This is a genomic window from Klebsiella sp. JB_Kp031 (assembly GCF_040064295.1).
Taxonomy (GTDB): domain Bacteria; phylum Pseudomonadota; class Gammaproteobacteria; order Enterobacterales; family Enterobacteriaceae; genus Klebsiella; species Klebsiella quasipneumoniae.
In genome coordinates, this window is sequence record NZ_JBEAJW010000001.1 from 285386 (window position 1) to 340895 (window position 55510).

58 protein-coding genes (2 of these 58 cut by a window edge) are annotated in these 55510 nt (G+C 59.5%); 26 read left to right on the forward strand and 32 right to left on the reverse strand.

Annotated elements, in window-relative coordinates:
- Both phoR and phoB read right to left on the reverse strand, forming a co-directional pair.
- Positions 1 to 652: the 5' portion of a phosphate regulon sensor histidine kinase PhoR gene (phoR, locus tag ABLV64_RS01325; RefSeq protein WP_017898936.1), read on the reverse strand. The gene continues 644 nt to the left of window position 1, outside the view; the window shows 652 of its 1296 coding nt (coding positions 1-652); the start codon lies at positions 650 to 652; the stop codon falls past the left edge of the window.
- 21 nt (positions 653 to 673) lie between these two features.
- Positions 674 to 1363, reverse strand: a complete 690-nt coding sequence (gene phoB / locus ABLV64_RS01330) for a phosphate response regulator transcription factor PhoB (RefSeq protein WP_004204861.1) — start codon at positions 1361 to 1363, stop codon at positions 674 to 676.
- Between the two features lie 182 nt (positions 1364 to 1545).
- On the opposite strand from phoB, the gene sbcD reads away from it, so the two are divergent.
- Positions 1546 to 2751: an exonuclease subunit SbcD gene (gene sbcD, locus ABLV64_RS01335; RefSeq protein ID WP_064183759.1), complete on the forward strand. Its 1206-nt coding sequence runs from the start codon at positions 1546 to 1548 to the stop codon at positions 2749 to 2751.
- Positions 2748 to 5891, forward strand: a complete 3144-nt coding sequence (gene sbcC / locus ABLV64_RS01340; RefSeq protein WP_217325087.1) for an exonuclease subunit SbcC — start codon at positions 2748 to 2750, stop codon at positions 5889 to 5891. The genes sbcD and sbcC overlap by 4 nt, the downstream gene beginning before the upstream one ends.
- A 201-nt stretch (positions 5892 to 6092) precedes the next feature.
- On the opposite strand, the gene mak is transcribed toward sbcC, so the two are convergent.
- Positions 6093 to 7007, reverse strand: coding sequence for a fructokinase (gene mak / locus ABLV64_RS01345; RefSeq protein ID WP_048294239.1), 915 nt, complete (start codon positions 7005 to 7007; stop codon positions 6093 to 6095).
- A 91-nt stretch (positions 7008 to 7098) separates the two neighbouring features.
- On the opposite strand from mak, the gene rdgC reads away from it, so the two are divergent.
- Positions 7099 to 8010 carry a recombination-associated protein RdgC gene (rdgC, locus tag ABLV64_RS01350; protein WP_217325088.1) on the forward strand — a complete coding sequence of 304 codons (912 nt, stop codon included), beginning with the start codon at positions 7099 to 7101 and terminating at the stop codon, positions 8008 to 8010.
- Positions 8011 to 8092: 82 nt separating this feature from the next.
- Here the strand turns inward: rdgC and ppnP are convergent, their stop codons facing one another.
- From ppnP to aroL, 4 genes are all read right to left on the reverse strand, one after another.
- Positions 8093 to 8377: a pyrimidine/purine nucleoside phosphorylase gene (gene ppnP / locus ABLV64_RS01355; RefSeq protein WP_004204865.1), complete on the reverse strand. Its 285-nt coding sequence runs from the start codon at positions 8375 to 8377 to the stop codon at positions 8093 to 8095.
- Between the two features lie 77 nt (positions 8378 to 8454).
- Positions 8455 to 9135, reverse strand: coding sequence for an AroM family protein (locus ABLV64_RS01360; protein ID WP_072096489.1), 681 nt, complete (start codon positions 9133 to 9135; stop codon positions 8455 to 8457).
- A 249-nt stretch (positions 9136 to 9384) separates the two neighbouring features.
- Positions 9385 to 9576: a YaiA family protein gene (locus ABLV64_RS01365; RefSeq protein ID WP_002890278.1), complete on the reverse strand. Its 192-nt coding sequence runs from the start codon at positions 9574 to 9576 to the stop codon at positions 9385 to 9387.
- Between the two features lie 71 nt (positions 9577 to 9647).
- Positions 9648 to 10181, reverse strand: coding sequence for a shikimate kinase AroL (gene aroL, locus ABLV64_RS01370; protein WP_023319827.1), 534 nt, complete (start codon positions 10179 to 10181; stop codon positions 9648 to 9650).
- A gap of 329 nt (positions 10182 to 10510) precedes the next feature.
- Between aroL and ABLV64_RS01375 the strand changes: the two genes are divergently transcribed.
- Complete coding sequence (locus ABLV64_RS01375) at positions 10511 to 11212, forward strand: DUF2076 domain-containing protein (protein WP_023319826.1); 702 nt, start codon at positions 10511 to 10513, stop codon at positions 11210 to 11212.
- Here ABLV64_RS01375 and ABLV64_RS01380 read toward each other — a convergent pair.
- On the reverse strand, positions 11209 to 11667 hold the full coding sequence (locus ABLV64_RS01380) for a YaiI/YqxD family protein (protein WP_004204870.1): 459 nt from the start codon (positions 11665 to 11667) through the stop codon (positions 11209 to 11211). The genes ABLV64_RS01375 and ABLV64_RS01380 overlap by 4 nt on opposite strands.
- Before the next feature lie 116 nt (positions 11668 to 11783).
- On the opposite strand from ABLV64_RS01380, the gene proC reads away from it, so the two are divergent.
- A complete protein-coding gene (gene proC / locus ABLV64_RS01385) occupies positions 11784 to 12593 on the forward strand; it encodes a pyrroline-5-carboxylate reductase (RefSeq protein WP_004204871.1) in 810 nt (269 codons plus the stop codon).
- 67 nt (positions 12594 to 12660) lie between these two features.
- On the opposite strand, the gene ABLV64_RS01390 is transcribed toward proC, so the two are convergent.
- The 5 genes from ABLV64_RS01390 to ABLV64_RS01410 form a co-directional block, all read right to left on the reverse strand.
- The gene (locus tag ABLV64_RS01390; protein ID WP_004204873.1) at positions 12661 to 12978 is read right to left on the reverse strand and encodes a PsiF family protein; all 318 of its coding nucleotides are present in this window, start codon (positions 12976 to 12978) and stop codon (positions 12661 to 12663) included.
- 91 nt (positions 12979 to 13069) lie between these two features.
- The gene (gene phoA, locus ABLV64_RS01395; RefSeq protein WP_025999123.1) at positions 13070 to 14500 is read right to left on the reverse strand and encodes an alkaline phosphatase; all 1431 of its coding nucleotides are present in this window, start codon (positions 14498 to 14500) and stop codon (positions 13070 to 13072) included.
- A gap of 89 nt (positions 14501 to 14589) precedes the next feature.
- Positions 14590 to 14850, reverse strand: a complete 261-nt coding sequence (gene iraP, locus ABLV64_RS01400; protein ID WP_004204875.1) for an anti-adapter protein IraP — start codon at positions 14848 to 14850, stop codon at positions 14590 to 14592.
- Positions 14851 to 15151: 301 nt separating this feature from the next.
- On the reverse strand, positions 15152 to 16351 hold the full coding sequence (locus ABLV64_RS01405; protein WP_004204877.1) for a multidrug efflux MFS transporter: 1200 nt from the start codon (positions 16349 to 16351) through the stop codon (positions 15152 to 15154).
- 169 nt (positions 16352 to 16520) lie between these two features.
- The gene (locus tag ABLV64_RS01410) at positions 16521 to 17204 is read right to left on the reverse strand and encodes an extensin family protein (protein WP_048323135.1); all 684 of its coding nucleotides are present in this window, start codon (positions 17202 to 17204) and stop codon (positions 16521 to 16523) included.
- Between the two features lie 99 nt (positions 17205 to 17303).
- Here ABLV64_RS01410 and ddlA point away from each other — a divergent pair, with 99 nt between their 5' ends.
- The gene (gene ddlA, locus ABLV64_RS01415) at positions 17304 to 18401 is read left to right on the forward strand and encodes a D-alanine--D-alanine ligase (RefSeq protein ID WP_004151348.1); all 1098 of its coding nucleotides are present in this window, start codon (positions 17304 to 17306) and stop codon (positions 18399 to 18401) included.
- 32 nt (positions 18402 to 18433) lie between these two features.
- Here the strand turns inward: ddlA and ABLV64_RS01420 are convergent, their stop codons facing one another.
- Positions 18434 to 18637: a DUF2754 family protein gene (locus tag ABLV64_RS01420; RefSeq protein WP_004204881.1), complete on the reverse strand. Its 204-nt coding sequence runs from the start codon at positions 18635 to 18637 to the stop codon at positions 18434 to 18436.
- A 252-nt stretch (positions 18638 to 18889) separates the two neighbouring features.
- On the opposite strand from ABLV64_RS01420, the gene ABLV64_RS01425 reads away from it, so the two are divergent.
- On the forward strand, positions 18890 to 19192 hold the full coding sequence (locus ABLV64_RS01425) for a YaiY family protein (protein ID WP_017898944.1): 303 nt from the start codon (positions 18890 to 18892) through the stop codon (positions 19190 to 19192).
- Here the strand turns inward: ABLV64_RS01425 and ABLV64_RS01430 are convergent.
- The 3 genes from ABLV64_RS01430 to ABLV64_RS01440 all read right to left on the reverse strand — a co-directional run bounded on the left by ABLV64_RS01430 (position 19189) and on the right by ABLV64_RS01440 (position 22164).
- Positions 19189 to 20295, reverse strand: a complete 1107-nt coding sequence (locus tag ABLV64_RS01430) for a DUF1615 domain-containing protein (RefSeq protein ID WP_017898945.1) — start codon at positions 20293 to 20295, stop codon at positions 19189 to 19191. The genes ABLV64_RS01425 and ABLV64_RS01430 overlap by 4 nt on opposite strands.
- 18 nt (positions 20296 to 20313) lie before the next feature.
- Entirely contained in the window at positions 20314 to 21534 is a 1221-nt protein-coding gene (gene sbmA / locus ABLV64_RS01435) for a peptide antibiotic transporter SbmA (RefSeq protein WP_004204884.1), read from the reverse strand.
- 117 nt (positions 21535 to 21651) lie between these two features.
- Positions 21652 to 22164 carry an isochorismatase family protein gene (locus tag ABLV64_RS01440; RefSeq protein WP_072096510.1) on the reverse strand — a complete coding sequence of 171 codons (513 nt, stop codon included), beginning with the start codon at positions 22162 to 22164 and terminating at the stop codon, positions 21652 to 21654.
- Positions 22165 to 22383: 219 nt separating this feature from the next.
- Here ABLV64_RS01440 and ampH point away from each other — a divergent pair, with 219 nt between their 5' ends.
- The 4 genes from ampH to ABLV64_RS01460 all read left to right on the forward strand — a co-directional run bounded on the left by ampH (position 22384) and on the right by ABLV64_RS01460 (position 27267).
- Positions 22384 to 23544 carry a D-alanyl-D-alanine-carboxypeptidase/endopeptidase AmpH gene (gene ampH, locus ABLV64_RS01445; RefSeq protein ID WP_004204886.1) on the forward strand — a complete coding sequence of 387 codons (1161 nt, stop codon included), beginning with the start codon at positions 22384 to 22386 and terminating at the stop codon, positions 23542 to 23544.
- 106 nt (positions 23545 to 23650) lie between these two features.
- Complete coding sequence (hemB, locus tag ABLV64_RS01450) at positions 23651 to 24625, forward strand: porphobilinogen synthase (protein ID WP_004204887.1); 975 nt, start codon at positions 23651 to 23653, stop codon at positions 24623 to 24625.
- A gap of 256 nt (positions 24626 to 24881) precedes the next feature.
- Positions 24882 to 25373 carry a transposase gene (locus tag ABLV64_RS01455; protein WP_004204888.1) on the forward strand — a complete coding sequence of 164 codons (492 nt, stop codon included), beginning with the start codon at positions 24882 to 24884 and terminating at the stop codon, positions 25371 to 25373.
- A 178-nt stretch (positions 25374 to 25551) separates the two neighbouring features.
- Positions 25552 to 27267 carry a GNAT family N-acyltransferase gene (locus ABLV64_RS01460; RefSeq protein ID WP_032455618.1) on the forward strand — a complete coding sequence of 572 codons (1716 nt, stop codon included), beginning with the start codon at positions 25552 to 25554 and terminating at the stop codon, positions 27265 to 27267.
- A gap of 70 nt (positions 27268 to 27337) precedes the next feature.
- On the opposite strand, the gene tauD is transcribed toward ABLV64_RS01460, so the two are convergent.
- From tauD to ABLV64_RS01495, 7 genes are all read right to left on the reverse strand, one after another.
- Positions 27338 to 28189, reverse strand: a complete 852-nt coding sequence (gene tauD / locus ABLV64_RS01465; protein ID WP_017898949.1) for a taurine dioxygenase — start codon at positions 28187 to 28189, stop codon at positions 27338 to 27340.
- Positions 28186 to 29013: a taurine ABC transporter permease TauC gene (tauC, locus tag ABLV64_RS01470; RefSeq protein WP_008805332.1), complete on the reverse strand. Its 828-nt coding sequence runs from the start codon at positions 29011 to 29013 to the stop codon at positions 28186 to 28188. Before tauC ends, tauD begins: the two co-directional genes overlap by 4 nt.
- Positions 29010 to 29777, reverse strand: coding sequence for a taurine ABC transporter ATP-binding subunit (gene tauB / locus ABLV64_RS01475; RefSeq protein WP_042939276.1), 768 nt, complete (start codon positions 29775 to 29777; stop codon positions 29010 to 29012). Before tauB ends, tauC begins: the two co-directional genes overlap by 4 nt.
- An 11-nt stretch (positions 29778 to 29788) precedes the next feature.
- A complete protein-coding gene (gene tauA, locus ABLV64_RS01480) occupies positions 29789 to 30751 on the reverse strand; it encodes a taurine ABC transporter substrate-binding protein (RefSeq protein WP_205608708.1) in 963 nt (320 codons plus the stop codon).
- A gap of 240 nt (positions 30752 to 30991) precedes the next feature.
- The gene (gene mmuM / locus ABLV64_RS01485) at positions 30992 to 31924 is read right to left on the reverse strand and encodes a homocysteine S-methyltransferase (RefSeq protein WP_109938168.1); all 933 of its coding nucleotides are present in this window, start codon (positions 31922 to 31924) and stop codon (positions 30992 to 30994) included.
- On the reverse strand, positions 31911 to 33320 hold the full coding sequence (gene mmuP / locus ABLV64_RS01490) for an S-methylmethionine permease (protein WP_004204899.1): 1410 nt from the start codon (positions 33318 to 33320) through the stop codon (positions 31911 to 31913). The genes mmuM and mmuP overlap by 14 nt, the downstream gene beginning before the upstream one ends.
- A gap of 82 nt (positions 33321 to 33402) precedes the next feature.
- Positions 33403 to 33531, reverse strand: a complete 129-nt coding sequence (locus ABLV64_RS01495; RefSeq protein ID WP_161992934.1) for a hypothetical protein — start codon at positions 33529 to 33531, stop codon at positions 33403 to 33405.
- Positions 33532 to 33593: 62 nt separating this feature from the next.
- Between ABLV64_RS01495 and eat the strand changes: the two genes are divergently transcribed.
- From eat to eutC, 3 genes are read left to right on the forward strand one after another with little or no spacing between them, the layout of a single operon-like run.
- Positions 33594 to 34973 carry an ethanolamine permease gene (gene eat, locus ABLV64_RS01500; protein ID WP_042939282.1) on the forward strand — a complete coding sequence of 460 codons (1380 nt, stop codon included), beginning with the start codon at positions 33594 to 33596 and terminating at the stop codon, positions 34971 to 34973.
- A gap of 9 nt (positions 34974 to 34982) precedes the next feature.
- Entirely contained in the window at positions 34983 to 36371 is a 1389-nt protein-coding gene (locus tag ABLV64_RS01505; RefSeq protein WP_042939284.1) for an ethanolamine ammonia-lyase subunit EutB, read from the forward strand.
- Positions 36368 to 37144, forward strand: coding sequence for an ethanolamine ammonia-lyase subunit EutC (gene eutC, locus ABLV64_RS01510; RefSeq protein ID WP_023319821.1), 777 nt, complete (start codon positions 36368 to 36370; stop codon positions 37142 to 37144). Before ABLV64_RS01505 ends, eutC begins: the two co-directional genes overlap by 4 nt.
- 426 nt (positions 37145 to 37570) lie before the next feature.
- Here the strand turns inward: eutC and ABLV64_RS01515 are convergent, their stop codons facing one another.
- On the reverse strand, positions 37571 to 37714 hold the full coding sequence (locus ABLV64_RS01515; RefSeq protein WP_032426080.1) for a hypothetical protein: 144 nt from the start codon (positions 37712 to 37714) through the stop codon (positions 37571 to 37573).
- On the opposite strand from ABLV64_RS01515, the gene ABLV64_RS01520 reads away from it, so the two are divergent.
- Genes ABLV64_RS01520 through ABLV64_RS01540 form a run of 5 tightly spaced genes read left to right on the forward strand, consistent with a single transcriptional unit; the run spans position 37707 to position 42238 of the window.
- Positions 37707 to 38813 (forward strand): ABC transporter substrate-binding protein, encoded by a 1107-nt coding sequence (locus ABLV64_RS01520; protein WP_004147267.1) that lies wholly within the window; start codon positions 37707 to 37709, stop codon positions 38811 to 38813. The two genes, ABLV64_RS01515 and ABLV64_RS01520, sit on opposite strands and share 8 nt — an antisense overlap.
- A 19-nt stretch (positions 38814 to 38832) precedes the next feature.
- The gene (locus ABLV64_RS01525) at positions 38833 to 39732 is read left to right on the forward strand and encodes a branched-chain amino acid ABC transporter permease (protein ID WP_004204905.1); all 900 of its coding nucleotides are present in this window, start codon (positions 38833 to 38835) and stop codon (positions 39730 to 39732) included.
- Positions 39732 to 40781, forward strand: a complete 1050-nt coding sequence (locus ABLV64_RS01530) for a branched-chain amino acid ABC transporter permease (RefSeq protein ID WP_002890127.1) — start codon at positions 39732 to 39734, stop codon at positions 40779 to 40781. The genes ABLV64_RS01525 and ABLV64_RS01530 overlap by 1 nt, the downstream gene beginning before the upstream one ends.
- The gene (locus ABLV64_RS01535) at positions 40768 to 41550 is read left to right on the forward strand and encodes an ABC transporter ATP-binding protein (protein WP_080935953.1); all 783 of its coding nucleotides are present in this window, start codon (positions 40768 to 40770) and stop codon (positions 41548 to 41550) included. Before ABLV64_RS01530 ends, ABLV64_RS01535 begins: the two co-directional genes overlap by 14 nt.
- Positions 41543 to 42238 carry an ABC transporter ATP-binding protein gene (locus ABLV64_RS01540; RefSeq protein ID WP_004204908.1) on the forward strand — a complete coding sequence of 232 codons (696 nt, stop codon included), beginning with the start codon at positions 41543 to 41545 and terminating at the stop codon, positions 42236 to 42238. Before ABLV64_RS01535 ends, ABLV64_RS01540 begins: the two co-directional genes overlap by 8 nt.
- A 116-nt stretch (positions 42239 to 42354) precedes the next feature.
- On the opposite strand, the gene ABLV64_RS01545 is transcribed toward ABLV64_RS01540, so the two are convergent.
- Positions 42355 to 42525 (reverse strand): hypothetical protein, encoded by a 171-nt coding sequence (locus ABLV64_RS01545; RefSeq protein WP_002890108.1) that lies wholly within the window; start codon positions 42523 to 42525, stop codon positions 42355 to 42357.
- A gap of 334 nt (positions 42526 to 42859) precedes the next feature.
- Here ABLV64_RS01545 and ABLV64_RS01550 point away from each other — a divergent pair, with 334 nt between their 5' ends.
- From ABLV64_RS01550 to ABLV64_RS01565, 4 genes are read left to right on the forward strand one after another with little or no spacing between them, the layout of a single operon-like run.
- A complete protein-coding gene (locus ABLV64_RS01550; protein WP_002890106.1) occupies positions 42860 to 43669 on the forward strand; it encodes an ABC transporter substrate-binding protein in 810 nt (269 codons plus the stop codon).
- Position 43670: 1 nt separating this feature from the next.
- Entirely contained in the window at positions 43671 to 44489 is an 819-nt protein-coding gene (locus ABLV64_RS01555; RefSeq protein ID WP_004204909.1) for an amino acid ABC transporter ATP-binding protein, read from the forward strand.
- Complete coding sequence (locus ABLV64_RS01560) at positions 44486 to 45238, forward strand: amino acid ABC transporter permease (protein ID WP_004204911.1); 753 nt, start codon at positions 44486 to 44488, stop codon at positions 45236 to 45238. Before ABLV64_RS01555 ends, ABLV64_RS01560 begins: the two co-directional genes overlap by 4 nt.
- The gene (locus tag ABLV64_RS01565) at positions 45228 to 45917 is read left to right on the forward strand and encodes an amino acid ABC transporter permease (RefSeq protein WP_004204913.1); all 690 of its coding nucleotides are present in this window, start codon (positions 45228 to 45230) and stop codon (positions 45915 to 45917) included. Before ABLV64_RS01560 ends, ABLV64_RS01565 begins: the two co-directional genes overlap by 11 nt.
- A 3-nt stretch (positions 45918 to 45920) precedes the next feature.
- On the opposite strand, the gene ABLV64_RS01570 is transcribed toward ABLV64_RS01565, so the two are convergent.
- From ABLV64_RS01570 to ABLV64_RS01595, 6 genes are all read right to left on the reverse strand, one after another.
- The gene (locus ABLV64_RS01570) at positions 45921 to 46631 is read right to left on the reverse strand and encodes a fimbria/pilus periplasmic chaperone (RefSeq protein ID WP_023319819.1); all 711 of its coding nucleotides are present in this window, start codon (positions 46629 to 46631) and stop codon (positions 45921 to 45923) included.
- On the reverse strand, positions 46600 to 48243 hold the full coding sequence (gene ecpD, locus ABLV64_RS01575; RefSeq protein WP_004204915.1) for a fimbrial adhesin EcpD: 1644 nt from the start codon (positions 48241 to 48243) through the stop codon (positions 46600 to 46602). The genes ABLV64_RS01570 and ecpD overlap by 32 nt, the downstream gene beginning before the upstream one ends.
- The gene (locus ABLV64_RS01580) at positions 48233 to 50758 is read right to left on the reverse strand and encodes a CS1-pili formation C-terminal domain-containing protein (RefSeq protein ID WP_348843133.1); all 2526 of its coding nucleotides are present in this window, start codon (positions 50756 to 50758) and stop codon (positions 48233 to 48235) included. The genes ecpD and ABLV64_RS01580 overlap by 11 nt, the downstream gene beginning before the upstream one ends.
- Before the next feature lie 25 nt (positions 50759 to 50783).
- Positions 50784 to 51452 carry a hypothetical protein gene (locus tag ABLV64_RS01585; protein ID WP_017900976.1) on the reverse strand — a complete coding sequence of 223 codons (669 nt, stop codon included), beginning with the start codon at positions 51450 to 51452 and terminating at the stop codon, positions 50784 to 50786.
- A gap of 57 nt (positions 51453 to 51509) precedes the next feature.
- Positions 51510 to 52097, reverse strand: coding sequence for a common pilus major fimbrillin subunit EcpA (ecpA, locus tag ABLV64_RS01590; RefSeq protein ID WP_004204919.1), 588 nt, complete (start codon positions 52095 to 52097; stop codon positions 51510 to 51512).
- Between the two features lie 73 nt (positions 52098 to 52170).
- Entirely contained in the window at positions 52171 to 52713 is a 543-nt protein-coding gene (locus tag ABLV64_RS01595) for a helix-turn-helix transcriptional regulator (protein ID WP_004144585.1), read from the reverse strand.
- An 838-nt stretch (positions 52714 to 53551) separates the two neighbouring features.
- Here ABLV64_RS01595 and phnC point away from each other — a divergent pair.
- From phnC to phnE, 3 genes are all read left to right on the forward strand, one after another.
- Positions 53552 to 54394, forward strand: a complete 843-nt coding sequence (gene phnC / locus ABLV64_RS01600; protein ID WP_042939290.1) for a phosphonate ABC transporter ATP-binding protein — start codon at positions 53552 to 53554, stop codon at positions 54392 to 54394.
- Positions 54395 to 54416: 22 nt separating this feature from the next.
- Complete coding sequence (gene phnD, locus ABLV64_RS01605) at positions 54417 to 55355, forward strand: phosphonate ABC transporter substrate-binding protein (RefSeq protein WP_049004154.1); 939 nt, start codon at positions 54417 to 54419, stop codon at positions 55353 to 55355.
- Between the two features lie 66 nt (positions 55356 to 55421).
- Positions 55422 to 55510 carry the beginning of a phosphonate ABC transporter, permease protein PhnE gene (phnE, locus tag ABLV64_RS01610; protein ID WP_017900974.1) on the forward strand. Its footprint extends 784 nt past the window's final position, so the window shows 89 of its 873 coding nt (coding positions 1-89); the start codon lies at positions 55422 to 55424; its stop codon lies beyond the right edge, outside the window.

Here is a 55510-nt window from a genome sequence, read left to right on the forward strand (position 1 = left end):
GGGTGCGCAGCTCATGGCTGACGTTAGCGAAGAAGTTACGCCGCGCCCCTTCCAGTTGATGCATCTGCGTCACGTCGCGCGCCACCATTAGCCACTGCTTGTCGCTGTAGGGCATCACGCGAATTTCCAGATGACGGGCATTATTCAGCACCAGATTGAGCGGTTTTGAAAAATCACGCTGTTTCAGGTAGGTGGCGAATTCAGGATAGCGCAGAAGGTTAAGAATGTTTTGCCCACTGTCGTCCGGCCAGCGCAGGTTTAAAATCTGCTGCGCCAGGCCATTACACCAGAAAATGGCTCCCTCCTCCGTGGTCAGGACCACCGCGTCCGGCAACGATTCCGCTCCACTGCGGAAGCGTTTAATCAGGCTTCCCAGCTCACGTCGACGCTTTTTATTACGCATCTGCATCTGGTGCAGACCATACAGCAGCGGCTCCCAGCTGCCGCGGCCGGGCGGAGGGGTCATGCTCCGGTCCACCCACAGCCACCACGACAGGCGCATCAAATTCCAGAAATGCCAGATCAGCAAACCGGTCACTGCCGCCAGTAAAAACCACGGCAAATGACCCACAAACGCCCCCAGAATCAGGGCCGGAATACACGCTAAAAAGAGCTCCAGCGCCAGCCTTTTCCATGACAGCCGTTCCAGCACGGGTCACACTCCTGTCAAAATTCAGAAACGGGCGGAGAAACGATACCCCGTGCCGCGAACCGTTTGCACCATCCGATCATGGCCACTGTGTTCCAGCGCTTTGCGCAGGCGACGAATATGGACGTCCACCGTGCGGTCTTCCACATAGACGTTGGTTCCCCAAACGTGGTTCAGCAGCTGCTCGCGGCTGTACACCCGCTCCGGATGGGTCATAAAGAAATGCAATAATTTAAATTCCGTTGGCCCCATGTCCAGCGGACTTTCGCCGGTCATCACCCGGTGCGATGAGGGATCGAGGCTCAGCCCCTGCATTTCAATCACCTCTTCCACCGCCATCGGCGAAATACGGCGCATCACCGCTTTGATTCTCGCCACCAGCTCCTTCGGTGAGAAAGGCTTGGTAATGTAGTCGTCCGCCCCGGTCTCCAGGCCGCGAACGCGATCCTCTTCTTCTCCGCGCGCGGTCAGCATCACCACCGGAATATCCCGGGTCATCGCCTCGCGCTTGAGCAGCTTAATAAACTGCAGCCCAGAACCGCCCGGCAGCATCCAGTCAAGGAGAATCAAATCAGGCCAGGGTTCATTGAGTTGATTCACCGCGCTGTCATAATCTTCCGCTTCGACAGGCTGAAAGCCATTTTGCTCCAGAACAAAGCAGACCATTTCGCGGATTGGAGCTTCATCTTCAACGACCAGAATTCTTCTCGCCATTATTTACCCTGTGTTTTTTAGCCATCAGTATAGAAGTGCGGCGTCATTATGCGTCACTTTTGTGACAGATTTATGAAAAAAATGACCGTCTGATGATCGGGTATTTTGAAGCATGACGCGGACTTACCCCTCTCCGACAAATGGTATACTGCCGCTCATGCTTTTTTCGCTAGGGAAGATTTATGCGCATCCTTCACACCTCCGACTGGCACCTGGGCCAGAATTTTTACAGCAAAAGCCGTGCGGCCGAACATGACGCCTTCCTGACCTGGCTGCTGGCCCGCGCGCAGGAGCATGAAGTCGACGCCATCATCGTAGCCGGCGATATTTTTGATACCGGATCGCCGCCGAGCTACGCTCGCGAACTGTATAACCGCTTTGTCGTCCAGTTGCAGCAGACCGGCTGTCGCCTGGTGGTGCTGGCGGGCAACCACGATTCGGTGGCGATGCTCAATGAATCCCGCGATATCCTCGCCTTTTTACACACCACCGTCGTGGCGAACGCCGGCTGCCCGCCCATTGAGCTGCCGCGGCGCGACGGCACCCCTGGGGCTATCTTCTGCCCGGTGCCGTTTTTACGCCCGCGCGAGCTGGTCATCAGCCAGGCCGGCCACTCCGGTCGGGAAAAACAGCAGCAACTGCTGCACGCCATCAGCGACTATTATCAGGAACAGTATCATCAGGCCTGCGCGCTGCGCGGCGATCGCCCGCTGCCCGTCATTGCCAGCGGCCATCTGACCACCGTCGGCGCCAGCAAAAGCGATGCCGTTCGCGACATTTATATCGGCACGCTGGATGCCTTCCCGGCGCAGCACTTCCCCCCTGCCGACTACATTGCGCTGGGCCATATTCACCGGGCGCAGGTGGTCGGCGGCTGCGAGCACATCCGCTACAGCGGCTCGCCGCTGCCGCTGAGCTTTGATGAAACCGGCAAAGCGAAATCGGTGCATCTGGTGAGCTTTAGCGATGGGCGACTCAGCGCCGTGGAAACCCTCGAGGTGCCCGTCACCCAGCCGCTGGCGGTCATCAAAGGCGATCTGGCCGCCATCACCGCCCAGCTGGAGCAGTGGCGCGGCGTTGAACAGGACCCGCCGGTGTGGCTGGATATCGAAATCACCACCGAGGAGTACCTGCACGATATTCAGCGTCAAATTCAGGCGCTGACGGAGGATCTGCCGGTGGAAGTATTGCTGGTGCGCCGCAGCCGCGAGCAGCGCGAGAAAATACTGCTCAACGCCCAGCGGGAGACCCTCAGCGAACTGAAGGTGGAAGAGGTGTTCGAGCGCCGGCTGGCGCTGACCGAGATTGACGATGAGAAGCGCGCCCGGCTGCACGAGCTGTTCGCCCATACGCTGCATACGCTCACCGCGGAGGACGAAAACGCATGAAAATCCTCAGTCTGCGTCTGAAAAACCTTAACTCCCTGAAAGGGGAATGGAAGATAGACTTTACCGCCGAGCCGTTCGCCAGCAACGGCCTGTTCGCCATTACCGGCGCCACCGGCGCCGGGAAAACCACCCTGCTCGACGCCATTTGCCTGGCGCTCTATCATGAGACGCCGCGCCTGAATAAAGTCTCCCAGTCGCAAAACGACCTGATGACCCGCGATACCGCCGAGTGTCTGGCGGAGGTGGAGTTTGAAGTGAAGGGCATCGCCTACCGCGCCTTCTGGAGCCAGAACCGGGCGCGTAACCAGCCGGATGGCAACCTGCAGGCGCCCCGCGTCGAGCTGGCGCGCTGCGCCGACGGCAAAATCCTCGCCGATAAGGTCTCGGATAAGCTGGAGCAAACCGCGACGCTCACCGGCCTCGACTATGGCCGCTTCACCCGCTCGATGCTGCTCTCCCAGGGACAATTTGCCGCCTTCCTGAACGCGAAGCCGAGCGATCGCGCGGAGCTGCTGGAGGAGCTGACCGGCACGGAAATCTACGGTCAGATTTCGGCGATGGTCTATGAGCAGCACAAAGCCGCTCGCCATACGCTGGAGAAGTTCGAAGCCCAGGCGGCGGGCATCGTCCTGCTGACGGAGGCCCAGCAGCAGGCGCTGCAGGAAAGTTTGCAGGTGCTTACTGACGAAGAGAAAGGCCTGCTGGCGCAGCAGCAAAACCAGCAGCAGCAGCTCCAGTGGCTAACGCGCCGCGACGAGCTGGCGCAGCAGCAGCAGCAGGCGGTCAGCGGCCAGGAGCAGGCCCGCCAGGCGCTGACCGACGCCGCGCCGGCGCTGGCGAAGCTTGAGCTGGCCCAGCCCGCCGCCCAGCTGCGCCCCCTGTGGGAGCGCCATCAGGAGCACGCGGCAGGCCTGGAGCAAACCCGCCAGCGAATCAATGAAGTAAATGCTCGCTTACTTGCCAGCACGGCGCTGCGCGCGCGCATCCGCCGCAGCGCCCTGCACGCCCAGCAGCAGCGGCAGGCTGAACTGACCGATCTGGCGCAGTGGCTGGCGGCCCATGAGCGATTCCGCTTGTGGGGCCAGGAGATTGCCGGCTGGCGGGCGCAATTTTCGCAGCTAACGCGGGATAAACAGCAGCTGACGGCCCAGACCAGCCGCCTGGCCGCGCTGCGCCAGAAGCTGACCGCGCTGCCAGCCAGTCCTCTGTCGCTGAGCGCCGATGACGTTGCGGCGGCGATAGCGCAGCAAACCCAGTCGCGACCGCTGCGCCAGCGGCTGCTCTCCCTGCATGAACAGCATCAGCTGCTGCGCAAGCGTCTGCGCCAGAACGCCGAAAGCGTACAGCAGGCGCAGGCGGAGCAGGCAAAACTCAACGCTACCCTGGCGCAACGCCGGGCGCAGTACAAAGAAAAAAACCAGCACTATCTCGACCTGAAAGCGCTCTGCCAGCGGGAAGAAACAATTAAAGATCTGGAAGATTACCGCGCCCGGCTTGAGGCGGGTAAGCCCTGCCCGCTGTGCGGCTCCTGTGAACATCCGGCGATTGAGCAATACGCTTCGCTAACAGTCACGGATAATCAGCGCCGCCGCGATGCGCTGGAAAAAGAGGTCGCCGCGCTAAAAGAAGAAGGTCTGCTGATCCTCGGGCAGGTCAACGCCCTGACGCAGCAGCTCCAGCGTGAGACCGAAGCGGCCGGGCGGCTCGCTGAGGAAGAGCAAGCGCTCACTAAAGCGTGGCAGGAAACCTGCGCCTCTCTGCAGGTCACGCGGGATATTGCGCAAGAGATAAACGACTGGATCCAGGAGCAGGAGCGCTACGAGCAGCAGCTCTACCAGCTCAGCCAGCGCCTGATGCTGCAGAGCCAGCTCAACGATCAGGAGGCGCTGGAGCGCCAGGCTCTGCAGCAGCTGACGGCCACGCGCCAGGGGCTGGAGAGCGCCCTGCAGGCCCTGACGCTGACCCTACCGGAAGAAGGGACAGAATCCGCCTGGCTGAACGCTCGCGAAAGCGAATTTGCCCAGTGGCAGGCGCAACAGACCCGGCATGGCGCCATTCAGGAGCAGATTGCCGCCCTGCAGCCGCTGCTCGAGACGCTGCCAGCCAGCGACGAGGCAGAGGCTGAAGCTGAAGCGGAACCGGCGATCCCCGACAACTGGCGCGCGATCCACGAAGAGTGCCTGGCGCTGCACAGCCAGCTTGTCGCCCAGCAGCAGCTGGAGACCGAAGAGAAGGCGCGCCTGGACCAGTCGCAGGCGCAATTTACCGCCGCCCTGGCCGCCAGCCGCTTTAACGATCGGCAGGCGTTCCTCGCCGCGCTGCTGGACGAGGAGACCGCCCAGCGGCTAACGCAGTTAAAACAGACGCTGGAGCAGCAGCTTCAGCAGGCGACGGCGCTCTGCGAGCAGGCGACCCGGCAGCAGCAGGCGCACCTGGCGCTGCGTCCGCAAGGGACGGACGCGGACATCCCCGCCCTGCAAACTCAGCTGCACACCCTGGCCCAGCGGCTGCGGGACAACACCACCCGCCAGGGCGAGATCCGCCAACAGCTCAGGCAGGACGCAGAGAGCCGTCAGCATCAGCAGGCGCTGGGGCGGCAGATTGCAGAGGCGGCGCAGCTGGCGGATGACTGGGGCTATCTCAACTCGCTGATCGGCTCCAGCACCGGCGATCGGTTCCGCAAATTCGCCCAGGGGCTGACGCTGGATAATCTGGTCTGGCTGGCAAACCAGCAGCTTAACCGCCTGCACGGGCGCTATCTGCTGCAGCGCAAAGCCAGCGAAGCGCTGGAGCTGGAGGTGGTCGATACCTGGCAGGCCGACGCCGTGCGCGACACCCGCACCCTCTCCGGCGGCGAAAGTTTCCTCGTCAGCCTGGCGCTGGCCCTGGCGCTGTCAGACCTGGTGAGCCATAAGACGCGGATTGACTCTCTGTTTCTTGATGAAGGCTTCGGCACCCTCGACAGCGAAACGCTGGACACGGCGCTGGACGCGCTGGATGCCCTCAACGCCAGCGGCAAGATTATCGGGGTGATCAGCCACGTGGAGGCGATGAAAGATCGCATTCCGGTGCAGATCAAAGTGAAGAAGATAAATGGCCTGGGCTACAGTCGGCTGGATAGAGCGTTTGCGGTGGAGTGAGGTCTGAGTCATTACGATGTTCCCTCACCCTAACCCTCTCCGGGGGGAGAGGGAACCGTCCGGCGCTGGTTTTCCGTTTCGTACGCTGTTGCGATTACCCCTCTCCCCGCAAGAGACCGGGGGTTCCTGCCACACCCCCAACCACCGACGCCGCCTTTCCCCCTCTCCCTCCGGAAGAGGGCCGGGGTGAGGGGGAGTGGTTCAGTTCCCCTGTAGCGGCCACAGCCATGCCGCGCCGCGTACTCCGCTGGAGTCGCCGTGCATCGCTTTACGGATCGGCGTTTCACACTCGCCGCCAAAGACCCACTGTTTCACCAGGTCCGGCACCGTCTGATACAGCCGCTCGACGTTGCTCATCCCGCCGCCCAGCACGATGACGTCCGGATCGAGGATGTTGACCACGTGGGCGAGCGATTTCGCCAGCCGCTGTTCATAGCGGCTCAGCGCCAGTTCGGCTTTTTCGTCACCTTCACCCACCAGGCGCATAATCTCGCTGCCGCTTAACCCCTTGCCGCTCAGCCGCTGATAGTCAGTGGCAAAGCCGGTGCCGGAGATAAAGGTTTCGATACACCCCTGTTTACCGCAGTAGCAAGGCACTTCCGCACGGTAGCGCAGCTCATCGTCGTTCATCCACGGCAATGGGTTATGTCCCCACTCGCCGGCGTTACCGTTGCCGCCGATATGCGCCCGCCCGTTGAGCGCTACGCCCGCGCCGCAGCCGGTGCCGATAATCACCGCGAACACCGTTTGCGCCCCCGCCGCCGCGCCGTCCACCGCTTCCGACACTGCCAGACAGTTGGCGTCGTTAGCCAGCCGGACTTCACGGTCAAGGCGCAGGCTGAGGTCCTTATCGAAAGGCTGACCGTTGAGCCAGGTCGAGTTGGCGTTTTTCACTACCCCGGTATAGGGCGAAATCGAGCCCGGGATCCCCATCCCCACGGTGCCACGCTGTCCGGTCGCCTGCTCGGCCATCGCCACCAGGGTAGCGATAGTCTCGATGGTTTGCCGGTAATCCTCCCGCGGCGTGGGTAACCGATGGCGAAACAGCTGCTCTCCCTGGTCGCTCAGGGCTATCACTTCGGTTTTTGTACCACCTAAATCAATACCAATACGCACGCTCAGCTCCTCACCCCGATTAACAATGCAAGCATAGCGACAATTCGCTATCATGCCCGCCTGATTTAACGACAAAGCCGTGGAAATTATCATGCTGTGGTTCAAAAATTTAATGGTTTACCGTCTCAGCCGCGATATCGAATTGCGCGCCGAGGAGATGGAAAAACAGCTGGCCGAGCTGACATTTACCCCTTGTGGCAGCCAGGATATGGCGAAAACCGGTTGGGTATCGCCGATGGGATCGCACAGCGACGCGCTGACGCATACGGCGAACGGCCAGATCATTATCTGCGCGCGTAAAGAAGAAAAGATCCTGCCGTCGCCGGTGATCAAGCAGGCGCTGGAGGCGAAGATCCAGAAGCTCGAAGCCGATCAGGGGCGCAAGCTGAAGAAGACTGAGAAAGATTCCCTGAAAGATGAAGTGCTGCACTCGCTGCTGCCGCGCGCCTTCAGCCGCTTCAGCCAGACGATGATGTGGATCGACACCGTCAACGGCCTGATCATGGTGGACTGCGCCAGCGCGAAAAAAGCGGAAGATACCCTGGCCCTGCTGCGTAAAACCCTCGGCTCGCTGCCGGTGGTGCCGCTGACCCTGGAGAATCCGATCGAGCTGACGCTGACCGAGTGGGTCCGCTCCGGCACCGTAGCGCAGGGCTTCCAGCTGATGGACGAAGCCGAGCTGAAAGCGATGCTGGAAGATGGCGGCGTGATCCGCGCCAAGAAGCAGGATCTGGTCAGCGACGAAATCGCTGTGCACATTGAGGCCGGGAAGGTAGTCACCAAGCTGGCGCTGGACTGGCAGCAGCGTATTCAGTTTGTGATCTGCGACGACGCGTCAATTAAGCGCCTCAAGTTCTGCGATGAATTACGCGACCAAAACGAAGATATCGATCGGGAAGATTTCGCCCAGCGCTTTGACGCCGACTTTATCTTAATGACCGGCGAACTGGCTGCCCTGATCCAAAGCCTGGTGGAAGGGCTCGGCGGCGAAGCGCAGCGCTAAGCGCAGCGCTAAGCGCAGCTTTCTTTCCTGCCTGACAGGAAAAAAATACAACCCGGCGGCAAGCGCCGGGCGTTACGCTGACTTACAGATAGCGGCACAGATAGGAGGTTGGCTCAGCCACCTGCAGATGGAATTCGCTGTTGCCTGGCACATTGAAGGCTTCGCCGGCGGCGTAAACTTTCCACTCAGTCTCACCCGGCAGCAGGACATTCAGCGCCCCGCTGACCACCGTCATCTCTTCCGGCTGCGCCGTACCAAAGGTGTATTCTCCTTCCGCCATCACGCCAACGCTGGCGCGACCGGTACTGCTGCTGGTGAAGCCAATGGATTTCACTTTTCCGTCAAAGTATTCATTGCTTTGAAGCATAAACAAGCCCTTCTGATCGTCGTTGAAAGGCTCAATATAGGGGGCGCTCCTTGCCCCTGTCACGTGAAATTAACACATTAGACTAATAGTTCTGCCGCCAGTCGGGAAACCAGCACATTCGACAGCAAAACCGGGACATCAAGGGCTTTTTGTAACACATCGCGATGATGCTGATAGTAACCGAGACAGTCGAGGACCAGCACGTCGGCCCCCTGCTCCAGCAGCGCTTTACCGGCGGTTAACAGCTCACTGTCGCTACCGGTAAACGGGTTGGCCAACGCGTAGTACGGTGACTTCTCCAGTGAATGCCACTTTTGTCGCTGCATGGGCATGATCTCTTCCACCGGCACGATCACCCCGACCTGGTGCCCATCGACGATCGACGCCACCAGCGGCGGAATGATCCGCTGCGGCTCGAGGAGGATCGCGTGGTGGGTGGTAAAACCGGTCAGCTGTTCGGAGCTGAGCAGCAGGATCACATCAAAATGCTGTCGATCCAGCATGGCGATCACGCTGCGAACATCACGTTCAATTTTTTGTCGCGACACCATCACCAGCTGGTTATCGCTGAGCAAGGTCAACAGACCCTGTTCGCCGTCACCCACGGCGTACTCTGCCATCACGTCGTCACGCGTCATCTCGCCCAGCAGGCTGATGTGAGCGATCTGTTCTTCCCTGATATGTTCGGTCAGGAGCGGTAATACTCCCGCCAGCGGCACAACGCCGATGGTCAAAATTGCCATCGTTGCACTACTCATATCATGTACCTTTTCACTACCACTGCTTCAACACAGGCTTACCACACACAGCATTCGCCCCCCTGGTGAGTAAAAATCAACCGTCGAGAAGCGTAGCAGCTCCACGCCGCGGTTGAATGTAAAGATTACCGGGCGGCGGCGGCGTTCCTGAAAAATCCGTGTGTTAGAAATTCATTAGTACGACTGATAAATAAAAAATGTGAGATACGCCCGATATTGCCCGCAGGACAGGCAATCCGGGCTCAGGGGTTAAGACTTGTCGGGATCTTCATAACGCCGCTTGGCATCCACGGCTTCCTGCTCGGTAGGATGTTCGCTGATTAGCGAATCGGGCTCAGGATAGTCCGCGCGGAGTTGATACCAGGTCACCGTCTGACCCTGAGGACCTTTCTCTACCGCAACCACGCGCGCTTCTCTCGGATATGGGGGTCTGTTTGGCATAGTTCTTCCTTCTTCCGGTATCAGAACTATCAAGTATAGGCGCCCCTCGCCGCCTTAATGTAAGTAAATTCTTAACTTACCGGAGCTGCCGTCGCGCCGCACAGCATGGTCATAATTTGCTCCACCACCCGATCCGGGGAGGCTGTAGCATCGACAATATGATGGGCAGCATCACGGTATAACGCTTCACGCTGCGCCAGCACCTCGCCCACTTCCTCACGCACCGGTTTCCCGGTGAGCGTCGGCCGTTGTTCGGCTTTCGGGTAGGCTTCCAGACGGTCAATCAGCGCCGACACCGACGCCTGAAGATAAATCACCACGCCGTTCTCCCGCATAAACTGACGGTTACATTCCGCGAGGATGATGCCGCCGCCGGTGGCGATCACCGTATTCGGCAGGGTCACGGCCTTTAGCGACAGGGTCTCCAGCTCGCGAAAGCGCGCCCACCCTTCCGCCTGCACGATCTCCGCCACCGTCCGCTGCTCATGGGCCTGCAGCCGATGATCGGTATCGGAGAACTGAAAATGTCGCGCTCGCGCCAGCGCATGGCCAACGGTGGTTTTACCGCAGCCGCGTGGCCCGATGAGAAAGATTGGCTGTGTCATAACCGAAGACCCCCTGGTTCCGTCTGTCGCAAAAAAAGGAAAACGAAAGAACGTATTTTCGCTGTCTGTTCCGCAACGTAGTCGTAAAGAAAACGTTACACAACTTCTTTACACCCCATCACCGCAGTGAGACAAAGGGCTCTTAATGTAAACTTATCATTGCATTTGGTGTTTAACCAGCTTTACTTTTCTGCCTGGCGTTATTTTTTATCCACTGCTGGCGTAAACGGTAACACATTTATGCATAGCTTTACGAAGCAACATATTTACAACATCGTGTTTCAGACGCACCCTGATGCCTATTCGACAGTGTGACAGAGGAATGTAACATGCAATCTGAAGAACAACGCCTTATTGATGGACTGTTTTCCCGGCTGAAAGAGGCTGAGGCGCACAGTGCATCGCGCGATGCCAGCGCCGAGGAGCGGATTGCCCAACACGTGAGCGCGCAGCCGGCGGCCCCCTACTATATGGCGCAAACCATCCTTATCCAGGAAGCCGCGATTAAACAGCTCAACGATCGCATCCAGGCGCTGGAGAGCCAGGTCAGCCAGCTGCAGGCGGCGAAGCCCAGCAGCGGCGGTTTCCTCTCCGGCCTGTTTGGCGGCGGCGGCTCGTCACGCGGTTCTGACCCGATCCCGGGCGCGGAGCAATACGGTCGCCCGCAGGCCAGCTCACAGCCGCAGTATGCCCCACAGCAGCAGCAGAGCTATGCCCCGCAGGCTGCCGCACGCGGCGGCGGCTTTATGGCGGGCGCGCTGCAAACGGCCGCAGGCGTAGCGGGCGGGGTGGTGCTGGGCAATATGCTGACCAGTATGTTCAGCGGCTCGCACCCGCAGGAGATTGTGAATATCATCGAAGAGAAGCCGCAGCCTGATGCTGACGCCCCCGCCGCACAGGACACCGCCGCGGGTGACGATCCGTTCCGTCAGGGAGACGATCAGTTCCTTGCCGACAACACCTGGAACGACGACTTCGACGCCGGCTTTGGCGATGATGATATTGGCAGCGATGACGACAGTTGGGTTTAACCCTGCTGACGTTTAACCGCCAGCAACCACTTCTCCAGCTCGGCGGCAAACTGTTGCCGATCGCGCTGCGATAAACTATCCGGGCCGCCGGTCTGAACGCCGCTGGCCCGTAATGTCTCCATAAAATCCCGCATCGTCAACCGCTCGCGGATCGTCGCTTCGCTGTAGCGCTCTCCGCGCGGATTAAGCGCCGCCCCGCCCTTCGCCAGCACCTCCGCCGCCAGCGGAATATCGGCGGTGATCACTAAATCCCCCGCCGCGCACTGACGGACGATTTCGTTATCCGCCACGTCAAAACCCTGCTCAACCCGCAGGGTGCGGATGAAACGTGACGGCGGTACGCGCAGCGGCTGGTTCGCCACCAGCGTCAGCGGCGTCTGGGTCCGCTCTGCCGCGCGGAACAATATCTCTTTAATCACGTTCGGACACGCGTCTGCATCCACCCAAATGGCCATGCCAGCTCCTGTTACCTGCAATAAGTGTCGCCAATGTTACCTGCTTTTCTCCCCCATGAAAGCGCCAGGATGATAAGCTAATCAGATCGTAACGAAAAAAGCAGAGGGGAATGGTGATGGATAAGAAAATTGGCTTTATCGGCTGCGGCAATATGGGTAAGGCCATTCTGGGTGGACTGATCGCCAGCGGCCAGGTACAGCCGGGACAAATTTGGGTCTACACCCCGTCGCCGGACAAGGTTGCGGCTCTGCGCGACCAGTACGGCATCAACGCCGCCGATAGCGCCCAGGAAGTGGCGCAAATTGCCGATATCGTCTTCGGCGCGGTGAAGCCGGGGATCATGACCAAAGTGCTGGGCGATATCGCCTCCAGCCTGAATAAAGAGTCGCTGGTGGTCTCCATCGCCGCCGGCGTCACGCTTGACCAGCTGGCGCGCGCGCTCGGCCACGATCGCAAAATTATTCGCGCGATGCCCAATACCCCGTCGCTGGTTAACGCCGGCATGACCTCCGTTACGCCAAACGCGCTGGTGAGCAGCGAAGATGTGGCCGAAGTGTTGACCATTTTCCGCTGCTTTGGCCAGGCGGAGCAAATTGCCGAGCCGATGATCCATCCGGTGGTGGGCGTTAGCGGTTCGGCGCCAGCCTATGTCTTTATGTTTATCGAAGCGATGGCCGATGCCGCCGTTCTCGGCGGGATGCCGCGCGCCCAGGCCTACAAATTCGCCGCGCAGGCGGTGATGGGCTCTGCCAAAATGGTGCTGGAGAGCGGTGAGCATCCGGGAGCGCTGAAAGATATGGTCTGCTCTCCTGGCGGGACCACCATCGAAGCCGTGCGCGTGCTGGAAGAAAAAGGCTTCCGCTCCGCGGTGATCGAAGCCATCAGCCAGTGCATGGAAAAATCAGAGAAACTGAGCCGCTCCTGAAGCTGAGCTGGCGGGCTGCAAGCCCTGAGAGGTCAAAGAACAAGGGAGCGCGTGCGCTCCCTTTTTTTCAGGCTTTCTTCAGGCAGCTACTCATGAAGGTACTGCGTTCATCGCCCTTCAGTGATTTTGCCGAAGCCGCTTTGTTGCAGTCGCTCATCTTCTGCTGTTGAGGCGTGAGGGGCTTTCCTTGCGAGGTCGTGGTCTCTTTTTTGAGGCACTGACTCATAAAGGTTTTGCGCTCCTCCCCTTTCAGCGTTTTGGCTGACGCTTGCTGATTGCAGTCCGTCATCCTTTGCTGCTGAGGAGTGGGCGTTTTTTCTGCCGCGCCAACCGCGCTGATAAAGATCAAGCCAAACAGTAGGGTCATCAGTAAGGTTATTTTCATCGCACCATCCTTCTGTGAGTGGATCGTTGTAAGTCTGGACGCAGATAGAAAAAAAACCAGCCGGTGACGCGATTTCGCCACCGGCAGCGACTTATTTCAGACTCAGGGCAGCTTTCATAGTTGAGAAGAGGTCGGTCTGATCGGTCAGGCCGACGACGTTAGCCGCATGCGGACCGTAGGCCGCAATGCGCAGCTGGGTGCCGGTGTGCTCCATCGACTCTTCCTCTGAGTTGCCGTAGCTCATGACCATTACTGCGCCATCGTGAGTATTCAGGGCCTGAGTCAGGCCCGGGGCTTTGCTATCCGCCGGGATGATCTGGCTGGCATGCGCATGGTCGGCGGTGACGATCACCAGGGTATTCCCGTCTTTTTTGGCAAATTCCAGCGCCTTCTGCACCGCCTCGTCGAGATCAACCGTTTCGCCGATCTGGCCGCACGGATTCGCCGCATGATCCTGCTTATCGATGGAGGCACCTTCCACCTGCAGGAAGAAGCCTTTCTCGTGGCGGCTCAGCAGGTCAATCGCTTTCTCCGTCATCTGCGCCAGCGTCGGCACCGAGGCGTCGCGTTTCGGGTTTGGGGTACAGGTTACCGGCGGCTTATCGATATTACCGTGATAAGACGCCTTGGGCCCTTCCCAGCGTACCGGCATATTGCCGTCGGCGAAGAGTCCCAGCAGCGGTTTATCCTGGCTGGCTTCCGTCGCGGCGGCAAGAGAGGCCGCGTCGGTCACAATCTGGTAGCCGCGCGCTTCCGCCTGCTCACGCAGGGTTTTGCCCTGCCACTCGCCCGCCGTCGCCGTTTCGGCAAAAGTCTTCGCGCCGCCGCCCAGGGTGACATCCGGCCGGGCGTTCAGCAGCTGTTCGGTAATGGAGCCTTTGCCCCCTTTCTCCAGCGCATTGCTGGGGCATTTTTCGCTGGTGACCGTAGGGCCGTAGCATTTACGCGATGTCACATGCGCCACCAGCGCCGCGGGGGTGGCGTCCTGCAGCTCGGCGGTAGAAACGTTGCCGGTGGCCAGGCCCGCCGCTTTCGCCAGCTCGAGGATGGTCTGATGCGCGTTCTCATGAATATCGACGCCCAGCGCGCCGTTATAGGTCTTCACGCCGGTGGTCCAGGCGGTGGCGGAGGCCGCCGAGTCGGTGACGTAGTCCGGTTTACCGGTTTTTTTATCCAGCGAATAGTGCGTGTACTGCCCGGTTAACGGCAGGGCGTCAATGCCTTTAAAGAAACCGCCCGCCCCTTCCGCATAATTTCGCGCAGCGGTAATTTCAGAATCACCCATCCCATCGCCAATCAGCAAGATAATGTTTTTGGCCGGCTTATTGATTATCGAGGCGCGCAGCGCTTCGGTTTGATCGCCCGTTAAACGACGCGCGCCGCCGGGAGTGGTGATATCTCCCTGGGCAGCGCGATTTTCCAGAACCGGCGCGGTCGTGGTTTCCGCATGAATAACCGGCGAGCCCAGCAGAGGCAGCAGGGCAATAAACAGGGCGCTTAATTTCACTTTTGTCATCTCCATGTAAAAAATACTTAAAAAAACAAAACGTGGGAGACTTTATAAAAGGGAGATGACAGAAAAATGACGGCATCCTTGTCGCGTCGCAAAGATTAGCTACGAGGATGCCGCAACAGCTTCTTTAGATATTGCTGCAGCAGGATGGCATCCTGGTCGTTGACCGGCGGACAAGGCGTCACCTGGTCTATCGCCTGCTCAATATCCTGAATCAATGCCTGCTGGGCATCATGCTCCATATGGCGCAATAATGCGGTGACCACGATCTCCAGCGCTTCAACCTGCACCGTCAGTTCCTTTGCTTCTTCTTCTTTTTGCGCCAGTTTAACCAGTAACTCAGCAATGAGATTCTTCATAGCACCAGTTCCTTATGCGAGGCCTGTTTTTCGATTGAGATGTCATACCTGATGACGGACCCCAGAATTACTTAAAATAAGAATCGTCGCAACACCCAATATACAGCGAAACGTTTTACCACAACAAAATACCACTATAAATAGTATTGTTTAATCACAACCGGGTCTGTTTATAACTAAATGACGTCGGAAATAATAAAATGGAATAGCGCTCACGCAATGGCGATAACAAAAAGTAATGGTAAATCGACCGACGTTGAATAACGCTGACGGTATTGCGTTAAATACCGTCAGCAGAGGTTCAGGCATTCGCCCGGCGGGTACGGCGCAGCATCCATGCCAGTTGCCAGAGGTTAATGAAAACGATAATGGCGGTAGCAATAAACACCCAGCGGAAGCCGGCCATCGCTGATACGGAAGCGCCAATTAGCGGCCCGGCGACGTTGCCCAGATACATAAACGACTGGTTATAGCCAAAGATGCGCCCGGTGACGCTGTCGCTGCTGTATTTCAGCAGCAGGGTCTGCACCGCCGGAAGCATCGCGCCATCGGCAAAGCCGAGCAGAAAACGCAGCGTACCTAATTGCAGCGGGGTGGTGACAAAGGACATGGCGAAGAACATCACCACCGCGCAGCAGAGCGTCGCCAGCAGGATCCGCGAGGTGCCGATGCGGTCGCCAAGCTTACCCAGCCGTGGCGCAGAGATCAGCGCCGACACCCCGGGCACCGCGGCGATCATCCCGGCCAGAAAAGCGATATTGTTGCTGTCCGGCGCCATCGACTTGATAAACAGCGCCAGAATCGGGCCGATTGAGCCGTTGCACAACTGGATCACCAGAGTGGTGAAAAAGAGGCTGATCACCAGCCCCGGATAGGGCAAGGAGGCAAAGACCTGTTTCCCGGTGAGACGATCGCTTTTGCTGACCTGCGGGCGAACGCCCTCTTTAATCAGAAACAGGGTCACCAGAAAACTGATGGTCAGCAGGATCGCCGTAATAAAAAAGACCATTCGCAGCCCGACGTGGTCCGCAAGGAAGCCGCCCAGCAGCGGGCCGCCGATCACGCCGCTGATTTGCGCCGTCGACAGGGTGCTCAGCGCCCAGCCGCTGCGCTCGCGCGGCACCTGGGAGGCCACCAGCGCCATGGCGTTAGGGATATAACCGGAGGTTAAGCCCATGATCGCCCGCAGAATAAACAGCTGCCAGACGTTGGTGGCGAAGGCCTGCAGTAAAATGGCGATCGCCATTCCCAGCGAGGCGCGCAGCAGCATCAGCTTGCGGCCTTTGCGGTCCGCCAGGCTCCCCCACATCGGCGAGACGATCGCCGAGACCAGGAAGGTGACGCTGAAGGTCAGCCCCGACCACATCGACAGCGCTTCATGCGAGGTGACGCCCAGCTGGGAGACGTAGAGCGGTAAAAAGGGGAGAATTTGACTGATCGCCAGGCCGGTAAAAAAGCAACCAAACCAGACAGAGATAAGATTAACCTTCCAGGATTCCATAACTACGCGTATTCATTAATGATTTGCCAATTATTACCTAGCTTAGCAATTTCATTGCACTGGTGTACTACCATAGATGCGCTGGCGGTGAGTTTGGTGTTTTATGACTGCGCATGAGAGGCTGACGAAGCATTTTCTGGTCATTCAGGCTGCTCACAGGGCTTTATGCTCAAAAGCAGAAGCCCTGCCCGCGCATTCCAAAGTGAAAATGGTTGGCGTGCGCCGCGTTGTACTCCGGCCCCAGGGCGTTGCCGAAGTAAGGGCAGCTGTTGCTTAACAGCGCCGCCAGCCAGGGGTGAGAGCGAGCGCTGCGCCAGCCCTGCAGGACGCTGATGCGTCTGCCGTCCGTCAGGCGGAAGCCGCTAACATCAAGGGCATCCGCCGTCGCGTGTTCACTACGCCGCGCCTGTTCCCGATGGTAGATATTGCGGCAGGCGAAGCTGCCGAGATGATCGATCTGGCGCAGATCGCTGGCCATCAGCTGACGGGTTAGCGGCTTCGCCTGTTGCTCGACGTACAGCGCGCTGCTGAGCGCCAGCGGGCAGCTGGCGAGGAAACTACTGCTCAACTGCACCGAGCCAAAATTAGCCACCCGCACCACGTTACGCAGCGGGCAGGCGCCCTCGCTGTCGGCCACCGGCTGGCTGGCGATGAGCCGCCGGCGGTTGGCCTCCGCCAGCAGGGAGGCGCACTGGTCGGCCGTCAGGCTGCGCAGCTTGAACGACGTCAGCCAGCCCGGGGGATCGTCAAGGGCCAGCGGCGCCAGCGGATTCAGGTGTGGCGGCAGATAACGATATCCCACAAGGCCCGCGCCGAGCAGCCCGGCCAGCACCAGCAGCGTCTTTCCTCTCACGCCCGCTCCCGTCAATTGATCAGGTAAATATTATGGCAGGCAGGCGGCGGTTTCACATGGTATGTTATGCCCTTTGATGTAATCTGGATGGAAGTTGAAATGGCAAAGATGAGGGTTGGGATCGTTTTTGGCGGTAAGTCGGCAGAGCATGAAGTGTCGCTGCAGTCAGCGAAGAATATCGTGGAAGCGATTGATAAATCACGCTTCGATGTGGTTCTGTTGGGGATTGATAAACAGGGGCTATGGCACATCAACGACGCCGGCAACTACCTGCTCAACGCTCAGGATCCTGCCCGCATCGCCCTGCGCCCTTCAACGGTGACCCTGGCGCAGATCCCGGGCCGCGAGGCGCAGCAACTGATTAACGCCGAAAGCGGCCAGCCGCTGGCGGCCATCGATGTAATTTTCCCCATCGTCCACGGCACGCTGGGCGAAGACGGTTCCCTGCAGGGGATGCTGCGCATGGCCAATCTGCCTTTCGTCGGATCCGATGTGCTGGGCTCTGCGGCCTGTATGGACAAAGATGTGACCAAACGCCTGCTGCGCGACGCCGGTCTCGCCGTCGCACCGTTTATCACCCTGACCCGCGCCAACCGCGCGCAGTTCAGCTTTGCCGATGTCGAAGCGAAGCTGGGCCTGCCGCTGTTCGTTAAGCCGGCCAACCAGGGATCGTCGGTTGGCGTCAGCAAAGTTAAAAACGAAGAGCAGTACCATCAGGCGGTGGCCCTGGCCTTTGAATTTGACCATAAAGTGGTGGTGGAGCAAGGCATTAAAGGGCGGGAAATTGAGTGTGCGGTGCTGGGTAACGACCATCCGCAGGCCAGCACCTGCGGTGAAATTGTCCTCAACAGCGAGTTTTACGCTTACGACACCAAGTATATCGACGACCAGGGCGCGCAGGTGGTGGTCCCGGCCGCTATCGCCCCGGAGATCAACGACAAGATCCGCGCTATCGCGGTGCAGGCCTACCAGACCCTGGGCTGCAGCGGCATGGCCCGCGTCGACGTCTTCCTCACCGCCGACAACGAGGTGGTGATCAACGAGATCAACACCCTGCCGGGCTTCACCAATATCAGTATGTATCCGAAGCTGTGGCAGGCCAGCGGCCTCGATTACACCAGTCTGATCACCCGCCTGATTGAGCTGGCGCTGGAGCGCCATGCCGCGGACCGGGCGCTGAAAACCTCCATGAACTAAAACGCGTTTTACCCCGCCTGGCAGCGGCGGCCTCAGGCCTCTTCTGCCGGGCGGCGGCGGATCACAAAGCCCGCAATCCAGAAGCTTATCACCCAGGTGACCAGACCGACGGCGTAGGATTGCCAGCCCTGCGTCTCAAACCCCAGCAGCCCCACCACGCCATTAAGAATAAAAATTAACCCCAGCGCCACCGCGTAGTAGTGCCAGTCGCGGCGAATTTTATCAGTGAGCTTCATGCGGCCTCCAACAGCAAAAAACGCATCTTCGCATAGCCGCCCGCGGCGGTCTGTAGCGATATGGAGAATGTTGCTGGATTGCGACGCCGGTCTCCCTTTTCCCTTCCTGTGGCGCGGTTAACACAACGGCGAAAACAGGATTATTCCTGGAGGGCAATTACCAGCAATCTGATACTGGCGACGGCGTCGCACTGCCAGAATACCTGCCATAGAGCTGGAGAAAAAACCAGCAGTACAGAGGTGGGAGGGCCTATGGCTGAATTCAGTTTTTCAAAATCGCTTTTGGGAAATAAAAAAAGAGGGGCGCTGACCGGCAGCCATGTCGCCTACGGGCTGTTCGTGCTGATCTGCTGCTGGGCCGGCGCGCAGATGCTCAGCATGCTGATCCACGCCCCGGGGGTGTTTGAGCGCCTGATGCAGGCCCAGGACGCCAGCCGTCCGCAGGTCGACATCAGTCTCGCCGTTGGCACCCTCTTTGGCCTGATCCCTTTCCTGGTCGGCTGCGCGTTCATCGGGCTGCTGGCGATCATTGTACGCTGGCGTCGGCGCCGTTAACGCCGCGCCATACAGCTTGCCCGCCGCTCATCGACCCGTTTCGCAAACCACGCCGTCGTCAGATTACGGGTGATTTTCGGACTCTCAAGCTGGATCCCCGGCAACATCTCCCGCGGCAGGGTTTTGCCCGCTTTTTTATCAGCGAGACGGAAAACCTGTTGATAGAGGTCGGTCTTCTCAAACGCCAGGCTGTCGCCCTTTTTCAGCTGGCTGTGGATCTCGCTGTCGCTCATCCCCAGCTGGCCCGCCAGGCGACGTACCGCCAGCTCGGTGCTGCCCGGCTCATCGCTGTCATAGCGGATAAGGTCGCCGTCGAGCGCCAGTTTCACCCCGCTGGCTTTCACCACCGCGTTCTGGAAGGCGGCGTTACGGCTGGCATACCAGCCGGCGTTAAAGTCGGCAAAACGGTACAACGGCACGCTGTAGCTGGCCGGGTAGTTCAGCAGATGATAGGTACCAAACCACAGGCCGCCGCGCAGGCTGAAGACCTCCTGGCGCACCGTACCGTTCATTTTCCACGGGTAGCCGGAGGTATGCTGCTCAGCAAAGGCGATGCTGACCTGCATTGGGCCGCCGGTGTGCACCGGGTTCAGGGAGCCGAACAGCTTCTGCCCCATCGGCACCATCCCGATAAAGTCATCAAAAATAGCGCTCAGCTGCTTTTCCGTCTTCACGTTGTCCAGACGGTCGCTGTAGCTTTTGCCGTTTGGCGAGGTGATCTTCAGCGCGGTATGGACCAGAAACAGCGGAATGTGCATTTTTTCCGCCCGGCGGTCGATCTCCTGCCAGGCGATTTTATTCAGCCCCGGCACCACCGGATCGGACTGATAATTGGACTCCTGCTGCGCGACCGCCAGCACCGAGCAGACGTTCTCTTCCGTCGGCGCCAGCTTCTGGCTGTCAAAGGCGGTGGCGATGGCTTGCGCCCAGGCCTCCCGATCCTTGACGCTGGCGGGCATTTTCTGCCGCACCACCGACGCCACGTCAACGGGCTTCTCACCCTCTTTCAGCACCGGCGCCTGCTGGCTGGTACAGGCGCTGAGCACCACGGCCGCCAGCAGCGTCAATGAACCGGGTATAATGCGCGATAAACGTGCGGCCATCCTGCTTCCTTGTCTTGATTAACGTAATGTCGGGATCGCTTCCTGCAGCGGCTTGCCGTCCAGTTCGCGCTCAAAGCTGCGCAGACGTTTGTAGATGGACATCAGTTCCACCAGCGTCGTCCACGAGCTGATCAGGTACTGGAACGAACCGCGCACCTGGCCGAAAACGTTGGTAATTTGCGTCATCAGCCCAAGGGTAATCGTACCGGCAACGATCGACGGAAACAGCAGGAAAAGGCCGAAAACGTTATCCACCTGCAGATAGAGAATGCGGGCGATATTGAAGTACATATAGTGAAAATAGAGACGGAAATAGTTGCGACGCACCGCGCTGAACAGCTCGCGCACCGTCGGCGGCGTGGCGCGGGTTTCATCGTCCTCGCCGTAGACCAGCTCTTTACGATAGGCCGCTTCCACGCGCTGGTTTTTAAACTCCAGACCCGGCAGCTTAATCCCCACCACCGCCAGCAGGCCGGTCCCCATCAGCGACCAGACGATCGCGGCAATCACCAGGCCATACGGCAAGTGACCGACGATGGGCAGGTCAGGAACGTGTTCGGAGAGCGTCACCAGCACCGGCAGGAAGGCGATCAGGGTCATCACCGCGTTGATAAAGCTTACGCCCATATCTTCCAGGGTGGAGGCAAAGCGCATGGTATCTTCCTGCACACGCTGCGCGGCGCCTTCGATATGGCGCAGATGCTGCCAGTGGGCCATGTAGTGTTCGTTCATCGCCGTGCGCCAGCGGAAGACGTAGTGGCTGACGAAAAAGTTGTTCATCACGCCGATGATCACCGCGATGAGCGCGATGCCGAGAAAGATGCCGATCTCATGATAAAACTGGTTGATACTGACCTTATGCGGGGTGGCCAGCGCGCTCTGGATCAGATCATAGAACGGCGCATACCAGGCGTTGATCGCCACCCCCACTTCCACCAGAAACCAGGTGACGAAGATGATGAGCGACGTGCCGAGAATCGACCAGTACTGCCAGCGATGCGGGCAGTAGACAAACCAGAACAGCGCAAACACGCCGACGCAAAACAGATAGTAAGCATAGAACACCAGATAATTGAGCGACCAGAAGCGCGCCGCGCTGATCGCCACATCCTTCGATGCCCCGGTGACCCGAAGCAGCCAGTCGCCGCCGCCCGCCTGCCAAAAGATCACCGCCAGCAGCGACCAGATAAAGGCAGAAATAAAAAACGGCCCCGGTTTGGGGAAAAAAGATTTAAACATCATTGTCTCCTGCTAACTTCTTATCGTTCTGCTATTGCTGTATACGACGCATACGTCGGCCGCCGCGTGAAAGCGCTCTCGCGGGGAAGACGGATGATAAGACCGGATATCAACAGCTTAGTTCTGCTGCCAGGCGTGCAGAATTGTTTCTGTGGGTTTCACCTGTAAAGGATTGCCAGGAACGGTCAGCGTACGCCACACCTCATTGTAGTGGGCGATCAGCGTCGCGGCCTGCGCGGCGGGGCGGTTGGCGGTGGTGTGGGCATCTTCCGCGATAACAATGCCGTACCCGCGGCTGGCGCCGTTTTTAATGGTGGTGTCGAGGCAGTAGTCGGTGGCGCAACCGCAGATGACGAACTGCTGAATGTCGTGTTCCCGCAGCACCTGCTCCAGCGAGGTGTGGTAGAAGGCGTCGCAGGCGGTTTTGGTGACATACAGCGCGCCGGCCGGCTGTTCCAGCTCAGGGAGCAGGGCGAAGCCTTCGCTGCCGGCTTCGAGGCCGCCGGCCTCATCATGCTGAATAAAAATCACTTTATCCGCCGCGCGCACCAGACGATTAATTTGCGCGACGCAGCGCTCGCGCGCCAGACGCGGCGTGGCGAACACGCCGTTTTGCATATCCACGACCATCACTACCCGTTGAGCCGCCATTGTTTTCTCCCGCAAACCTTCAGCCAAACGGTCATCATACGCGCCGGCGAAAAAAGCCGGTATCCGAAAGCGTAAAAAAGTCTTTTTTACGCACCGTTACCTTTTTCCTGCAGGAATGTCGTGAATCCCGCTTTGTTCTGCGCCACTTCGTAGTATAAATACCCTCTTCTTTTTTATTTATTTAATGGATGATCTCCGTTGAAACGTAGTTTGCTCATTTTTGCTGCGCTGTGCGCGGCGTCGTGGACCTCGGCGCAGGCCGCACAGCCTACCGTTGACCCGGTTTTCGCCTCGGATGTGGTCGATCGTTACGCCAATCATATCTACTACGGCAGCGGCGCCACCGGCATGGCGCTGGTGGTGATCGATGGCAATCAGCGTGTGTTTCGCAGCTTTGGCGAAACCCGCCCGGGGAATAATCAACACCCGCAGCTCGACTCGGTGATCCGTATCGCCTCCCTCAGCAAACTGATGACCAGCGAGATGCTGGTGAAGCTGCTCGACCAGGGGGTGGTGAAACTCAACGATCCGCTGAGCAAATACGCTCCGCCGGGCGCCCGAGTGCCTGACTGGCAGGGAAAACCAATCACTCTGGTGAATCTCGCGACCCATACCAGCGCCCTGCCGCGCGAGCAGCCTGGCGGCGCCGCTCATCGTCCGGTGTTTGTCTGGCCAACCCGCCAGCAGCGCTGGAACTGGCTCTCAACCGCCACCCTGAAGACCGCGCCGGGCTCACAGGCAGCCTACTCCAATCTGGCCTTCGATTTACTGGCGGACGCGCTCTCCACCGCCGCCGGCAAACCTTATCCGCAGCTGTTTGAAGAGCAGATCACCCGGCCGCTGGGGATGAAGGACACTACTTTTACCCCATCGCCGGATCAGTGCCAGCGGCTGATGATCCCGGAGAAAGGCGCCAGCCCGTGTAACAACACTCTGGCGGCGATCGGCAGCGGCGGCGTCTACTCGACGCCGGGGGATATGATGCGCTGGATGCAGCAGTTCCTGTCATCCGATTTCTATACCCGCAGCCAGCAGGCCGACCGGATGCAGACGCTGATTTATCAGCGTAACCAGCTGACTCGGGTGATCGGTATGGACGTGCCTGGCCGCGCCGACGCGCTGGGGCTTGGCTGGGTGTATATGAAGCCGAAGAATGGCCATCCGGGGATTATTCAGAAAACCGGCGGCGGCGGCGGGTTTATCACCTATATGGCGATGAATCCGCAGGCTAACGTCGGCGCTTTTGTGGTGGTGACCCGCTCGCCGTTAACCCGTTTCAACAATATGAGCGATGGCATCAACGATCTGGTCAGCGAGCTGAGCGGCATGCAGCCCAACATGCAGACGGCCAGTCAGTAAGCCCGGGGGAGGTTTCGCCGATGCGACATAACGATCGTTTTGGCGAAACATCCCGCTGCCATTTCAGTTACACTACCCTCTTTCATTTCACAAAATCAGGCAAACCATGACAGATTTAATCACTCGCCCCCGCCGCCTGCGTCAATCCGCTGCGCTGCGCGCCCTGTTTGAAGAGACAACACTGAGTTTGAACGACCTGGTGTTGCCGATCTTTGTTGAAGAAGAAATTGATGATTACAAAGCGATCGAGGCCATGCCCGGGGTGATGCGCATTCCGGAAAAATATCTGGCGCGCGAGATCGAACGCATCGCCAATGCCGGCATTCGCTCGGTGATGACCTTTGGTATTTCTCATCACACCGATGCCACCGGCAGCGATACCTGGAATGAAAATGGTCTGGTGGCGCGTATGTCGCGGATCTGTAAGTCCACGGTGCCGGAGATGATCGTCATGTCCGATACCTGCTTCTGCGAATACACCTCCCACGGCCACTGTGGCGTGCTGTGCGACCACGGGGTGGATAACGACGCGACCCTGGAAAACCTCGGCAAACAGGCCGTTGTCGCTGCCGCCGCCGGCGCGGATTTCATCGCCCCTTCCGCCGCGATGGATGGTCAGGTGCAGGCGATTCGCCGCTCGCTGGACGCCGCCGGCTTCACCAATACGGCGATCATGTCCTATTCGACCAAGTTCGCCTCTTCCTTCTACGGCCCGTTCCGCGAAGCGGCCGGTACCGCGCTGAAGGGCGATCGTAAAACCTATCAGATGAGCCCGATGAACCGCCGGGAAGCCATTCGCGAGTCGCTGCTCGATGAAGCCCAGGGCGCCGACTGCCTGATGGTGAAACCGGCGGGCGCCTACCTGGATATTCTGCGCGATATCCGCGAGCGCAGCGATCTGCCGCTCGGCGCGTATCAGGTCAGCGGGGAGTACGCGATGATCAAATTCGCCGCCCAGGCGGGCGCTATCGATGAAGAGAAAGTGGTTCTGGAAAGCCTCGGCGCTATCAAACGCGCGGGCGCCGATCTGATCTTCAGCTATTTCGCCCTCGACCTGGCCGAGAAAAACATCCTCCGTTAAGCCTCCCTCTCCCCGGTGGCGCTGACGCTTACCGGGGCTACCAAACCTCATCTCCGGTGCGCTGTATTTATCGCGACCACCACACCGTAGCCCGGATAAGGCGCTTGCGCCGCTATCCGGGGACAGGCGCTAAACAATATCTGTAGCTAAAATTTTGCACGCCGCTTTCCATCTTCTGCGCGTTCTTCTTGGCGTACCGGATTTCGCCTTCTAACGTGTTAAACCACATCATAAATACCGAATTCCAGGAGATCCTGTGGTGGCTTATCGACGTTATTACATTAAAGGGGGAACCTGGTTCTTCACCGTTAACCTTAAAGACCGTAGAAGCATGCACCTAACTGAAAACATAGAATTATTGCGCTACTCTGTCGCCGTAGTTAAACAACATCGCCCCTTTATTATTGATGCCTGGGTGGTGTTGCCTGAACATCTGCATTGCATCTGGACACTACCTCATAATGATGACGATTTTTCTTCACGCTGGAGAGATATCAAAGGCTGTTTTACCAGAACGTTAAAACGACACCCCCTCTGGCAACCTCGCTTTTGGGAGCATGCCATACGCGATGAAGATGATTACCGCCGACACGTTGATTACATCCATATCAATCCACTTAAGCATGGCTGGGTCACCCGAGTGATCGATTGGCCATTTTCAACCTTTCATCGCGATGTCCAGCGCGGGCTATATCCCCCAAATTGGGCTGGCGATAGCTTTGATCTTAGCTGCGGTGAACGCCGATAGCCTCTCCCCGGTGGCGCTGACGCTTACCGGGGCTACAAATCGGCGCCAACCGTAGCCCGGATGAGGCGTTAGCCGCTATCCGGGAAACCTCGCTTGCTGCGACCGAATCTTCACCCAACTGTAATCTGAACGACATCTCTACCTTCTACTGTCTGGGCAGGACGGAGGAGGAGCCACTATGTTTAGTCTCGACAACGTACTCGATGACCTGTGGCCTCAGGCGAGGCCCGCACCCTGGCAAAAGAAACTGTTAAAAAAGCTATTTTATGAGGAAGAGTTTCAACAATTTGCCGACCGTCACCGCCACCTGAAGGGGCTTGATACGGTCGAACAGGTGCTGGAATACCTCAATATCCGCTGCGCCATCCCGGCGCACGATCTCGAACAAATCCCCGAATATGGCCCGCTGGTCATTATCGCCAACCACCCCACCGGCACCCTCGACGGCCTGGCGCTCCTGTATGCGGTATCCCGCGTGCGACGCGACGTCAAAGTGGTCACCAACCGCATGCTCACCCACCTTGAGCCCCTGAGCTCGCTGTTTATCCCGGTGGATAATATTCATGGCCGCACCGCTAAAACGGCGCTGCAGCAGATGGACCAGCAGCTACAGGCTGGTGGGGTGCTGATCTTCTTCCCGGCGGGGGAAGTCTCTCGCCTTACCCGTCGCGGCATTCGCGATAAAAAATGGCACTCGGGCTTTATTAAGCTGGCGGCGAAATATCGCGCCCCGCTGCTGCCGGCGTGGATTCATGCCCACAACAGCGCCCTGTTTTACGCCAGCACCCTGGTCTCCGACAACCTGCCGCTGCTCCTGCTGATGCAGCAGATGTTTCGCCGGCGCAACAGCAGCCTGCCGGTGCGTATCGGCCAGCAGATCCCCTGGTCGAGCTGGTTCGATGCCCAGTCCAGCGCTCGCGAACTTACCGGCCGCTGCTATCAGCACCTTGAACAGCTGCGCAAAGGGCTGCCTGGGCAGTTCAAAACTGAAAGCGCCATCGCCCGCCCGGAAGATCGGGCGCGGCTCAAACGTGAACTGCACAAGGCCGAATGCCTGGGCCGCACCGCCGATGGCAAAGTGATTTACCTCTGGCAGCGCAACGGTCAGGAGGAGGCGCCGTTGCTGCGCGAGCTGGGACGCCTGCGGGAAATCGCCTTCCGCGCGGTTGGCGAAGGCAGCGGCAAACGGCGGGATATCGACGGGTATGACGACGACTATTTGCATCTGATCCTGTGGGATGAAGAAGACCTCGAGATCGTCGGCGCTTACCGCTTTATGCCGACGGCCATCCAGCTGGCAAAGCGCGGCCTGGAGGGGATCTACAGCTCCAGTCTGTTCCACTACGACGGGCGAATGGACGACATCCTGCAGCACGGCATTGAGCTGGGGCGCAGCTTTATCCAGCCGCGCTACTGGGGTCGACGCGGGCTGGACTACCTGTGGTCCGGCATCGGCGCTTATCTGGCGCGCTACCCGCACTATCGCTATCTGTTTGGCCCGGTATCGATTTCTGGTGGGCTGCCGCCCGCCGCTCGCGATCTGCTGGTGGCGTTCTACCGGCTGTGGTTCCCGGCCACGCACCCGCTGGCGGAGTCCCGTCGCCCTTATCCGGCGTCGCTGCCCGATGTGCTGGCGCAGTTTGGCGGGGAGGATTACAACGACGACCTGGCCCGGCTGAAGTCCCTGCTCGGCAACCTCGGCTGCGCGATCCCGCCGCTGTATAAGCAGTACTCGGAAGTGTGCGAGCCGGGCGGCGTGCAGTTTATCGATTTCGGCAGCGATCCGGATTTCAATAACTGCGTGGATGGTCTGGTGCTGGTGGATTTGACCTATCTGAAAGCGAATCGCTATCAGCGCTATATTGGCGCGCATTTAGCTTTGCAGGCCGGATAGCCGGTTTACCCTGCCATCCGGCCAGGATGGCGGATGGCAGGGGTAGTCCTGCAGGCAACATTAACCGCGGCTACGACGCCCGGAAATACGGCTTATCGCCGAGGATCGTCGCCCGGTGCATAATGCGCCGCTGCGGCAGATAGTCGGCATTGGCGTAATGCTGGGTTACCCGGTTATCCCAGATAGCGACATCGTTCGGCTGCCAGCGCCAGCGCACCTGAAACTCCGGTTTGGTGATATGGGCAAACAGGAAGCTCAGCAGCGCCGCGCTCTCTTTCTCGGTCACGTCGACAATCCGCGTGGTAAAGCCTTCATTAACGAACAGCGCCTGCTTGCCGGTCACCGGGTGGGTACGCACCACCGGGTGCAGCAGGGGTGGATGCTTCGCCACCGCCTCCTGCCAGCGCCGATGCTCGGCTTCCGTGTGGTTGTACTTATACTCCTGGAACGATTTACGGAAATCGTGTTCCGCATGCAGGCCGCTCAGCAGCTGCCGGAAGGGTTCTGACAGCGCTTCCCAGGCGGCAATGCCGCTGGTCCACAGAGTATCCCCGCCGGTCGCCGGCAGCTCTTTCGCCGCCAGAATGGCGCCGGCGGGCGGCGTGTCGATAAAGGTGACATCGGTATGCCAGTTGTCATTATCCGGCGGATTATCGTTGTGGGTATCGAGGACGATAATCTCTTCCACGCCAGGGGCGTGAGGGTAGACCGGATGAATATGCAGGTCGCCAAACCGCAGCGCCAGGTCGCGCTGTTGCGCCGGGGTGATATTCTGTTCGCGCAGGAATACCACCTGATGACGCAGCACCGCGTGATACAGCTGCTCAAACTGGTTGTCGCTCAGCGGACGGGTTAAATCCGCCCCGGTCACCAGCGCGCCAATATACGGCCCCAGCGGGGTAATGCTCAGACGTTCACTCATTGTACTTCTCCATGCCAGGGCGTCAGGCGGCGCTGCAGCGCGCGCAGCCCCAGTTCCAGTAAAAAGGCGATAATGGCAATGACTGCGATCCCCGCCAGCACCACATCGGTGGCGAGAAACTCGCCGGCGGACTGCACCATAAACCCTAACCCACGGGTGGCGGCGATCAGCTCAGCGGCTACCAGCGTTGACCAGCCCACCCCGAGACCAATGCGCAGCCCGGTGAGGATCTCCGGCAGCGCGCCGGGCAGGATCACCAGCCACAGCACCTGCGCCCGGCTGGCGCCCAGCGAACGGGCGGCGCGAATCCGCACCTGCTGCGCGCTTTTCACCCCCGCCAGCGCCGACATCGCTACCGGGGCGAAAATCGCCAGGTAGATCAGCAGGATCTTTGACGTTTCACCAATGCCAAACCAGATCACCATCAGCGGTAAGTAGGCCAGCGGCGGCACCGGACGATAAAGCTCGATCAGCGGATCGAGGATCCCGCGCACCGTTGAGTTGAGCCCCATGGCGATCCCCACCGGTACGCCGATCAGCACCGCCGCCAGCAGCGCGATAACGATCCGCGTCAGGCTCGCCGCCAGGTGCTGCCAGAGCGTCGCATCCATAAAGCCCTGCGGCCCGGCGATGGTGATAAGCTTCTGCAACACCTGTCCTGGCGGCGGCAGAAACAGCGGGCTAATCAGCTGCAGCGCCGCGACCGCCCACCAGACGGCCAGCAGCACCGCCAGGGTCGCCACGCTGAGGGTAAGCTGACGGGAGAGCGGCCAGCGCCATTTCAGCGTCGTCTGACGCGGTTTGTCGTTCAGTACCACGCTCATGAGAAAGCCTCCCGTTGGTCAAACACCCGGCTCAAAATGTATTCCCGCTGTTCAATAAACCGCGGGTCGGATTTGATGCTGCGGCAGGGTTCGCCCGCGACAAAGCGGCGGCTGAAATCTAGCGGCAGCCGCTCCACCACCCGCCCCGGCCCGGGCGACAGCAGCACCAGCTCGGTGGCCATAAAGATGGCCTCTTCAATGTCATGAGTGATCAGCAGCACCTGTTTGCCGGTCTCATGCCACAGTTTCAGCAGCAATGTCTGCATCTGCTCGCGGGTAAAAGCGTCAAGCGCGCCGAAGGGCTCATCCAGCAGCAACAGCTGCGGATTCGCCGCCAGCGCCCGGGCGATGCCCACCCGCTGGCGTTGACCGCCGGACAGCTGCCAGATAAAGCGTTTTTCCGCCCCTTCGAGACCCACCTTCTTCAGCATCTGCGCCGCCGCTTGCCGGCGCTGCGCTTTATCCACGCCCGCCAGCTGCAGACCCAGCGCCACGTTATCCTGCACATTGCGCCACGGCAGCAGACCTTCATTCTGGAAGACCACGCCGCGCTCTGCGCCCGGCCCGGTCACCCGCTGACCTTCGAGGGTGATGCTGCCGTGCTGATAGGGCACGAATCCGGCAATCAGGTTCAGCAGGGTAGTTTTACCGCAGCCCGAAGGCCCCAGCACCACCAACAGCTCCCCACTCTCCAGCGTCAGGTTGATATCCGCCAGCGCCGGTTTACCGCCGTAGTCGGCGGAAAGATGCGAGATTTGCAGCATCGCCGCCTCCTTTACTTCACAAAGCGGTCAGTGACGTACTGACGATAATCGGTTCCCGCCGCAGGCACTTTGCCCTGCTCTTTCAGGAAGCGCGCGGTATCCACGATGGCCTGATTGACCGGCCCGTTCAGCGCCTGCGCCTGCTCAGCGGCGGTGAGATAGGTATTGCCCTTCACCAGCCCCGGGACATCGGCTTCCAGCACCCCGCTCAGGCGCGCCAGCTTGCTGATGTTGTCCGGCTGTTTCAGCCATGCCTCCGGGTTGGCGATGTAGGGCTGCTGGGCGTCGATGGCGCTTTTAGCGAACGCTTTGACAATCTCCGGATGCTGCTCGGCGAAGTCCTTACGGACCACCCAGACGTCCAGGGTCGGCGCGCCCCACTCCCCAACCTGCGCGGAATCGGTCAGCACCTTGCCCTCTTTTTCCAGTTCATTAACCGCTGGCGCCCAGACGTAAGCGCCATCGATATCCCCGCGCTGCCAGGCGGCGATAATCGCCGGCGGCTGCAGGTTAATAATCTGCACCTGGCCCGGCTTGATGCCCCAGTGTTTGAGCGCCGACAGCAGGCTATAGTGGGTGGTGGAGATAAACGGCACGGCGATGCGCTTGCCGATCAGATCTTCCGGTTTGGTGATGCTTTTCTTCACCACCAGCGCTTCGGAGTTGCCGAGCTTTGAAGCGAGCAGGAACACTTCAATCGGCACCTGCTGGCTGGCGGCCACCGCCAGCGGGCTGGAGCCGATATTGCCGATCTGCACATCGCCGGAGGCCAGAGCCCGCACCACGCTGGCGCCGCTGTCAAATTTCCGCCAGTCGACGGTCGCCCCGCTGGTTTTGGCGAAGGTGTTGTCCGCCTGGGCGACTTTCGCCGGCTCAGCGGAGGTTTGATACGCCACGGTAACGTTGACCGCCTGCGCCTGGAAGGCGGCGACGGCCAGCGCCGCCAGAAGAGTAATTCGCGATGTGAATGCCATAATGTCTGCTTCCCCTGAGTTGTTATAGGTGCAGTATTTCCGGCATCAGGATGGAGATGAAGTAATTAAAAATTCTGGCTAATAGCGAATCGTTTTTAGAACAAAAGCGGGAAAGGATAGTTGATTTTGAGCGATTGGTTGGTGGCAGATGGTTGGCGCCGGGTGGCGGCTGCGCCTTGCCCGCCCTACGGATCGCGCAATATGTAGGCCGGGTAAGCGCAGCGCCACCCGGCAAAAAACTCAGCGCTTCGCGTTAAGCTCAGCAATATCCTTCGGCGTGGTGCGGCAGCAGCCGCCGATCAGCTTCGCCCCGGCCGCCAGCCACTGCGGCAGATAATCCGCCAGGCTGGCGCAGGCTTCGCCATGATGGTGCCAGGTCTTGCTCACCGCATCATAATGCTCGCCGGAGTTAGGATAGACCACCAGCGGCAGCGCCGTCAGGCTGTGCAAATGCGCCAGCGCCGCGGACGTATTTTCCAGCGCGATACAGTTAATCCCCACCGCCACCACCTGCGGGTTATCCGCCAGGGCGGCCATCACCTCGCGCAGCGGCGTGCCGTCGCTCAGATGTTCGGCGTCGCGCAGCGTGAAGGAGTACCAGGCGCGAGCGCGGGGATACTCCTGCAGCAGGGCCGCCAGGGCCTGGATCTCGGCGAATGACGGCAGGGTTTCACAGGCCAGCAGGTCGGCGCCCGCATCCAGCAGCGCTTCGACGCGCGGCCGGTGGAAGGCCTGGAACTCTGCCGCGCTGCGCTGATAATCGCCGCGATACTCCGAGCCGTCGGCAAGAAACGCGCCATACGGCCCCACCGAACCGGCGACCAGCAGCGTGCCGGCCTGCGGGTTCTCGGCGAGGTACGCCTCGCGCGCTTTGCGCGCCAGCTCGACGCTTTTGCCGATCAGCGCCCGGGACTGCGCGTCATCCAGCCCGCGTGCGGCAAAACCCGCCGGGGTGGCCTGATAGCTGGCGGTGATCGCCACCTGCGCCCCGGCGCGAAAGTAGTCGAGATGCACATCGCGGATCAGCTGCGGGTTCTCCAGCAGCACTTTCGCCGACCACAGGCTGTCAGCCAGATCGCAGCCGCGGGCCTCCAGCTCGGTGGCCATAGCGCCGTCCAGCAGCACGAAAGGCTGGGCGGCAAGCAGGGCGGTAAACGGATTAGTCTGCGACATGTTGGGGCTCCTGAGTCATTTTCCGTGAACGAGTAAGATACCAGGCACCATAGCACAGGGCCACAAAGGGGATCCCGCACCACAGCGCAATTCTCTGGCTCGGGTCAAAAGCAAGGCCCACGCAGGCCACCAGGCACAGCACAAAGCCCAGAATCGGCACCACTGGATACCAGGGGGCGCGATATTGCAGGTCGCTCAGCGCCTTACCCTGCTGCAGATGGCGGCGGCGGAACATAAAGTGCGAGGCGCAGATGCTCAACCACACCGCCACCACCGCAAAACCGGAGATCGCCGACAGCGCCACAAACACCGTGTCGGGCGCCACCACGCTGGAGAACAGCGCCAGCACGCCGCCCAGCATACTCACTGACAGCGCGGTCACCGGCACGCCCCGTTTATTGACTTTGGCAAAGCAGGCCGGCAGCGTCTTCTCGTTCGACAGCGACCAGAGCATCCGCCCGGAAGCGTACAGGCCGGAGTTGGCCGCCGAGAGGATCGCCGTCAGGATCACGAAGTTGAAAATATCCGCCGCGTAAGGGATACCCACCTTTTCAAACACCAGCACGAAGGGGCTTTTCTCCACCCCCGCCTGCTGCATCGGGATCAGCGCCGCCAGCACAAACACGGTGCCGATAAAGAAAATAATCAGCCGGGCGATGGTGGTGCGGATGGCGACCGGAATAACCTTATGCGGGTTTTCCGTCTCCCCGGCGGCAATGCCGATAAGCTCCGTCCCGGAGAAGGCGAAGTTCACCGCCACCATGGTCATCAGGATCGGCAGGCCGCCGTGCGGGAACCAGCCTTCGGCGGTGATATTGCGCAGACCCGGCGCCGGGGAGCCATCCTGCATCGGAATGATGCCGAAAATGGCCGCGCCGCCGAGAATAATAAACGCGATGATGGTGATCACTTTCACCAGCGAGAACCAGAACTCGCCTTCGGCGAAGAAGCGGGTCGAAATGATGTTAAGGCCGAAGATCACCGCGCAGAACACCACGCACCAGATCCAGACCGGCACCTGCGGGAACCAGTACTGCATACAGAAGCCGGCGGCGGTAAAGCTCGAACCCAGCGCCACCGTCCACGTCAGCCAGTAGAGCCACGCCACGGTATAGCCCGTCGCCGGGCCAAGGTAACGCGCCGCGTAAACGTGGAAAGCGCCGGTCTCCGGCATCGCTACCGACAGTTCGCCGAGGCACTGCATCACCAGCCAGACCACCAGGGCGCCAATCAGATACGCCAGCAGCGTCCCGGCCGCGCCGGTGGTGGAGATGATATAGCCGGTATTAAAGAACAGGCCGGTGCCAATCACGCCGCCGAGCGACAGCATGATCAGATGACGCGTTTTCATGGTGCGCTTCAGTTGCCCACCTTGTTGTTGTGTTGTGCTTTGCATTTTATTTTCTCACGCCAGCCCGCTTGCCCGGGTCATGATGCGTATAAACGTATAGACATCTAAACATCCAAAAGAAGAAGTGTTATACCGTGCCGCCGCTGAAAAAGCAAAGCCGCTGCACCAGGTCGCGCGCCGACAGCGTGCAGCCTGCCCCATTTTTGCGCAGCGCCGACGGGCGCTCCCCGAACTGGCGCCTCATCGCGACGGACAACGTTCTGGCACTCTCTTTGCAGCCTGTCGTTCAGAACCTTTCTATCTGGCGAGGCAACACGTATGACAGAGCACACCACCACCTTAAAAAGAACGCTCGGCAGTTTTCGTTTATGGGGGATCGCCGTCGGACTGGTGATATCCGGGGAGTACTTCGGCTGGAGCTACGGCTGGTCGCAGGCGGGCACGATGGGGTTTATGGTCGTCGCCCTCGCGGTCGCCGCCATGTACTGCGCCTTTATTTTCAGCTTTACCGAGCTGACTACCGCCATCCCGCACGCTGGCGGCCCTTTCGCCTATGCCTACCGCGCCTTCGGGCCCACCGGCGGCTTTATCGCCGGTTTTGCCACTCTGATTGAATTCGTCTTCGCCCCGCCGGCCATCGCCATGGCCATCGGCGCCTACCTCAACGTGCAGTTTCCGGCGCTGGATCCGAAATGGGTCGCCTGCGGCGCCTACGTGATCTTTATGACGCTCAATATCCTCGGCGTCGGCATCGCCGCCACCTTCGAGCTGATCGTCACCCTGCTGGCCATCTTCGAGCTGCTGGTGTTTATGGGCGTAGTCGCCCCCGGCTTCTCCTGGAGCCATTTCACCACTAACGGCTGGGCGGGCGCGGAAAGCTTTAGCGGCCTGGCGCTGCCGGGTATGTTCGCCGCCATTCCGTTCGCTATCTGGTTCTTCCTCGCCATTGAGGGGGCTTCCATGGCCGCCGAAGAGGCCAAAGATCCGCAGCGCACCATTCCCCGCGCCCTGGGCGGCGGCATTCTGACGCTGACGGTGCTGGCGATTGGGGTGATGGTCTTCGCCGGCGGCGTCGGCGACTGGCGCGCGCTGTCCAATATTAACGATCCGCTGCCCCAGGCGATGAAGACGGTCGTGGGCAACGGCAGCGGCTGGCTGCATATGCTGGTGTGGCTGGGGCTGTTTGGCCTCGTCGCCTCCTTCCACGGCATCATTATGGGCTACTCGCGGCAGATCTACTCCCTCGCCCGCGCCGGCTATCTGCCCGCCGGTCTGGCCACCCTCAATCGCCGCACCCGCACTCCGCATCTGGCGATCCTTGCCGGGGGCGTGGTGGGCATCGCCGCGATCTTCTCCGACTCGCTGATCACCATCAGCGGCATGCCGCTGACCGCCTGCATCGTCACCATGTCGGTATTTGGGGCTATTGTTATGTATATCACTTCCATGGCGGCGCTGTTCAAACTGCGCCGTAGCGAGCCGAAGCTGATCCGTCCGTTCCGCGCGCCGCTCTACCCGCTGGCGCCGGCCTTTGCCCTCGGCATGGCGGTGCTCTGCCTGGTGGCGATGGTTTGGTATAACCTGCTGCTGGCGCTGATTTTCGCGGCGATGATGCTCGGCGGCTACCTGTGGTTCCGCAAAACCGCAGCGGCCCGTGAACGGGCGCCAGTGGATCCTCAACTGCGAACGGTCTCCTGAGGAGGCGGCATGTATAAAACCACGCTATCGGGCCAGGTATGGCGCTTTGATAGTCTGAAAACGCTGATGGCGAAAGCGTCGCCGGCTCGCTCCGGCGACGCCCTGGCGGGGGTTATCGCCCACTCAGCCGAAGAGCGGATGGCGGCGAAAATGACCCTCGCCGAGGTGCCGCTGACCGACATCCTCGACAATCCGCTTATCCCTTACGAGCAGGACGAAGTGACCCGCCTGATCCTCGACACCCACGATGCGCAGGGCTTTGCCGCCCTGCGTCACCTGACGGTCGGCGATTTCCGCGACTGGCTGCTGGACGATGCCACCGATACCGCCACGCTGCAGCGGGTCGCCCGCGCTATCACCCCGGAGATGGCGGCGGCGGTAAGCAAGCTGATGCGCAATCAGGATCTGATCCTCGCCGCCAGCAAATGTCAGGTGGTGACGCGCTTTCGCAACACCATCGGCCTGCCCGGCCACCTCAGCGTGCGCCTGCAGCCCAACCATCCCACCGATGACCTGAAAGGCATTGCCGCCAGTATGCTCGACGGGCTGCTGTACGGCGCCGGGGACGCGGTGATCGGCATCAACCCGGCCAGCGACAGCTTACCGGTGCTGGCGCAGTTGAACGTGATGCTGGACGATATTATCCAGCGCTTCGCCATTCCCACCCAGTCCTGCATTTTGACCCACGTCACCAATACGCTGCAGCTGATTGAGCGCGGCGCGCCGGTGGATCTGGTGTTTCAGTCGGTGGCGGGAACCGAAGCGGCCAACAGCGGCTTCGGCATCAATCTTGCCATGCTGCAGGAGGCCCGCGAAGCGGCCCTCAGCCTCGGTCGCGGTACCCTCGGCAACAATGTGATGTATTTTGAGACCGGGCAGGGGAGCTGCCTGTCGGCCAACGCCCACCACGGCGTCGACCAACAGACCTGCGAGGCGCGGGCCTACGCCGTCGCCCGCCACTTTGAACCGCTGCTGGTCAATACGGTGGTCGGCTTTATCGGTCCGGAGTATCTCTACGACGGCAAGCAGATTATTCGCGCCGGGCTGGAAGATCACTTCTGCGGCAAGCTGATGGGCCTACCGATCGGCTGCGACGTCTGCTATACCAACCACGCGGAAGCGGATCAGGATGATATGGACACCCTGCTGACCCTGCTGTGCGCCGCCGGGCTCACCTTCCTGATCGGCGTGCCCGGAGCGGACGATATCATGCTCAATTACCAGAGCACCTCGTTCCATGACGCGCTGTACGCCCGTCGTCTGCTGGGCTTAAAGCATGCCCCGGAGTTCGCCGACTGGCTGGCGAAGATGCAGATTATCGATCCGCACGGCGCGCTGCGGCTCACCGACGCCCGTCATCCACTGTTGTCCGTCCTGCCGCAAGGAGCCTCCGTATGAACCGTCCCGACGCCTGGAACCCGCTGCGTGAATTTACCGATGCGCGGATTGCCCTGGGGCGCAGCGGCGCCAGCCTGCCGACCCGCGAAGTCCTCAACTTTGGTCTGGCCCACGCCAGAGCGCGGGATGCTATTCATCAGCCGTTCGCCAGCCAGCAGCTGGTGGCGCCGCTGGCGGCGCTCGGCCTCGACGCTCTGACGGTGCACAGCGCCGCGCCGGACCGTCACACCTATCTGCGGCGTCCGGATCTCGGAAGGCAGCTTGCCGACGAAAGCCGCGCCGACCTCGCCGCCAGCGGCGTCCGCCCCGCCGACCTGCTGCTGGTGATCGGCGACGGCCTCTCTTCATGGGCGGTAGAGCGCCAGGCGGTGCCGTTGATCCGCGCCCTGCTGCCCTACCTGCAGACGCTGGGTATCGGCCTGGCGCCGGTGGTGCTGGCCCATCAGTCACGGGTGGCGCTGGGGGATGATATTGGCGAAACCCTGAAAGCCCGCGCGGTGGCGATCCTGATTGGCGAACGACCGGGTCTCTCCTCGCCGGACAGCCTCGGCGTCTACCTCACCTGGCAGCCGCATCGGCAGCGGCTGGAGTCGGAGCGTAACTGTATCTCCAATATTCGCCCGGAAGGGCTGAGCCATGACGCCGCCGCCTTTAAACTGGCCTGGCTGCTGGAGCAGGCTTTTTTACGACGGCTTACCGGCGTGCGCCTGAAAGATGAAAGCGATAATCCGGCGCTGCATGGGAAAATAAAACCGTTGCCCCCTTTTAAATAATAAGTCACGTGAGCCGCAGAATAGATTGTTAATATTACCGGGCGCGCCTGAATATTATATTCGGGTGCACGCTGAAATTTCCCGGCGGCGCTTCGCTTGCGCGGGCCGACGAAAACCGTTTAACCGGTATATTGCGTGTTTTCAGGCCGGGTAAGGCGCCTGTCGCCACCCGGCAAAATGCGTTCACCGTATCAAAAACCGTGTGGTCGCCAGCCTTATGCCCTTGCCTGCAGGTAATAAGAATATTGCATGAGTAAAAACGAAACGGACGTTGTAAGGTAATTCAGCGCATTAAAAATACCCGTCATACTTCAAGTTGCATGTGCGTTGGCTGTCAGTCACTTACTTCTGTAAGCGCCTGGGGACTCGCTCACTTGCCGCCTTCATGCGACTCGAATTATTTAGGGTATATATCTCGTTATCTATTCAACATAACAGCCAATAATTCGCCGGATAAGCTGGCGCATTATTCCTCAATGTTATGCAGTCATTGATGGTTAAAGATAAATAATCGACCGACGGAGAAATACCCATGAAATCGTTTTCCGGGAAAGCGTCTTTAATGGCCACGCTGGTTGCCGCGCTGGTCGGCGCCAGCAGCGCGCAGGCAGCGGAAATTAAAATCGGGGTGGTATTACCCCTGAGCGGCGCCCTCAGCGGCTATGGCCAGCCGTCGCAGAAAGGTCTGGACATTATTCAGGCCATCACCCCGACGTTAAAAAATGGCGATACCATCAAGCTTATCGTTATCGATGATAAAAGCGACAAAGTCGAAGCGGCCAACGCCATGCAGCGCCTGGTCTCCAGCGATAAAGTGGATGCCGTTATCGGGGAAGTCACCTCCTCCAACACCCTGGCGATGACCAAGATCGCCGATGACAGCAAAACGCCGCTGGTCTCCTCCACCGCCACCAACGACCGCGTCACCCGCAACCATCCCTACGTCAGCCGGGTCTGCTTCTCGGACAGCTTCCAGGGGGTGGTCGGGGCCAATCTGGCCTCCCGCGATCTGAAAGCCAAAACCGCCGCCATCGTGTTTGACAGCAGCAACGATTACTCCGTCGGCCTGGCGAAAGCGTTCCGCACCCAGTTCCTGAAAAACGGCGGCACCATTCCCATCGAGGTCCAGGCCCCGGGCGGCAGCAAGGACTTTAAAGCCCAGCTGGCGAGCGTCAAGGCGAAGAATGTCGACATGATTTATATGCCGATCTACTACACCGAAGGGGCGCTGATTGCCGTGCAGTCTAAACAGCTGGGGCTCAACAAACCGGTGGTGGGCGGCGATGGTCTGGCCGCGGATCAGGTCTTCTTCGATGTCGGTAAAGACGCGGTCAACGGCTATATGACCACCGATTATTACTCGCCGAACGCCAAAGAGCAGACCCCGGCGGGGGAAACCTTCATCAAAGCCTGGGAAGCCAAATACCAGCAGCCGACCCATACCTGGGGCGCAATGGCGGCGGATGCCTATAACGTCATCGTCAACGCCATGAACCAGTGCAGCGATCCCCACGATCGGGTCTGCGTAAATGAAAAAATCCGCGCCACCAAAGATTTCCAGGGCGTGACCGGCACGCTGACCTTACAGAACGGCGATGCCATTCGCAGCGCGGTCATCAACGAAGTGAAAGATGGCAAGCTGGCGTTTCGTACCGTGGTTAACCCTTAAGTTGTGACGAGGCTACAAAATGGACGGCGCCATTTTTCTCCAGCAAGTGGTCAATGGAATGAGTCTTGGGGGCATGTACGCCCTGATTGCCATCGGTTATACGATGGTTTATGGCGTGCTGCGGCTGATCAACTTCGCCCATGCGGACGTGATGATGGTCGGCGCGTTTAGTACGCTGTTTTTATTTTCTTCGGTTGGGCTACCCTTCGGGGTAGCCGTTTTCCTGACCCTCGGGCTGTGCGGCCTGTTTGGTATGCTGATTGACCGGGTTGCCTATCGTCCGCTGCGTCAGGCCTCGAAAATCTCCATGCTGATCACCGCCATCGGCGTCAGCTTCTTCCTCGAAAACCTGTTTAACGTGCTGTTCGGCGGCAGCTCGCGCTTCTTCTCCGCCCCGGACTTTTTCAACCAGACCCGGGCCTTTGGCAGCGTCATCATTACCAACGTGGCGTGGATTGTGCCGCTGATCACCGTCCTGCTGCTACTGGCGATCCTCTGGCTGCTGTACCGCACCCGCTATGGGATGGCGATCCGCGCGGTGGCCTTTGACGTCAACACCGTGCGCCTGATGGGCATTGACGCCAACCGGATCATCTCCCTGGTCTTCGCCCTCGGCAGTAGCCTCGCGGCGCTCGGCGGCGTGTTCTACTCCATCAGCTACCCAACGATCGATCCCCTGATGGGCGTGCTTATCGGCCTGAAGGCCTTTGCCGCCGCCGTGCTCGGCGGGATCGGCAGCGTCACCGGCGCGGTGCTGGGCGGCTTTATCCTCGGTTTTACCGAAGTGGTCGCGGTGGCGATCGTCCCCGAACTGGGCGGCTATAAAGATGCTTTCGCCTTCCTGTTCTTGATTCTGGTCCTCTTGTTCCGCCCGGTCGGCATTATGGGCGACGAACGTCTGGAAAGGAGCCGTTTCTGATGCTCAACGCGACGACGACCGCCGGGGCGCAGCTGCGCAACCTGGCCATTATTGTCATCTGTATCGCGCTGTTGGCCGGAATCAACGTGGTTTTTAATGACTACATTGTTCGCGTCATCAGCACCATTTTTATCTTTATGATCCTCGCGGTCAGCTACAACCTGATCAACGGCGTGACCGGCCAGCTGTCGCTGGAGCCGAACGGCTTCGTGGCGGTGGGCGCCTACGTCACCGCCCTGCTGATCCTCTCCAGCGACAGCAAGGTAGACATGTTTGAAATGGCCGCCCCCAGCCCGTGGATCCTCAGCCTGCACGCGGGTTTCCTCCCCGCCCTGCTGATAAGCGGCCTGTGCGCGGCGGCGCTGGCGGTGTGCCTCGCCGTACCGGTCTTCCGGGTGCGGGGCGACTACCTGGCCATCGTCACCCTCGGCTTCGGGTTTATCATCAAGATCCTCGCCATTAACAACCCGCAAATCACCAACGGCGCCATCGGGCTGAACGATATTCCGCAGCAGCCGCATCTTCTGTTCTGGTGCGGGCTGTTCGCCCTGCTGGCCACCGGCATGATCCTTCAGCTGGTGTGGTCGAAGTATGGTCGGATGATGAAAGCTATTCGCGACGACGAAGATGCGGCGATCGCCATGGGGGTCAACACCTTCCGCATTAAAACCTGCGCCTTCGCCACCAGCGCCTTCTTCGAAGGGATCGGCGGCGGTCTGCTGGCTTCCCTGCTGACCACCATCTCCCCGGGGCTGTTCGACTTTATGCTCACCTTCCAGCTGCTGATTATTATCGTCCTCGGCGGACTCGGCAGCACCACCGGCGCCCTGCTCGGCACCGTGCTGGTGGTCGGCAGCGGCGAGTGGCTGCGCTTTCTCGACCAGCCGCTGCAGTTCTTCGGTCACGATCTCGGCGCCTATCCGGGCCTGAGAATGGTGGTCTTCTCCCTGCTGCTGCTGATTATCATGCTCTTCGCCCGCGAAGGGCTGCTGGGGAAAAAAGAGATTTGGCAGACCGGAAGAAGGAGCGGCGGCTATGGCGGAAAATAAAATCATCCTGCAGGTGCAGGACGTCACCATGCAGTTTGGCGGCCTGCGGGCCATCGACAACGTCAGCTTTCATGTTGACGAGGCGGAGATCTTTGGCCTTATCGGCCCGAACGGCGCGGGCAAGACCACCCTGTTTAACGTCATCACCGCCAACTATAAACCCACCAGCGGCAGCGTCACCCTCGCGGGCTCGTCGCTGAAGGGGCTGAAGCCCAACCAGGTGGTGAACGCCGGGATCGCCCGCACCTTCCAGAATATCCGGCTGTTTAACTCTATGACGGTGCTGGAGAATGTGATGGTCGGGCTCGACCGGGCCAGCCGCTATTCGTTGCTGGAGGCGGCCCTGCACATTGGCCGCTACTTTCCGGCCGAGCGGGCGGCGAAGGCCAAAGCGATGGCCATTCTGGAGGATATCGGCATCGCCCACTTCGCCCATATGCAGGCCACGAACCTGAGCTATGGCAACCAGCGCAAAGTGGAGATCGCCCGCGCGCTGGCCACCGCGCCGAAGCTGCTGCTGCTCGATGAGCCGGCTGCCGGGATGAACCCAAAGGAGACCGAGGATCTGGCGGAGCTGATCTTCCGCATGCGCCATGACTATCAGCTCAGCGTCCTGTTAATCGAGCACGATATGCCCTTCGTCAACCGCCTGTGCGAACGGGTGATGGTCCTGGAGTATGGTAAGCCATTGTTCAGCGGCCTGATGGCCGAGGCGATCCAGCATCCGGACGTCATTTCCGCTTATCTGGGAGAAGCCAATTATGCTTAACGCCCGGGAACTGAAGGTTTTTTACGGCGTGATCCAGGGGCTGAAGGGCGTCGATATCGACGTCTATGACCGGGAGATCGTCACCCTGATCGGTAGCAATGGCGCCGGTAAAACCTCCACCCTGAACGGGATCGTCAACCTGGTGCGCTCCAGCGGGCGCGTCAGCTTCCTTAACGACGATATCTCGCGCAGCCAGACCCACCAGATCGTGCGCCGCGGGCTTGCGCTGGTGCCGGAGGGACGCCGGGTCTTTACCAACCTGACCATCGAAGAGAACCTGCGCATGGGCGCTTACAATAATCTCGCCGGCTACACCCGCCTGCGCGATCGCATGTACGCCCTCTTTCCACGGCTCAAGGAGCGGCGCCATCAGATGGCTGGCACCATGAGCGGCGGCGAGCAGCAGATGCTGGCCATCGCCCGGGCGCTGATGAGCGAGCCGGTGTTATTGATGCTGGATGAACCGAGCCTCGGACTGGCGCCGAAAATTGTCGGCGAGCTGTTCGGCATCATTAAGCAACTGCGCGAAGAGAATATGACGGTGCTGCTGGTGGAGCAGAATGCGACGGCCGCGCTGGCGATCGCCGATCGGGCGTATGTCCTGGAGAATGGCCGGATCACCTTGTCAGGCGCGGCGCGGGAGATGCTGACTAATCCGGAAATTAAGCGGATGTATCTGGGGGGATAGGCATGGTCAAAACTGCCTGGGCTGCGGCGGCGCCTCCTGCGAGGCCGCAACCTCAGGCAGTCTCTTGCTACACAAAGCACACCTCGTTCCAGTAGGCTTCTCGCGTCCTGCGTCGCTCAGTATGTCTTATCATGACGGAACCACCGGGTTTCCACGTTGCCAATGTCCACGCCGTAAAGGCTGGCCACCGGCAGGATCGCCTCCATGACGCGTTGGGTATCTTGCTGTCCGGCTTCACCGTTGGACAAAAAAGCCAGCCAGCCCGTTAACCGTTGCCACAATGCCACTTTCGTTTTCTCCTCTGTCGGGAAGCGTATCGCCTGGGTCTATTTCAACCACAGTTGGCCGGGCGCGGGAAATATTAATTCCGAATTTGCAATCCTGGCTGGCGCATATTACCCCCGGTCCTTTTCCCCTCACCCTAACCCTCTCCCTGAGGGAGAGGGAACCGTTCGGCGGTCGTTGTCGCACCGGGAAAACGCCAGCGGCGCATAAAGAATACCCACAGGTTTGTTAAGTTCTTTTTGGTTATAGATAAGAATTTTTTCTTCTTTGCCGCCGATGGGCAATTTATGGGAGCGTGATGTCCACAAAACAAAACAGGGATTCAGGGGAAAAACTATGCGCAACAAAACCACAAAAATCGCACTGGCGCTGGGTATGCTGCTGCTCGCCTCGCAGGCGCAGGCCGACCAGCTGGCTGACATCAAAGCCGCTGGCGTCGTGAAAGTCGCCACCTTTGACGCCAACCCGCCGTTCGGCTCCGTAGACGCCAAAACCCACCATATCGTCGGCTACGACGTCGACTTTGCCCAGGCGCTGGCGAAAGCGCTCGGCGTCAAACTCGAGCTGGTGGCCACTAACCCGGCCAACCGTATTCCGCTGCTGCAGTCCGGCAAAGCCGACCTGATCGTCGCCGACATTACCATCACCCCGGAGCGGGCCCAGGTTATTGATTTCTCAACGCCGTATTTCGTCACCGGCCAGCAGTTCCTCGTGCCGGCCGGTTCTCCGGATAAGCTTGATGAGTACAGCAAAGCGCGCATCGGCGCGGTGAAAGGCACCACCGGCGAACAGGCCCTGCACCAGCGTTTCCCGCAGGCTCGCGTCCTCTCCTATGACGATATTCCGCTGGCCCTGACCGCCCTGCGCAACGGCAACGTCCAGGCCATCACCCAGGACAGCACTATCCTTGCCGGTCTGTTGGCGGAAGCGCCGGATAAAGCCAAGTTTAAAATTCTGCCCGATCTGCTCAGCAAAGAAGAGATTGGCGTGGGCGTGAAGAAAGGCGAACCGGCCCTGCTGAAGGCCGTCAACGATGAGCTGGTGAAGCTGGAGAAAACCGGCGAAGCCGCGAAAATTTACGATGTCTGGTTTGGCCCTGCCACTAAAACGCCGCAGCCGCGCGCCTTTACCATAGAAGCGAAATAATATGTTCTCGGGTTTATTCTCCCACTCCGCGGCCCCGGCCGCGGATTTTTCACGTCTGCAGCGCGCCAGCATAACGTTTCGTGAGGTGGCCAAGCGCTACGGCGATCATCAGGTGCTTAACGCCATCAACCTGCAGGTCGAGCCCGGCGAAGTGGTGGCGATCCTCGGTCCTTCCGGATCGGGAAAATCGACGCTGATCCGCTTGATCAACCAGCTCGAATCCTTAAGCGGCGGCGAGATCCTGATCGACGGTAAACCCACCAGCCGGCTGAGCGGCAGCGCCTTGCGCCAGCTGCGCAGCCGCGTCGGCTTTGTCTTCCAGCAGTTCAACCTTTACGCCCACCTGACGGCGCAGGAGAACATCACGCTGGCGCTGGAGCGCGTCCACGGCTGGGGAAAAAGCGCGGCTCAGGAGCGGGCGCTGGCGCTGCTGCGCCAGGTCGGGCTGGAGGAGAAAGCGCAGCAGATGCCGGCGCAGCTCTCCGGCGGCCAGCAGCAGCGGGTGGCCATCGCCCGCGCTCTGGCCTCCTCGCCGCAGATTATCCTGTTCGACGAGCCCACCTCGGCCCTCGACCCGGAGATGATCGGCGAAGTGCTGCAGGTGATGAAAAACCTCGCCCACAGTGGGATCACCATGCTGGTGGTGACCCACGAGATGCAGTTTGCCCGCGAAATTGCCGACCGGGTGGTGTTTATCGACGGCGGCGACATTCTCGAGGTCGCCCCGCCGGCTGAGTTTTTCGCCCATCCGCAGCATGCCCGCGCGCGGCGTTTTCTGCAGAAGGTGCTGGATCCGCTGCACCAGGAGAGCCTCGAGTGACGCCGATGCTTGACTGGCACGGCGTCCTGAGCGGACAGCCGTTGCAATGGATTATCTCTGGTTTTCTCACCACCGTCTGGGTCAGCGTCGCCGGGATCCTGCTCGCCACTGCGCTGGCGGTCCTGCTGCTGGCCCTGCGTCTCGGCGGCGGCCGCGTGGGGCGCGGGCTGGTGGCCGCGTGGGTCTCGCTGTTTCGCAATACTCCGCTGCTGGTCCAGCTGCTGTTCTGGTACTTTGCCGCCTGGAACCTGCTGCCGCTGGCGGTGAAGGACGTGGTAAACGACGAGCACGCCTGGTCCATTCTGCCGGGCAACGTCTGGTGGCTGACGCCGGAGTTCCTCTGCTCGATGTGGGGGCTGGGGGTCTTTACCTCTGCCTTTCTGGTGGAAGAGATCGTCTCCGGACTGCGCGCCGTCAGCCACGGGCAGCGGGAAGCCGCGCTGTCGCAGGGCTTTACCCCATGGCAGGAGCTGCGCTTTATCCTCCTGCCGCAGGGACTGGCCAACGCCTGGCAGCCGATTGTCGGCCAGTATCTCAACCTGATGAAACTCTCATCGCTGGCCAGCGGCATCGGCTTTGCTGAACTGACTTATCAGGTGCGGCAGATTGAGAGCTATAACGCGCACGCCCTGGAGGCGTTTGCCGTCGGCACCGCGCTGTATCTGGCGCTGGGGGTGGCGATGGGCGTGGCGCTAACGCGTCTCGGCCCGGGAAGAAAACTGCAACGGAGCGCCCAACATGAACGCTAATCTGGCGGTGATCGCCGATAATCTTGATTACCTGCTGTGGGGCCGGCTGGCGGAGGGCCAGCCCGGCGGCGTGGCACTGACCCTGCTGATGGCCATCGGCGCCACCCTGCTGGCGCTGCCGGGAGGCATTGCGCTGGCGGGGCTGGCCTGGCGCTACGGCGGGCTGACGCGACGTCTGCTGTTCCTGTGGGCGGAAATTATCCGCGGCATCCCGCTGATATTTGTCATCTTCTGGCTGTGGTATCTGCTGCCGATGCTGACCGGCGGCGATCTGCCCGGCGCGGTGACCGTGACCCTGGCGCTGGCGTGGTTTACCGCCGCCTCGGTGATGCATTCGGTGCTGGCCGGGCTGCAGTCGCTGCCGAAAGGACAGTATGAGGCGGCGCTGACCCAGGGGTTCGCCCCCTGGCAAACGCTGCGCCTGGTGCTGCTCCCGCAGGCGCTGCGCAACGTTCAGCCGTCGCTGGTGGGGATCTTTATCGGCCTGCTGAAGGACACTTCGCTGGCATTTATCGTCAACGTCCCGGAGCTGACCACCGTGGCCGGCCAGGTCAACAACCGGGTGCAAATCTATCCCCTGGCGATCTTCGTCTTCACCGGCGCGGTGTACTACCTGCTGTGCTGCGGTCTGAGCCTGCTGGCCAGCCGGCGCTTTACCCGCCGCGCGACCGCCGGATAAGGCTCACTCCGCGGGACGGGGCTTCAGCGGACAGGTATCGCTGATCTTAATAAATTTGTCGTTATAGACCAGATAGTGGTTCCCCGGCTGGCGCAATGCCGGCTGGCGAACCACGTCCCCGGGACGCAGATACCACGCGTCGCCCTCCTCTTCGGTCGAATCGCACCCGGGTTTAATCAGCAGCTTAAACCAGGTATTGCCGGTGTTGCTCACCGTCCCGGCCGCCTTATCGAAAGACCATTTAAACTGTACCTGCCGCGGGCGCACCACCAGGATGGTATCCATCACCACCACTGGCTCCATGCTGACTTCGCCGCCGGTCGGGCTGCGCCTCGTCAGGTTACGGGTGGGAATTTCACGAAACGAGACCCGATAGTAGCGCTCGCGGTTATCCCGCGGCCCATGATAATAAAATTTGAAATATTCGCTCTCCCCGGCCTGCAGCGCCAGCTGGCGGGGGGCGAACAGCAGTTCGCCATCCACCGGCCGGGAGCGCACTTCGCTGCCGCCAGGGCGGTCGATGGCGCTGACGGTGATCCGGTACAGCCGCGCGCTTTTATTGTTATTGACCACCCGTTTGCTGGCGAAATCCGCTTCAGCCGGCAGGGAAAAGGTCAGATTGCCGACCGAGATCGCCTGCGCCAGCGGCGCCGCCAGCAGGCAGCCCAGCGTCAGCAGGGCCTTAGTTAATGTTGCGCCACGTCGCCTGGACATGAATCTCTCCTGAAGCGCTGACTTCGCCAAACCAGCCGTTATCGTCTACCGTCCGCAGCGAAATGGCGTTATCCATCGGAATCGAAAATTTCACCGTGGTCTTATCCATCTGCCCCACTTCGCCGGAGATATCGGTCCACGGCGTGGTCAGCCACAGCGCATCGGTCATATCCCGCCAGCTGTCATCGCACCCGGCGTCGTAGGTCTGCGTCGCGCCGCTGCGGGTGATAAAAGAGAGCGTCGCCGGGAACGGCACTTTCGCCGTACCGTCATCGGAGCTGAAGAGACAGTAGGAGCGCCCACCAATCACCTGCGCCGGTCCGGTCACTTTGATCAGCACTTCGTCGGCGGCCGTTTTACCGCTGGTGGTGACGATGTAGCCGAAATCGAGCGCCGGTTCACCGCTGCCGACATACCCCTCCCGCGACGGCGCCGAGGTATATTCGTCAGAGATAATGCTGATGCTGAAATCACGGGGCTTGATAATCAGCGTATTGGAGGTGGAAAACTCATACCAGCCTGACTCCGGCGAGGTGGTGTTCTGGAAGCGAAAGTTGAACAGATCCTTGGTATTGATATCGCTGATCCCGAGATTCACCATCTGCTTAAAGAAGTTGCTGGAGAAGAACACATAGATCGCATCTGAGCTCTTCATCTCATTGAAGGTGTAGTAATAGGCGGTATTGCTCACCGGCTTCCATGAGCTGCCGTTGAGGCTGAACTGCATATCATACGCCCCGACGGCCGAGGCCAGCGACGAGTTGGCGATCGCCGGGAAAATATGGATCGACGTATTGCTTAACCCATTGGTCTGCAAGGTATAATTGACCATCTTACAGCTTAATCCTGAACGGCTGCCAATGGTCTGTGTCCGGCAGTCGGCGTTCCCTTCCCCAAGGGTTGGCACGCCATCGCTGTTGATAAACACCTCCGCCAGCGAGTGGGTGTTTATCAACCGCAGGTTCGCGGCTTTGGTGTGGGTGACGTTGCGCACATACCAGTTGCCGGAGGCCTGATCCTTACAGCGCGCGCCGCTGCTGGCGTCGTAGTTCACCGAGGTCTGGCAGGCATTGATGGTCATCGTGAAGCTGCCGCCGACCGGCATCTGTTGCAGATACTGATAAAACGCGTCCGACATCATACCGTGCATCCACTTCGCGCCGCCGCTGGTCACCGTCGCGCCATAGAACCCGCTGGCGTCAGTGGTCTGCGGCAGGATCAGGCTGGTGGCCATATCGCACCCGGCGTACCAGTTGATGCAGCGCAGGCCGGTTAAGGGGTGCGAAACCGGCGAGTTTTCCAGCCACATATCAAACTTCCAGTTGGCATTGAGCCCGGTGTTGTAGCCGTTATCGATATAGCCGAGACTCTGCTGATAGATGGTCCCGGAGCCGGTGTATTTTAAGCCGGTCCAGCGGTTGGCGCCGGTCATGCGCGGATCCAGCGCCCCGCCGGGAGTGACGAAAAAGTTGTCGTCGGAGTTGTTTTCCACAAACACAAACTCGCGCGCCGGCGCATCCGACCAGGTGGTCTTGGTCACCGCCGCCCTGAGCGCAGCCGCCGGCCAGAGCAGCGCGAGGATCGCCAGGGCGATTAATGGGTTAACTTTCATTCTCTTCTCCTGTCTGCTGCACCGCCGCCCACGACGAGAGGCCGCTGCAAACCACATCCCCCACCCACACGGCGCCGCGCGCCTGGCTGAGCTCCAGCGCCACTTCGCAGGTTTTATTGCCGCCGTAGCTGAAATCGATCGTGGGGTATTTCTTATCCACATCCATAACAAACTCGCCGTTTTCATCGGTGCGGGTACGGCCGATATGGTTGTTAATCCGCGCATTCGCCAGCAGCGTGCCGTCTTCCGCCCGAATACGACCGGAGACGGTGACCATCTGCTTCACCTCTGGCTCAATCACCGCCACGTTGCCGGGATAGAGAGTCAGATGACTCTTGCGCCCGCTGACGATGTCGTAACTGTCGAGCGAGTTTTTGCTGTTCTGCAGCTCCACCTCATAGCGGCCATAAGGCGAGAGCGGCAGATAGTTACGCTTACCGCCGAGCGGGAAGATCCGCCCGTTGACCCTGGCGCTGATTTGACCATCGTCCTCCAGCCCGGTGTTGAAGATCACCCCGGCGTTGCCGTCGGTTCGTCCGCTGGCGGCGATATTTTTGCCCTGCCAGCCGACGCTGCCGCTGGCGGTGAGGTTGGTGTTGACGTAGCCGTCCGCTGCGCTGTTGACGTTCAGCGTGCCGCTGGCGTAGCGGGCGTCGAACTGGGCATACGCCCCGCCGCTGAGGGTTTTGTCATCCCCGGTATCGCCGGAGATGGCCCGCGACAGATTGGCGCCGATGGTGCGAATGGTGCCTTCATCAAACTGTTTACGCGCTGAGAGGTTAGCCATGGTGTAGCCGTTCTGATGGGTCATCCCGGCGCTGAACCAGTTGCCCAGCGGCAGCGACAGATCGAGGGCGATATATTTCCCGGTGTTGGCGCTGCTGTCGCCATTGTTATAGCGCTGGATCCCCGCCCGCAGGCCGAGCGAGCCAAAGGCGCCGCTGTAGACCGTCTGATAGTAATCCGCGGTGTAGTAATGGCTGTTGTAGCGGCGATCATCGTTGTAGCTCACGCTGAACGTTCCCAGCTTCGACCACAGCGCATTCAGGTTGAGGGTGCCGCCGATCGCCCGGTTATCGGCATCGCTGCGCCGCAATTGATCGCCAATGTGGGTTCTCTCCTGGTTGACCCACACTGAACTAAAGCCCCCCGGCAACGTGGCGCTGATGCTGCCGACGCTGCTCCACGAGCTGTCGCTGGCCAGCATGTTTTGCAGGTTAACGTTGATCGCCTCGCCCAGCGGCAGCGTCAGGCGAGTTTCTCCCACCGCCTGGTTGTCGTAGCCATAGCCCGTTGCCGCCCAGCTCAGGGTGCTGAGCGACCCGGAGGCCGAGAGGCCCGCCAGCCAGCTCTCTTTCGCCGGCCGGGTCTTTTTTCCGCTCTCCGACCAGCGATCCATATGAAAACTGCCGCCCCATACCTGCCACGCCAGCGGCGCGCCGGCGCCGCGTCCCCGGCTGAACAGCTTATTGACCCGCTGGGTGCGTTTGCTGACCACCCGCCCGTTGACGATCACCTCCACTTCCACGTCGTAAATACCGTATGGCAGGCCGCGGGTATCCACTTCATGGTTGCCCATGGCGAAGTTCTGGACGCTCAGCAACCGGCCGTCGCGGGTGAGATGCACCTCGCCCGCCGCCGGTAAAAAGGCAATCACCGGCGTGGCGGACTGGCTGTTGTCGAAGACGGTGGAGCTGGCCTGGTTCCCCCAGGAAAGGCCGTAAATCTTGCCCGCCGAAATAGCGGTCATCGGTCCCAGAGACTGCAGGTTCCAGGTGTCAAGCATCCCGCCGGCAAAGCGGTGGCCAGCGAAATCGCGTTCATACATGGCTTTATATAATTCACTGTCCTGCTGACCACTGCCGATGCCGTACAGCGAGCCGTCGAGCACCACGTGATGCTCACGCAGCGCCGTGACGTTGTTCAGCGACAGGTAGCTGGAGGTGTTGCTTCCGCCGTTGCGCATCTGGTTGTTATAGACGCCGAGGTTATAGCTCAGGTTGCTGCTCAGGGCGTTGACGCTCGACTGGCCGATGTCTTCGCTGCGCGAGCGCAGCACGGTGCCCAGCGCCTCGCGCTTGACCACCAGCTGCAGCAGCAGCTGACGCAGGCTGAGATCCAGCTGCGCGCTGTCGGTCAGAGTAATGGTGAGCGCCTCGCTGAACGGGGCGTTGGCGAGGCCGATCAGCTGCTGTCGGGTCTGTTCGCTGACGCTGGCGTTACCCTCATTGTCCTCCAGCCGGATCTGCCGAACGCGCAGCTGGCCGCCATCCAGCCAGATAAAGGCGCTGCCGATCCGCTGATCGTCCCGGGTGTCCTGGCTGCCGGCAAGATGAATATAAAGAGGAACGCTCATGCCGTCCTGCAGCGCCTGGCTGAAGGCCTGCGGAATAATCACCCCGCCAATCTGCTGCGCGCCTGGGGCCGCCGCACTGGCGTCGGGCTGAACGAACAAAAAAAACATGCCGAAGGCAAGCCGCGTTTTCAGTCCTGGGGAAATCCGTTGTAGAGGCATCGTCGTTATCCATCTGCACAGCTGTCTATTTCACGGGAACAAACTGCTCACCCTGCCAAAGCGCAACCCGTCCTTTTTTATCCGCCGTGTCCACGCGCGTAAAACGGCGTGATTTACCCGGCATCAGGTAGTAGTTCTCTTTGCACTCCTTACCGTCGGCGGCCTTCAGGCAGGGGCCGTAGGCGAGGATCCGCAGCGTCGCATTCCCGGTGTTGGTCAGGGAGCCGTTGGCATACTGAAAGCGGTAGTTCACCTGCCGGGGCGCCACCACCAGGATGGTGCCGATGCGAGCGGAAGCGGTGGCCACCGCGCTGCGGGTGGCGTTATCGCGCTGGGCATCGCTGAGCGCCTGGTCGAACCAGACAATGCGGTAGTAGCGCTCTTTGTTATCCGCCGGGCCTTTGTAGAAGAAGCGGATCACATCGCTGGCCTGGGCGGGTAGCAGCAGGCTGGCGGGAGTGAGCAGCACCTCATCCGGTTTATCCATCGGGATAACCTGTCCGTCGTCCAGCGGGGAAGAGAGCCGTTCGAGATGGATATTGATCAGGCGGCCGCTGTCGGTGCTGTTCTTGATCGTTTTGCTCAGTGTGCTGCTGCCGCTGTTCATAAACGATGAGATATCGCCGACATCCAGCGCCTGCGCCGGCGATACTCCGGCAAGCAGCAGCCCGAGGGCCAGAAGGTGCTTTTTCATAACAATTCCGTCCGTGAAAAAAGCAGGGGGAGCCCCCCTGCTGGCGCATCACAAGGATCAGCTGGTCCAGGTGGCGTCGAACTGTACGCTGACGTCGCCGCTCCAGATCCCTTCCGGCAGGGTGCTGTAATCGGTCACTGCGGTGGTACCGTCGGTGGTGCCGCTGATGATCGAGAAGGTGAAACCATCCTGCGCGGTGGTACGGCCGCTGGCGTTGTAGCCGTTAGCCAGCGCGCTGAGGTTGCCGCCCAGAACGTTGTTGGCGGTATCGATCATCACGGTATCACCGGTTTTTTCCACCGCTGCGCCGTTATAATCCACGCCCACGCTCAGCGTGGAGCCGGAGGTATCCAGCTGGGTTAAGGTGTTGGTGATAAGACGCGAGGTCAGCTTAAAGGCGGTCGCCGTTGCGTCACCCTCAATCGCCACGTCAAACAGACCTTTCTGTGAGTTAAAACCTTTCACGCCTTCGGCATACTGGAACGCCAGGCTGCCGAGCGGGGTGACCACCAGCTTGCTGGTGGTGTCTTTTTTGGCGGTCGCAGACCAGGTCGCTACAGCCTGAGCCGTTACGTCAGCAGCCTGCGCCACGCCCATACCGGTAAACGCCGTTACCAGAGCTATTGCCAGAACCTTTTTTTTCATCGCTTTTTCTTCCTGAGTTGAATTAAGGACATGATGTCCCGGTGAACCATTCAAAAATTAACTTACCTGGGTGTTACTGAACTAATTTGTATATTTTGGAATACAGCTTGGCCTCGGCATTGCGCCGATGGGTATATACTGTCTTCACGCTACAATTTTCAATTCTGGCGATCGATTTCGGCTGCATGCCCTGGGCGGTCATGCGGATAATTTTCATTTCCCGGTCTGTAATTTTATCTTTCTTAATATCTTTACGGAGAAACCTGCCATTAATCACATAGGCCAGCTCTTTTCGAATATCGCGACTCAGGCCAACATATACCACGCCGCGAATATCGCTATTGTAATACCAGTAATTCGCTAAGGCTTCTGACTTCCTGGCCGCAATTAATACAACCTGTTTCCCCTTTACCGCGGATAGCCATTCGCTGTCGCGCCTGATAAACTCGTTTAACGAAGCCGTATTGAGATTGATAAACACGAAATCTTTTCTGATTTTCTCTAGCGACAGATAAATTAACTCGTCGATATCTACAATCAGTTCAGACAATCCTTTATAGAAGTAGGAGTCATCGGCAGACCAAATATACTTATCGGAACAGCTTTTATATTCCATATAGTTTTTAACCTCATAGTCCTTGAAGTAATCATTTTTAAAACGTCACTGCTTGCCAGGCCTATAAAGTTTACTGGCGTATTCGATTCCTTTAGTAAATCGCCATTAAATAAGACACGCATTACTTATCAATATTGAATAAGCGGGGTTAAACTATAATTATTTTCTGCTTGGCGTTGAATTTAAGTTTTTTCCTATGGAGTGTCAACATGCGGGAAGGCAATGAATTTCGCGCCCAGGTCAATATTTACAAAAACTGAAAATATCTCATTTTTGAGCGCAAGAAAAAGGTATTTATTTTCATAAGGTTATTAGCAATATAACCCTCAATTCTTAGCTGAATTTTATATTACCCAGGATCTTCACCCTATTATGTTAGGAATATTCTTAATGAAGGGCAGAATGCAGTTGTCAAATAAACCAAATTTATTCAAAAATAAAGAATATAAGTCTAAAAATCAGCAATAACCAGGATGATTCACCAATACATAAGACTCATAAATAGATTAACCTGCCGCACAAAATAGTTATATATATGTTAATTTTGCGGAATGATGAATGCTAAACAAAGGCAGAAGCATTATCTATTCGATTAAACAGACCTCATTAGCAAGATAAAACGAGTTTTGCCGATGGGTTCCTGCCGTCACGGGGACGCCAGTCTCCGCGTTCCCGAAAGCATAGCCGCTTTTCGGCGCTTCGCCAGCGTACCACGCACGGTGAACCGCTCACCGCCGCCCTTTCCCGCCTGTTCACGGTTTGTTCGCAATACCGTCATCGAAATTTCACATAAAGACCTATTAATAGTGGCCAGTTAATGACGAACCTGGACACTCTTATGAACAGCTCTCTTGCCGCGGTGGCCGAAACTGATTTCCAGCCGTTCACCGAACTCAATGCCGGCCGGCAGCGGAAGGTCTTAAGCGTGCGTAATCTGAGTAAAGCTTATCAAGCCCAGCACAAGGTGCTGGACGGCATCAGCTTTGATCTGCACGCTGGCGAAATGGTTGGCATCATAGGCCGCTCCGGCGCCGGTAAATCGACGCTCCTGCATGTCCTCAACGGCACCCACAGCGCCAGCGGCGGCGAAATTCTTAGCTACCCGGAAGTCGGTACCCCGCACGATGTCTCACAGCTGAAAGGTCGCGCGCTCAATGCCTGGCGCAGCCACTGCGGAATGATTTTTCAGGACTTCTGCCTGGTGCCCCGTCTCGATGTGCTCACCAACGTCCTGCTGGGCCGCCTCAGCCAGACTTCAACCCTGAAATCGCTGTTTAAAATCTTTCCTGAAGCTGACCGGGCGCGCGCCATTGCGCTGCTTGAGTGGATGAACATGCTGCCGCACGCGCTGCAGCGGGCGGAGAACCTCTCCGGCGGGCAGATGCAGCGGGTGGCGATCTGCCGGGCGCTGATGCAAAACCCCGGGATCCTGCTGGCCGACGAGCCTGTCGCCTCGCTGGATCCGAAAAACACCCAGCGCATCATGGATGTGTTGCGCGAAATTAGCGAGCAGGGCATCAGCGTGATGGTAAACCTGCATTCGGTAGAGCTGGTGAAGACCTACTGCACCCGGGTTATCGGCGTCGCCAGCGGTCAGCTTATTTTTGACGATCACCCCTCCCGGCTGACGCAGGATGTGCTGCAGCGGCTGTACGGCGATGAAGTTAGCCAATTGCATTAATTTCACTCACACGGGCAACATAATGAAAAAATCTATGACTGGCGCAGTTCGTTTATCCGCAATGGTCGCGGGCATGATAATGGCATGGCAGGCAACGGCAGCGCAGCCGAAAGAGCTGAATCTGGGCATTCTCGGCGGCCAGAACGCCACCCAGCAAATCGGCGATAACCAGTGCGTGAAGGCCTTCCTCGATAAAGAGCTGAACGTGGACACCAAACTGCGCAACTCTTCCGACTATTCCGGGGTGATCCAGGGTCTGCTGGGAGGGAAAGTCGACGTGGTGCTGAGCATGTCTCCCTCCTCTTACGCCTCGGTTTATCTTAATAACCCCAAAGCGGTGGATATCGTCGGTATCGCCGTGGACGACAAAGATCAGTCTCGCGGCTACCACTCGGTGGTGATTGTCAAAGCTGACTCCCCGTATAAAACGCTGGACGATTTAAAAGGCAAAGCCTTCGGCTTCGCCGACCCGGACTCCACTTCCGGGTATCTGATCCCTAACCATGCGTTTAAAGAAAAATTTGGCGGTAACGCCGACAACAAATACAACAACACCTTCTCCAGCGTCACCTTCTCCGGTGGCCACGAGCAGGACATCCTCGGCGTGCTGAATGGCCAGTTCGCGGGCGCGGTCACCTGGGCCTCGATGGTGGGCGATTACAACACCGGCTACACCACCGGCGCGTTCAACCGCCTGATTCGCATGGATCATCCGGATCTGATGAAGCAGATCCGCATTATCTGGCAATCGCCGCTGATCCCGAACGGCCCGATCCTGGTGAGCAATGCGCTGCCAGCGGACTTTAAAGCGAAGGTCGTGGCGGCGGTGAAAAAACTGGATACTGAGGATCACGCCTGCTTTATCAAAGCGATGGGCGGTACTCAGCACATCGGCCCGGGCAGCGTGGCTGACTTCCAGCAGATTATTGATATGAAACGCGAGCTGGTGAGCGCGCGTTAATCCTGCCTCAACGCCGCCTGCTTGCCCCAGGGTAAGCGGCGGCGCTACGTTGAAGATCCCCGACGCATGAAGACGACCCACACCGAATTTGAACACTATTACCAGCAGGTACGCTCGCGGCAAAAGCGCGATGCCGTCTGCTGGTCGCTGCTGCT

Excerpts from the sequence above, each read along its gene's own strand:
- phoB (WP_004204861.1), bottom strand. The coding sequence starts at position 1,363 with ATGGCGAGAAGAATTCTGGTCGTTGAAGATGAAGCTCCAATCCGCGAA.
- sbcD (WP_064183759.1), top strand. The coding sequence starts at position 1,546 with ATGCGCATCCTTCACACCTCCGACTGGCACCTGGGCCAGAATTTTTAC.
- sbcC (WP_217325087.1), top strand. The coding sequence starts at position 2,748 with ATGAAAATCCTCAGTCTGCGTCTGAAAAACCTTAACTCCCTGAAAGGG.
- rdgC (WP_217325088.1), top strand. The coding sequence starts at position 7,099 with ATGCTGTGGTTCAAAAATTTAATGGTTTACCGTCTCAGCCGCGATATC.
- ppnP (WP_004204865.1), bottom strand. The coding sequence starts at position 8,377 with ATGCTTCAAAGCAATGAATACTTTGACGGAAAAGTGAAATCCATTGGC.
- ABLV64_RS01360 (WP_072096489.1), bottom strand. The coding sequence starts at position 9,135 with ATGAGTAGTGCAACGATGGCAATTTTGACCATCGGCGTTGTGCCGCTG.
- ABLV64_RS01365 (WP_002890278.1), bottom strand. The coding sequence starts at position 9,576 with ATGCCAAACAGACCCCCATATCCGAGAGAAGCGCGCGTGGTTGCGGTA.
- aroL (WP_023319827.1), bottom strand. The coding sequence starts at position 10,181 with ATGACACAGCCAATCTTTCTCATCGGGCCACGCGGCTGCGGTAAAACC.
- ABLV64_RS01375 (WP_023319826.1), top strand. The coding sequence starts at position 10,511 with ATGCAATCTGAAGAACAACGCCTTATTGATGGACTGTTTTCCCGGCTG.
- ABLV64_RS01380 (WP_004204870.1), bottom strand. The coding sequence starts at position 11,667 with ATGGCCATTTGGGTGGATGCAGACGCGTGTCCGAACGTGATTAAAGAG.
- proC (WP_004204871.1), top strand. The coding sequence starts at position 11,784 with ATGGATAAGAAAATTGGCTTTATCGGCTGCGGCAATATGGGTAAGGCC.
- ABLV64_RS01390 (WP_004204873.1), bottom strand. The coding sequence starts at position 12,978 with ATGAAAATAACCTTACTGATGACCCTACTGTTTGGCTTGATCTTTATC.
- phoA (WP_025999123.1), bottom strand. The coding sequence starts at position 14,500 with ATGGAGATGACAAAAGTGAAATTAAGCGCCCTGTTTATTGCCCTGCTG.
- iraP (WP_004204875.1), bottom strand. The coding sequence starts at position 14,850 with ATGAAGAATCTCATTGCTGAGTTACTGGTTAAACTGGCGCAAAAAGAA.
- ABLV64_RS01405 (WP_004204877.1), bottom strand. The coding sequence starts at position 16,351 with ATGGAATCCTGGAAGGTTAATCTTATCTCTGTCTGGTTTGGTTGCTTT.
- ddlA (WP_004151348.1), top strand. The coding sequence starts at position 17,304 with ATGGCAAAGATGAGGGTTGGGATCGTTTTTGGCGGTAAGTCGGCAGAG.
- ABLV64_RS01420 (WP_004204881.1), bottom strand. The coding sequence starts at position 18,637 with ATGAAGCTCACTGATAAAATTCGCCGCGACTGGCACTACTACGCGGTG.
- ABLV64_RS01425 (WP_017898944.1), top strand. The coding sequence starts at position 18,890 with ATGGCTGAATTCAGTTTTTCAAAATCGCTTTTGGGAAATAAAAAAAGA.
- ABLV64_RS01430 (WP_017898945.1), bottom strand. The coding sequence starts at position 20,295 with ATGGCCGCACGTTTATCGCGCATTATACCCGGTTCATTGACGCTGCTG.
- sbmA (WP_004204884.1), bottom strand. The coding sequence starts at position 21,534 with ATGTTTAAATCTTTTTTCCCCAAACCGGGGCCGTTTTTTATTTCTGCC.
- ABLV64_RS01440 (WP_072096510.1), bottom strand. The coding sequence starts at position 22,164 with ATGGTCGTGGATATGCAAAACGGCGTGTTCGCCACGCCGCGTCTGGCG.
- hemB (WP_004204887.1), top strand. The coding sequence starts at position 23,651 with ATGACAGATTTAATCACTCGCCCCCGCCGCCTGCGTCAATCCGCTGCG.
- ABLV64_RS01460 (WP_032455618.1), top strand. The coding sequence starts at position 25,552 with ATGTTTAGTCTCGACAACGTACTCGATGACCTGTGGCCTCAGGCGAGG.
- tauD (WP_017898949.1), bottom strand. The coding sequence starts at position 28,189 with ATGAGTGAACGTCTGAGCATTACCCCGCTGGGGCCGTATATTGGCGCG.
- tauC (WP_008805332.1), bottom strand. The coding sequence starts at position 29,013 with ATGAGCGTGGTACTGAACGACAAACCGCGTCAGACGACGCTGAAATGG.
- tauB (WP_042939276.1), bottom strand. The coding sequence starts at position 29,777 with ATGCTGCAAATCTCGCATCTTTCCGCCGACTACGGCGGTAAACCGGCG.
- tauA (WP_205608708.1), bottom strand. The coding sequence starts at position 30,751 with ATGGCATTCACATCGCGAATTACTCTTCTGGCGGCGCTGGCCGTCGCC.
- mmuM (WP_109938168.1), bottom strand. The coding sequence starts at position 31,924 with ATGTCGCAGACTAATCCGTTTACCGCCCTGCTTGCCGCCCAGCCTTTC.
- mmuP (WP_004204899.1), bottom strand. The coding sequence starts at position 33,320 with ATGCAAAGCACAACACAACAACAAGGTGGGCAACTGAAGCGCACCATG.
- eat (WP_042939282.1), top strand. The coding sequence starts at position 33,594 with ATGACAGAGCACACCACCACCTTAAAAAGAACGCTCGGCAGTTTTCGT.
- ABLV64_RS01505 (WP_042939284.1), top strand. The coding sequence starts at position 34,983 with ATGTATAAAACCACGCTATCGGGCCAGGTATGGCGCTTTGATAGTCTG.
- eutC (WP_023319821.1), top strand. The coding sequence starts at position 36,368 with ATGAACCGTCCCGACGCCTGGAACCCGCTGCGTGAATTTACCGATGCG.
- ABLV64_RS01520 (WP_004147267.1), top strand. The coding sequence starts at position 37,707 with ATGGCCACGCTGGTTGCCGCGCTGGTCGGCGCCAGCAGCGCGCAGGCA.
- ABLV64_RS01525 (WP_004204905.1), top strand. The coding sequence starts at position 38,833 with ATGGACGGCGCCATTTTTCTCCAGCAAGTGGTCAATGGAATGAGTCTT.
- ABLV64_RS01530 (WP_002890127.1), top strand. The coding sequence starts at position 39,732 with ATGCTCAACGCGACGACGACCGCCGGGGCGCAGCTGCGCAACCTGGCC.
- ABLV64_RS01535 (WP_080935953.1), top strand. The coding sequence starts at position 40,768 with ATGGCGGAAAATAAAATCATCCTGCAGGTGCAGGACGTCACCATGCAG.
- ABLV64_RS01540 (WP_004204908.1), top strand. The coding sequence starts at position 41,543 with ATGCTTAACGCCCGGGAACTGAAGGTTTTTTACGGCGTGATCCAGGGG.
- ABLV64_RS01550 (WP_002890106.1), top strand. The coding sequence starts at position 42,860 with ATGCGCAACAAAACCACAAAAATCGCACTGGCGCTGGGTATGCTGCTG.
- ABLV64_RS01555 (WP_004204909.1), top strand. The coding sequence starts at position 43,671 with ATGTTCTCGGGTTTATTCTCCCACTCCGCGGCCCCGGCCGCGGATTTT.
- ABLV64_RS01565 (WP_004204913.1), top strand. The coding sequence starts at position 45,228 with ATGAACGCTAATCTGGCGGTGATCGCCGATAATCTTGATTACCTGCTG.
- ABLV64_RS01570 (WP_023319819.1), bottom strand. The coding sequence starts at position 46,631 with ATGTCCAGGCGACGTGGCGCAACATTAACTAAGGCCCTGCTGACGCTG.
- ecpD (WP_004204915.1), bottom strand. The coding sequence starts at position 48,243 with ATGAAAGTTAACCCATTAATCGCCCTGGCGATCCTCGCGCTGCTCTGG.
- ABLV64_RS01580 (WP_348843133.1), bottom strand. The coding sequence starts at position 50,758 with ATGCCTCTACAACGGATTTCCCCAGGACTGAAAACGCGGCTTGCCTTC.
- ABLV64_RS01585 (WP_017900976.1), bottom strand. The coding sequence starts at position 51,452 with ATGAAAAAGCACCTTCTGGCCCTCGGGCTGCTGCTTGCCGGAGTATCG.
- ecpA (WP_004204919.1), bottom strand. The coding sequence starts at position 52,097 with ATGAAAAAAAAGGTTCTGGCAATAGCTCTGGTAACGGCGTTTACCGGT.
- ABLV64_RS01595 (WP_004144585.1), bottom strand. The coding sequence starts at position 52,713 with ATGGAATATAAAAGCTGTTCCGATAAGTATATTTGGTCTGCCGATGAC.
- phnC (WP_042939290.1), top strand. The coding sequence starts at position 53,552 with ATGAACAGCTCTCTTGCCGCGGTGGCCGAAACTGATTTCCAGCCGTTC.
- phnD (WP_049004154.1), top strand. The coding sequence starts at position 54,417 with ATGAAAAAATCTATGACTGGCGCAGTTCGTTTATCCGCAATGGTCGCG.